Source organism: Citrobacter sp. Cpo090 (assembly GCF_030332665.1).
GTDB classification, from domain to species: Bacteria; Pseudomonadota; Gammaproteobacteria; order Enterobacterales; family Enterobacteriaceae; genus Citrobacter; species Citrobacter portucalensis.
Window position 1 is genome coordinate 288,358 of record NZ_JAOWHK010000025.1, and the last position, 56,928, is coordinate 345,285.

General features: G+C 50.4%; 57 protein-coding genes and 3 pseudogenes (2 of these 60 cut by a window edge). 39 read left to right on the forward strand and 21 right to left on the reverse strand.

The window, feature by feature from the left end:
• From topA to acnA, 5 genes are all read left to right on the forward strand, one after another.
• Positions 1-1,616 carry the 3' portion of a type I DNA topoisomerase gene (gene topA / locus OGY83_RS03940; protein ID WP_194210844.1) on the forward strand. The gene continues 982 nt to the left of window position 1, outside the view, so only the last 1,616 of its 2,598 coding nucleotides appear in the window; its start codon lies off the left edge, out of view; the stop codon is at positions 1,614-1,616.
• Positions 1,617-1,824: 208 nt separating this feature from the next.
• On the forward strand, positions 1,825-2,799 hold the full coding sequence (gene cysB / locus OGY83_RS03945; protein ID WP_003020610.1) for an HTH-type transcriptional regulator CysB: 975 nt from the start codon (positions 1,825-1,827) through the stop codon (positions 2,797-2,799).
• A 314-nt stretch (positions 2,800-3,113) separates the two neighbouring features.
• Positions 3,114-3,254: a YmiA family putative membrane protein gene (locus OGY83_RS03950; protein WP_213732144.1), complete on the forward strand. Its 141-nt coding sequence runs from the start codon at positions 3,114-3,116 to the stop codon at positions 3,252-3,254.
• Between the two features lie 2 nt (positions 3,255-3,256).
• Positions 3,257-3,445, forward strand: a complete 189-nt coding sequence (locus tag OGY83_RS03955; protein ID WP_286635315.1) for a YciX family protein — start codon at positions 3,257-3,259, stop codon at positions 3,443-3,445.
• A gap of 309 nt (positions 3,446-3,754) precedes the next feature.
• Entirely contained in the window at positions 3,755-6,430 is a 2,676-nt protein-coding gene (gene acnA, locus OGY83_RS03960) for an aconitate hydratase AcnA (RefSeq protein ID WP_286635316.1), read from the forward strand.
• Between the two features lie 49 nt (positions 6,431-6,479).
• Here acnA and ribA read toward each other — a convergent pair whose 3' ends face one another.
• Positions 6,480-7,070 carry a GTP cyclohydrolase II gene (gene ribA, locus OGY83_RS03965; protein WP_079937380.1) on the reverse strand — a complete coding sequence of 197 codons (591 nt, stop codon included), beginning with the start codon at positions 7,068-7,070 and terminating at the stop codon, positions 6,480-6,482.
• A 201-nt stretch (positions 7,071-7,271) separates the two neighbouring features.
• On the opposite strand from ribA, the gene pgpB reads away from it, so the two are divergent.
• The 5 genes from pgpB to yciH all read left to right on the forward strand — a co-directional run bounded on the left by pgpB (position 7,272) and on the right by yciH (position 10,925).
• Positions 7,272-8,036, forward strand: a complete 765-nt coding sequence (gene pgpB / locus OGY83_RS03970; RefSeq protein ID WP_079937379.1) for a phosphatidylglycerophosphatase B — start codon at positions 7,272-7,274, stop codon at positions 8,034-8,036.
• A 149-nt stretch (positions 8,037-8,185) separates the two neighbouring features.
• Positions 8,186-8,494 carry a LapA family protein gene (locus tag OGY83_RS03975; protein WP_003020595.1) on the forward strand — a complete coding sequence of 103 codons (309 nt, stop codon included), beginning with the start codon at positions 8,186-8,188 and terminating at the stop codon, positions 8,492-8,494.
• 6 nt (positions 8,495-8,500) lie between these two features.
• Entirely contained in the window at positions 8,501-9,670 is a 1,170-nt protein-coding gene (lapB, locus tag OGY83_RS03980; RefSeq protein WP_008784929.1) for a lipopolysaccharide assembly protein LapB, read from the forward strand.
• Positions 9,671-9,860: 190 nt separating this feature from the next.
• Positions 9,861-10,598, forward strand: coding sequence for an orotidine-5'-phosphate decarboxylase (gene pyrF / locus OGY83_RS03985; protein WP_286635900.1), 738 nt, complete (start codon positions 9,861-9,863; stop codon positions 10,596-10,598).
• Positions 10,599-10,925 (forward strand): stress response translation initiation inhibitor YciH, encoded by a 327-nt coding sequence (gene yciH, locus OGY83_RS03990; protein WP_286635317.1) that lies wholly within the window; start codon positions 10,599-10,601, stop codon positions 10,923-10,925.
• A gap of 91 nt (positions 10,926-11,016) precedes the next feature.
• On the opposite strand, the gene osmB is transcribed toward yciH, so the two are convergent.
• The 7 genes and pseudogenes from osmB to OGY83_RS04025 form a co-directional block, all read right to left on the reverse strand.
• Positions 11,017-11,235 (reverse strand): osmotically-inducible lipoprotein OsmB, encoded by a 219-nt coding sequence (gene osmB / locus OGY83_RS03995; protein ID WP_043016156.1) that lies wholly within the window; start codon positions 11,233-11,235, stop codon positions 11,017-11,019.
• A gap of 268 nt (positions 11,236-11,503) precedes the next feature.
• Positions 11,504-12,256, reverse strand: coding sequence for a DNA-binding transcriptional regulator YciT (gene yciT, locus OGY83_RS04000; RefSeq protein WP_079937376.1), 753 nt, complete (start codon positions 12,254-12,256; stop codon positions 11,504-11,506).
• A gap of 95 nt (positions 12,257-12,351) precedes the next feature.
• Positions 12,352-12,534 carry a YciZ family protein gene (locus tag OGY83_RS04005; RefSeq protein ID WP_123267302.1) on the reverse strand — a complete coding sequence of 61 codons (183 nt, stop codon included), beginning with the start codon at positions 12,532-12,534 and terminating at the stop codon, positions 12,352-12,354.
• Between the two features lie 182 nt (positions 12,535-12,716).
• Entirely contained in the window at positions 12,717-14,708 is a 1,992-nt protein-coding gene (pdeR, locus tag OGY83_RS04010; protein WP_286635318.1) for a cyclic di-GMP phosphodiesterase, read from the reverse strand.
• A gap of 265 nt (positions 14,709-14,973) precedes the next feature.
• On the reverse strand, positions 14,974-16,908 hold the full coding sequence (locus OGY83_RS04015; RefSeq protein WP_286635319.1) for an exoribonuclease II: 1,935 nt from the start codon (positions 16,906-16,908) through the stop codon (positions 14,974-14,976).
• 89 nt (positions 16,909-16,997) lie between these two features.
• Positions 16,998-17,264: pseudogene (locus tag OGY83_RS04020) on the reverse strand (carboxymuconolactone decarboxylase family protein); the annotation flags it as partial.
• A pseudogene (locus tag OGY83_RS04025) lies at positions 17,262-17,696 on the reverse strand (SDR family oxidoreductase); the annotation flags it as partial. The pseudogenes OGY83_RS04025 and OGY83_RS04020, both read right to left, overlap by 3 nt.
• A 443-nt stretch (positions 17,697-18,139) precedes the next feature.
• Here OGY83_RS04025 and OGY83_RS04030 point away from each other — a divergent pair.
• The gene (locus OGY83_RS04030) at positions 18,140-18,829 is read left to right on the forward strand and encodes an EAL domain-containing protein (protein ID WP_191235292.1); all 690 of its coding nucleotides are present in this window, start codon (positions 18,140-18,142) and stop codon (positions 18,827-18,829) included.
• Positions 18,830-18,867: 38 nt separating this feature from the next.
• Here OGY83_RS04030 and sapF read toward each other — a convergent pair whose 3' ends face one another.
• Genes sapF through sapA form a run of 5 tightly spaced genes read right to left on the reverse strand, consistent with a single transcriptional unit; the run spans position 18,868 to position 24,150 of the window.
• Positions 18,868-19,674, reverse strand: a complete 807-nt coding sequence (gene sapF, locus OGY83_RS04035; RefSeq protein ID WP_003020558.1) for a peptide ABC transporter ATP-binding protein SapF — start codon at positions 19,672-19,674, stop codon at positions 18,868-18,870.
• A gap of 1 nt (position 19,675) precedes the next feature.
• Entirely contained in the window at positions 19,676-20,668 is a 993-nt protein-coding gene (gene sapD / locus OGY83_RS04040; protein ID WP_079937368.1) for a peptide ABC transporter ATP-binding protein SapD, read from the reverse strand.
• Positions 20,668-21,558 carry a peptide ABC transporter permease SapC gene (gene sapC, locus OGY83_RS04045; RefSeq protein ID WP_123267296.1) on the reverse strand — a complete coding sequence of 297 codons (891 nt, stop codon included), beginning with the start codon at positions 21,556-21,558 and terminating at the stop codon, positions 20,668-20,670. The genes sapD and sapC overlap by 1 nt, the downstream gene beginning before the upstream one ends.
• On the reverse strand, positions 21,545-22,510 hold the full coding sequence (gene sapB / locus OGY83_RS04050) for a peptide ABC transporter permease SapB (protein WP_003020545.1): 966 nt from the start codon (positions 22,508-22,510) through the stop codon (positions 21,545-21,547). The genes sapC and sapB overlap by 14 nt, the downstream gene beginning before the upstream one ends.
• The gene (gene sapA, locus OGY83_RS04055) at positions 22,507-24,150 is read right to left on the reverse strand and encodes an ABC transporter substrate-binding protein SapA (RefSeq protein WP_059572902.1); all 1,644 of its coding nucleotides are present in this window, start codon (positions 24,148-24,150) and stop codon (positions 22,507-22,509) included. Before sapA ends, sapB begins: the two co-directional genes overlap by 4 nt.
• Before the next feature lie 311 nt (positions 24,151-24,461).
• Between sapA and OGY83_RS04060 the strand changes: the two genes are divergently transcribed.
• Positions 24,462-24,785: a hypothetical protein gene (locus tag OGY83_RS04060; RefSeq protein WP_079937366.1), complete on the forward strand. Its 324-nt coding sequence runs from the start codon at positions 24,462-24,464 to the stop codon at positions 24,783-24,785.
• Between the two features lie 8 nt (positions 24,786-24,793).
• On the opposite strand, the gene OGY83_RS04065 is transcribed toward OGY83_RS04060, so the two are convergent.
• On the reverse strand, positions 24,794-25,438 hold the full coding sequence (locus tag OGY83_RS04065) for a QnrB family quinolone resistance pentapeptide repeat protein (RefSeq protein ID WP_286635320.1): 645 nt from the start codon (positions 25,436-25,438) through the stop codon (positions 24,794-24,796).
• A gap of 93 nt (positions 25,439-25,531) precedes the next feature.
• Positions 25,532-26,521, reverse strand: a complete 990-nt coding sequence (gene pspF, locus OGY83_RS04070; protein ID WP_172313080.1) for a phage shock protein operon transcriptional activator — start codon at positions 26,519-26,521, stop codon at positions 25,532-25,534.
• Positions 26,522-26,676: 155 nt separating this feature from the next.
• Here pspF and pspA point away from each other — a divergent pair, with 155 nt between their 5' ends.
• The 15 genes from pspA (at position 26,677) to OGY83_RS04145 (ending at position 41,089) form a co-directional block, all read left to right on the forward strand.
• Positions 26,677-27,345: a phage shock protein PspA gene (gene pspA / locus OGY83_RS04075; RefSeq protein ID WP_003020532.1), complete on the forward strand. Its 669-nt coding sequence runs from the start codon at positions 26,677-26,679 to the stop codon at positions 27,343-27,345.
• A gap of 54 nt (positions 27,346-27,399) precedes the next feature.
• Positions 27,400-27,624: an envelope stress response membrane protein PspB gene (pspB, locus tag OGY83_RS04080; protein ID WP_079937363.1), complete on the forward strand. Its 225-nt coding sequence runs from the start codon at positions 27,400-27,402 to the stop codon at positions 27,622-27,624.
• Positions 27,624-27,983, forward strand: coding sequence for an envelope stress response membrane protein PspC (gene pspC / locus OGY83_RS04085; protein WP_286635321.1), 360 nt, complete (start codon positions 27,624-27,626; stop codon positions 27,981-27,983). Before pspB ends, pspC begins: the two co-directional genes overlap by 1 nt.
• An 8-nt stretch (positions 27,984-27,991) precedes the next feature.
• Complete coding sequence (gene pspD, locus OGY83_RS04090) at positions 27,992-28,222, forward strand: phage shock protein PspD (RefSeq protein ID WP_003833267.1); 231 nt, start codon at positions 27,992-27,994, stop codon at positions 28,220-28,222.
• Between the two features lie 191 nt (positions 28,223-28,413).
• The gene (locus tag OGY83_RS04095) at positions 28,414-30,093 is read left to right on the forward strand and encodes a sugar phosphorylase (protein ID WP_286635322.1); all 1,680 of its coding nucleotides are present in this window, start codon (positions 28,414-28,416) and stop codon (positions 30,091-30,093) included.
• Positions 30,094-30,109: 16 nt separating this feature from the next.
• Positions 30,110-31,402 (forward strand): ABC transporter substrate-binding protein, encoded by a 1,293-nt coding sequence (locus tag OGY83_RS04100; protein ID WP_003840753.1) that lies wholly within the window; start codon positions 30,110-30,112, stop codon positions 31,400-31,402.
• 20 nt (positions 31,403-31,422) lie between these two features.
• Entirely contained in the window at positions 31,423-32,304 is an 882-nt protein-coding gene (locus OGY83_RS04105) for a carbohydrate ABC transporter permease (RefSeq protein WP_003840754.1), read from the forward strand.
• A complete protein-coding gene (locus tag OGY83_RS04110; protein ID WP_003020474.1) occupies positions 32,291-33,133 on the forward strand; it encodes a carbohydrate ABC transporter permease in 843 nt (280 codons plus the stop codon). The genes OGY83_RS04105 and OGY83_RS04110 overlap by 14 nt, the downstream gene beginning before the upstream one ends.
• Before the next feature lie 27 nt (positions 33,134-33,160).
• A complete protein-coding gene (gene ycjQ, locus OGY83_RS04115; protein ID WP_103770728.1) occupies positions 33,161-34,213 on the forward strand; it encodes a D-guloside 3-dehydrogenase in 1,053 nt (350 codons plus the stop codon).
• A gap of 16 nt (positions 34,214-34,229) precedes the next feature.
• The gene (gene ycjR, locus OGY83_RS04120) at positions 34,230-35,018 is read left to right on the forward strand and encodes a 3-dehydro-D-guloside 4-epimerase (protein ID WP_286635323.1); all 789 of its coding nucleotides are present in this window, start codon (positions 34,230-34,232) and stop codon (positions 35,016-35,018) included.
• 10 nt (positions 35,019-35,028) lie between these two features.
• Positions 35,029-36,084: a D-glucoside 3-dehydrogenase gene (gene ycjS, locus OGY83_RS04125; RefSeq protein WP_286635324.1), complete on the forward strand. Its 1,056-nt coding sequence runs from the start codon at positions 35,029-35,031 to the stop codon at positions 36,082-36,084.
• Complete coding sequence (locus tag OGY83_RS04130) at positions 36,081-38,357, forward strand: glycoside hydrolase family 65 protein (protein ID WP_286635325.1); 2,277 nt, start codon at positions 36,081-36,083, stop codon at positions 38,355-38,357. Before ycjS ends, OGY83_RS04130 begins: the two co-directional genes overlap by 4 nt.
• Positions 38,358-38,359: 2 nt before the next feature.
• Complete coding sequence (gene pgmB, locus OGY83_RS04135) at positions 38,360-39,022, forward strand: beta-phosphoglucomutase (protein WP_286635901.1); 663 nt, start codon at positions 38,360-38,362, stop codon at positions 39,020-39,022.
• Positions 39,023-39,032: 10 nt separating this feature from the next.
• On the forward strand, positions 39,033-40,115 hold the full coding sequence (locus OGY83_RS04140) for an ABC transporter ATP-binding protein (RefSeq protein WP_194210858.1): 1,083 nt from the start codon (positions 39,033-39,035) through the stop codon (positions 40,113-40,115).
• Between the two features lie 68 nt (positions 40,116-40,183).
• Complete coding sequence (locus OGY83_RS04145) at positions 40,184-41,089, forward strand: OmpG family monomeric porin (protein ID WP_191235302.1); 906 nt, start codon at positions 40,184-40,186, stop codon at positions 41,087-41,089.
• A 31-nt stretch (positions 41,090-41,120) separates the two neighbouring features.
• Here the strand turns inward: OGY83_RS04145 and OGY83_RS04150 are convergent, their stop codons facing one another.
• Positions 41,121-42,131: a LacI family DNA-binding transcriptional regulator gene (locus tag OGY83_RS04150; RefSeq protein WP_286635902.1), complete on the reverse strand. Its 1,011-nt coding sequence runs from the start codon at positions 42,129-42,131 to the stop codon at positions 41,121-41,123.
• A gap of 228 nt (positions 42,132-42,359) precedes the next feature.
• Between OGY83_RS04150 and pspE the strand changes: the two genes are divergently transcribed.
• The 4 genes from pspE to tyrR all read left to right on the forward strand — a co-directional run bounded on the left by pspE (position 42,360) and on the right by tyrR (position 46,967).
• Positions 42,360-42,677, forward strand: a complete 318-nt coding sequence (gene pspE, locus OGY83_RS04155) for a thiosulfate sulfurtransferase PspE (RefSeq protein ID WP_079937359.1) — start codon at positions 42,360-42,362, stop codon at positions 42,675-42,677.
• 142 nt (positions 42,678-42,819) lie between these two features.
• On the forward strand, positions 42,820-44,217 hold the full coding sequence (locus tag OGY83_RS04160) for a YcjX family GTP-binding protein (protein WP_123267773.1): 1,398 nt from the start codon (positions 42,820-42,822) through the stop codon (positions 44,215-44,217).
• Positions 44,214-45,275 (forward strand): YcjF family protein, encoded by a 1,062-nt coding sequence (locus OGY83_RS04165; RefSeq protein ID WP_032943592.1) that lies wholly within the window; start codon positions 44,214-44,216, stop codon positions 45,273-45,275. The genes OGY83_RS04160 and OGY83_RS04165 overlap by 4 nt, the downstream gene beginning before the upstream one ends.
• A gap of 147 nt (positions 45,276-45,422) precedes the next feature.
• Positions 45,423-46,967, forward strand: coding sequence for a transcriptional regulator TyrR (gene tyrR, locus OGY83_RS04170; protein ID WP_079937358.1), 1,545 nt, complete (start codon positions 45,423-45,425; stop codon positions 46,965-46,967).
• Between the two features lie 53 nt (positions 46,968-47,020).
• Here tyrR and tpx read toward each other — a convergent pair whose 3' ends face one another.
• Positions 47,021-47,527, reverse strand: coding sequence for a thiol peroxidase (tpx, locus tag OGY83_RS04175; protein ID WP_003020437.1), 507 nt, complete (start codon positions 47,525-47,527; stop codon positions 47,021-47,023).
• Between the two features lie 115 nt (positions 47,528-47,642).
• On the opposite strand from tpx, the gene ycjG reads away from it, so the two are divergent.
• On the forward strand, positions 47,643-48,608 hold the full coding sequence (gene ycjG, locus OGY83_RS04180; protein ID WP_286635326.1) for an L-Ala-D/L-Glu epimerase: 966 nt from the start codon (positions 47,643-47,645) through the stop codon (positions 48,606-48,608).
• Here ycjG and mpaA read toward each other — a convergent pair.
• Entirely contained in the window at positions 48,583-49,311 is a 729-nt protein-coding gene (gene mpaA, locus OGY83_RS04185) for a murein tripeptide amidase MpaA (RefSeq protein WP_123267280.1), read from the reverse strand. The genes ycjG and mpaA overlap by 26 nt on opposite strands.
• A 184-nt stretch (positions 49,312-49,495) precedes the next feature.
• Here mpaA and mppA point away from each other — a divergent pair, with 184 nt between their 5' ends.
• Positions 49,496-51,109: a murein tripeptide ABC transporter substrate-binding protein MppA gene (gene mppA, locus OGY83_RS04190; RefSeq protein ID WP_286635327.1), complete on the forward strand. Its 1,614-nt coding sequence runs from the start codon at positions 49,496-49,498 to the stop codon at positions 51,107-51,109.
• A gap of 37 nt (positions 51,110-51,146) precedes the next feature.
• Here mppA and OGY83_RS04195 read toward each other — a convergent pair whose 3' ends face one another.
• Positions 51,147-51,710 carry a MarR family winged helix-turn-helix transcriptional regulator gene (locus tag OGY83_RS04195; RefSeq protein ID WP_194210863.1) on the reverse strand — a complete coding sequence of 188 codons (564 nt, stop codon included), beginning with the start codon at positions 51,708-51,710 and terminating at the stop codon, positions 51,147-51,149.
• Positions 51,711-51,824: 114 nt separating this feature from the next.
• On the opposite strand from OGY83_RS04195, the gene OGY83_RS04200 reads away from it, so the two are divergent.
• Positions 51,825-52,055 carry a glutaredoxin family protein gene (locus OGY83_RS04200; protein ID WP_079937354.1) on the forward strand — a complete coding sequence of 77 codons (231 nt, stop codon included), beginning with the start codon at positions 51,825-51,827 and terminating at the stop codon, positions 52,053-52,055.
• A gap of 66 nt (positions 52,056-52,121) precedes the next feature.
• Complete coding sequence (locus OGY83_RS04205; protein WP_194210946.1) at positions 52,122-52,406, forward strand: Rho-binding antiterminator; 285 nt, start codon at positions 52,122-52,124, stop codon at positions 52,404-52,406.
• Here OGY83_RS04205 and OGY83_RS04210 read toward each other — a convergent pair.
• Positions 52,403-53,173 carry a DeoR/GlpR family DNA-binding transcription regulator gene (locus tag OGY83_RS04210; protein ID WP_079937352.1) on the reverse strand — a complete coding sequence of 257 codons (771 nt, stop codon included), beginning with the start codon at positions 53,171-53,173 and terminating at the stop codon, positions 52,403-52,405. The genes OGY83_RS04205 and OGY83_RS04210 overlap by 4 nt on opposite strands.
• Positions 53,174-53,292: 119 nt before the next feature.
• On the opposite strand from OGY83_RS04210, the gene OGY83_RS04215 reads away from it, so the two are divergent.
• The 3 genes and pseudogenes from OGY83_RS04215 (at position 53,293) to OGY83_RS04225 (ending at position 55,374) form a co-directional block, all read left to right on the forward strand.
• Positions 53,293-53,676 (forward strand): VOC family protein, encoded by a 384-nt coding sequence (locus OGY83_RS04215; RefSeq protein ID WP_286635328.1) that lies wholly within the window; start codon positions 53,293-53,295, stop codon positions 53,674-53,676.
• Positions 53,677-53,887: 211 nt separating this feature from the next.
• Entirely contained in the window at positions 53,888-54,295 is a 408-nt protein-coding gene (locus OGY83_RS04220; RefSeq protein WP_172313104.1) for a cupin domain-containing protein, read from the forward strand.
• Positions 54,296-54,338: 43 nt separating this feature from the next.
• Positions 54,339-55,374: pseudogene (locus OGY83_RS04225) on the forward strand (NAD(P)-dependent alcohol dehydrogenase).
• 38 nt (positions 55,375-55,412) lie between these two features.
• Here OGY83_RS04225 and OGY83_RS04230 read toward each other — a convergent pair.
• On the reverse strand, positions 55,413-56,444 hold the full coding sequence (locus tag OGY83_RS04230; protein WP_286635329.1) for a mechanosensitive ion channel family protein: 1,032 nt from the start codon (positions 56,442-56,444) through the stop codon (positions 55,413-55,415).
• A gap of 244 nt (positions 56,445-56,688) precedes the next feature.
• Here OGY83_RS04230 and OGY83_RS04235 point away from each other — a divergent pair, with 244 nt between their 5' ends.
• A protein-coding gene (locus tag OGY83_RS04235; protein ID WP_003020403.1) for a DUF2534 family protein crosses the window boundary here: on the forward strand, positions 56,689-56,928 show its 5' portion. Its footprint extends 21 nt past the window's final position; the window shows 240 of its 261 coding nt (coding positions 1-240); the start codon lies at positions 56,689-56,691; its stop codon lies beyond the right edge, outside the window.

Here is a 56,928-nt window from a genome sequence, read left to right on the forward strand (position 1 = left end):
GCCAGGATGCAGTGACCATGGTTCGCGATTACATCAGCGATAATTTTGGTAAGAAATATCTGCCGGAAAGCGCGAATCAGTACGCCAGCAAAGAGAACTCGCAGGAAGCGCACGAAGCTATCCGTCCTTCCGATGTCGCCGTACTGGCGGAATCGCTGAAAGATATGGAAGCTGATGCGCAAAAACTGTACCAGCTAATCTGGCGCCAGTTTGTTGCCTGTCAGATGACACCAGCAAAATATGACTCTACCACTCTGACCGTAGGGGCGGGTGATTTCCGTCTGAAGGCGCGTGGTCGTATTCTGCGCTTCGATGGCTGGACGAAAGTGATGCCAGCACTGCGTAAGGGCGATGAAGATCGCATCTTACCGGCGGTGGACAAAGGCGATGCCTTGACGCTTGTTGAACTGACGCCTGCGCAGCACTTTACCAAGCCGCCTGCACGCTTCAGTGAAGCTTCGCTGGTTAAAGAGCTTGAAAAGCGTGGCATTGGTCGTCCATCCACCTATGCGTCGATCATTTCTACGATTCAGGATCGTGGTTATGTTCGCGTTGAAAACCGTCGCTTCTACGCTGAAAAAATGGGTGAAATCGTCACCGATCGTCTGGAAGAAAATTTCCGTGAATTGATGAACTACGATTTTACCGCACAGATGGAAGACAGCCTCGACCAGGTGGCGAATCACGAAGCCGAATGGAAGGGCGTGCTCGACAACTTCTTCACTGATTTTACTCAGCAACTGGATAAAGCCGAGAAAGATCCTGAAGAAGGCGGTATGCGTCCGAACCAGATGGTACTGACTAGCATTGATTGCCCGACCTGCGGACGCAAGATGGGTATTCGTACCGCCAGTACCGGCGTTTTCCTTGGTTGCTCTGGCTACGCACTTTCCCCGAAAGAGCGTTGCAAAACCACCATTAACCTGGTGCCGGAAAACGAAGTATTGAACGTGCTGGAAGGCGACGACGCGGAAACGAACGCATTGCGCGCCAAACGCCGCTGCCAGAAGTGCGGTACGGCAATGGACAGTTATCTCATCGATCCTAAGCGTAAATTGCATGTGTGTGGTAATAACCCAACTTGCGATGGCTACGAGATCGAAGAGGGTGAATTCCGTATCAAGGGTTATGACGGTCCGATCGTAGAGTGCGAAAAATGTGGTTCTGAAATGCACCTGAAAATGGGACGTTTCGGCAAGTACATGGCGTGTACTAACGACGAGTGTAAAAACACCCGTAAGATCCTGCGTAACGGTGAAGTCGCTCCGCCGAAAGAAGATCCGGTTCCGCTGCCGGAACTGCCGTGTGAAAAATCTGATGCGTATTTCGTGTTACGTGATGGTGCTGCAGGTATTTTCCTGGCGGCCAATACGTTCCCGAAATCACGTGAGACTCGTGCGCCGTTGGTGGAAGAGTTGTACCGCTTCCGCGATCGCCTGCCGGAAAAACTGCGTTATCTGGCAGACGCACCGCAAACTGACCCGGATGGTAACAAGTCCATGGTTCGTTTCAGCCGTAAAACCAAGCAGCAATACGTTGCCGCTGAGAAAGACGGTAAGGCGACTGGCTGGTCCGCGTTCTTCGTTGACGGTAAATGGGTAGAAGGGAAGAAATAACAGCACCCAGGCTGAATTCCTCCTCAAAGGGTCGCGTAAGCGGCCCTTTTTGTTTCTGGCGTATTATTTTTTGTCATACCTATACAGCGTACATATAAATGATATAGTGGTTATAGTTAACAGGCTTTTTATTATTAAATCGTATTAGCAGCGCCCGCAAGCCTGCTCAGAAACGATGATTTGATGGCGCAAATCGGGATGTCTTAACATGAAATTACAGCAGCTTCGCTACATCGTTGAGGTGGTGAACCACAACCTTAATGTCTCCTCAACGGCGGAAGGACTCTATACCTCCCAGCCTGGTATCAGTAAGCAAGTTCGTATGCTGGAAGATGAACTTGGCATCCAGATTTTTGCCCGTAGCGGTAAGCATCTGACCCAGGTTACGCCAGCGGGGCAGGAAGTCATCCGTATTGCGCGCGAAGTTCTGTCTAAGGTGGACGCCATTAAGTCTGTTGCTGGCGAACATACCTGGCCGGACAAAGGTTCGCTATATATTGCCACCACGCATACTCAGGCACGTTACGCATTACCGAACGTGATTAAAGGTTTTATTGAGCGATATCCTCGTGTTTCATTGCATATGCACCAGGGATCGCCGACGCAAATCGCCGAAGCAGTATCGAAAGGGAACGCGGATTTTGCTATCGCGACAGAAGCCTTGCACCTGTATGACGACCTGGTGATGTTACCTTGCTACCACTGGAACCGTTCGATCGTCGTCACGCCGGATCATCCGTTGGCGGGAAAATCCTCGGTTTCTATTGAGGAACTGGCGCAGTATCCGCTGGTCACCTACACCTTTGGATTTACCGGACGTTCGGAGCTGGACACCGCGTTTAACCGTGCGGGTCTGGAGCCGCGTATTGTCTTTACCGCGACCGATGCTGATGTCATTAAAACCTATGTTCGTCTGGGCCTCGGCGTGGGTGTGATTGCCAGTATGGCGGTTGATCCTGTTTCCGATCCTGACCTGGTACGTGTGGATGCGCATGATATTTTCAGCCATAGCACCACCAAAATTGGTTTTCGTCGTAGCACCTTCTTACGCAGTTACATGTATGATTTCATTCAACGTTTCGCGCCGCATCTGACGCGTGATGTGGTGGACACGGCGGTGGCGCTGCGTTCCAACGATGATATTGAAGCCATGTTTAAAGATATAAAATTGCCTGAGAAATAATAACGGCTGTAACCTCGTCGGTATCCATAAGCATAAAGCGATACCGACGCAGAGTTTGAATTTATTCATTATTTCTCCCCACATATATTAACCATATATTATTTATGGAAAAAGTTCTCTAAAGTAGTTTCAAATTAGTCAGCTTGCCAAAAATCACTCTCAAATATTCATAATTGATCAAACAATTGATTTATTTATCAGATCGAGTCCGAAAATTAACTGGCTTTTTTTCGCCTTTTTTATTAGGATTCCTCCTATCTGATGATTAATTGTACCAATTGTTTGGTGCCTAAATGATAAGTGATTTCGATAGTATGAGGTTAGCGATGCCTTCAGGAAACCAGCCTGCACGCCGGGATCCCGCGATGAAACGTAAAGCCTGGTTCGCCGTGTTTCTTGGTTCTGCGATATTCTGGATTATTGTCGCACTCGTGGCATGGAACGTGTGGGGGTAAGTATGTCCGCACCGAAGCAGCACTCTACTGTGACGCCAGCGTCACATGAACATGAACATGAACATGAACATGAACACGAGAGCAAAACCGTCGCCGAGAAGGGGCCGAAGATACCCGAATCCTGGAACCTTTCTCCTGAACAACGGGCGTTTATTGAACTGTTAACGGATGATGATGAACAGAAACAATAATTCGTACGTATTTTATAATAATAACGATTACCTTGTGGCCTTGAATATCGAATCATTTATCCATGTAATCGCCATCAACCAACTAATCAACGTATTATCGATTGCGCTATTGCCTGCTGAATATTCATCCCATTAATCTGCGCCGCTTACATCTTTCTCCTCACCATTGACCTCACTTCGCGATTTTGTATCGCGCGCCACTTTTATCAATTTGAGTTGTTATCAAAACGTTACATTTTGTTTGTGTTATCTTTAATACTAACCCTGAAGAAAATCAGGGGATCCAACCCTGTCATTTAAGGAGGAGCTATGTCGTCGACCCTACGAGAAGCCAGTAAGGACACATTGCAGGTTAAAGATAAAACCTACCGTTACTACAGTCTGCCGCTGGCCGCGAAATCACTGGGTGATATCACCCGCCTACCTAAGTCGCTAAAAGTTTTGCTGGAAAACCTGCTTCGTTGGCAGGACGGAAATTCTGTTACTGAAGAAGATATTCATGCGCTCGCGCATTGGCTGAAGACTGCCCATGCCGATCGTGAAATTGCCTATCGACCCGCTCGCGTTTTGATGCAGGATTTTACCGGCGTGCCGGCGGTGGTCGATCTGGCCGCCATGCGCGAAGCGGTGAAACGTTTGGGCGGAGATACAGCAAAAGTGAATCCGCTTTCACCAGTGGACCTTGTCATTGACCACTCGGTAACGGTGGACCGTTTTGGTGATGATGATGCTTTCGAAGAAAACGTTCGCCTGGAAATGGAACGTAACCATGAGCGTTATGTGTTCCTTAAATGGGGACAGCAGGCATTTAGTCGCTTCAGCGTTGTGCCGCCGGGGACGGGGATTTGCCATCAGGTTAACCTTGAATACCTCGGCAAAGCCGTCTGGAGCGAGTTACAGGACGGTGAGTGGGTGGCTTACCCTGACACGTTGGTCGGTACCGATTCCCATACGACGATGATTAATGGTCTCGGTGTACTGGGTTGGGGCGTTGGAGGTATTGAAGCCGAAGCGGCAATGCTGGGTCAACCAGTCTCAATGCTTATCCCGGATGTTGTGGGCTTTAAACTGGTGGGCAAGCTGCGGGAAGGTATCACCGCGACTGATCTGGTTCTGACCGTCACCCAGATGCTGCGTAAGCACGGCGTGGTCGGTAAATTTGTTGAATTCTTCGGTGATGGGCTGGACACCTTACCGCTGGCCGACCGGGCAACCATTGCGAACATGTCACCAGAATACGGCGCAACCTGTGGTTTCTTCCCGATCGATGACATCACCCTTGAATACATGCGTCTGAGTGGGCGAAGTGAGGAGCAGGTTGAGCTGGTCAGCGCCTATGCCAAAGCGCAGGGCATGTGGCGTAACCCAGGTGATGAACCTGTGTTTACCAGTTCGCTGGAGCTGGATATGGGAAGCGTGGAGGCAAGCCTTGCCGGACCGAAGCGGCCGCAGGATCGGGTGGCACTGGCTGATGTCCCGAAAGCGTTCTCGGCGAGTAATGAACTCGAAGTGAATAGCTCGCTGAAAGATCGCCAGCCAGTGGACTATACAATGAACGGTCACCAGTACCAGCTTCCGGATGGTGCGGTGGTCATTGCGGCGATCACTTCCTGTACCAACACCTCTAACCCAAGCGTATTGATGGCGGCGGGACTGCTGGCGAAAAAAGCAGTAACGCTTGGTCTGAAGCGTCAGCCGTGGGTGAAAGCCTCGCTGGCGCCAGGATCGAAGGTGGTGTCTGATTATCTGGCGCAGGCTGGGTTCACACCGTATCTTGATGAGCTGGGATTTAACCTTGTAGGCTATGGCTGTACCACCTGTATTGGTAACTCGGGTCCGTTACCCGATCCTATCGAGACAGCTATCAAAAAAGGCGATCTCACCGTTGGTGCGGTGCTTTCCGGCAACCGAAACTTTGAGGGGCGTATCCATCCGCTCGTGAAGACCAACTGGTTGGCGTCTCCGCCGTTGGTGGTGGCCTACGCGCTGGCGGGGAATATGAATATCAACCTGACGAAAGATCCGTTAGGTCATGACAGAAAAGGCGATCCCGTTTATCTGAAAGATATCTGGCCGACTGCCCAGGAAATTGCCCGTGCCGTGGAGCAGGTTTCTACCGCCATGTTCCATAAAGAGTACGCTGAAGTCTTTGAAGGCACGCCGGAATGGAAAGCTATCCAGGTTGATCGGGCTGATACCTATGGCTGGCAGTCTGACTCAACTTATATCCGCTTGTCGCCGTTCTTCGATGGTATGCAGGCTACGCCGGATCCGGTCCAGGACATTCATGGTGCGCGTATCCTCGCAATGCTTGGGGATTCGGTCACCACCGACCATATTTCTCCTGCTGGCAGTATTAAGCCGGATAGCCCGGCAGGTCGTTATCTGCAAAGCCACGGCGTTGAGCGTAAAGATTTTAACTCTTACGGTTCACGACGCGGGAATCATGAAGTGATGATGCGTGGTACCTTTGCCAATATTCGTATTCGTAATGAGATGGTACCCGGCGTAGAAGGTGGGATGACGCGTCATTTGCCGGGAACTGAGGTAGTGGCTATCTATGATGCGGCTATGCAATATCAGCAGGAGAACATCCCTCTGGCGGTTATTGCCGGGAAAGAGTATGGCTCTGGCTCCAGTCGCGACTGGGCGGCAAAAGGCCCGCGCTTGCTGGGGGTTCGCGTGGTTATCGCTGAGTCCTTTGAGCGAATTCACCGTTCTAACCTGATTGGTATGGGGATTTTGCCGCTGGAATTCCCACAGGGCGTCACGCGCAAAACGCTGGGACTAACCGGTGAGGAAGCGATCGATATTACTGACCTGCAAAACATCAAGCCGGGCGCAACAGTGCCGGTGAGTATGGTTTGTTCGGATGGACGTAAAGAGGTGGTTTTATGCCGCTGCCGTATCGATACCGCGACGGAGCTAACTTACTACCAAAACGATGGCATTCTGCATTACGTGATTCGTAATATGTTGAACTAAAATGTAAAAAGCCTGCGAAAGCAGGCTTTTTTATCGATGGTGATAGCCATTACTTGCCCAGCAGATGTCCCATCTTGGCGGCTTTGGTGTCCAGGTAATGTTCATTGTTCGGGTTACGACCCACAATCAGCGGCACGCGTTCAATAATATTGATTCCCGCTTCGGTCAGGATTTCCACTTTCTTCGGGTTATTGGTCAGCAAACGAACTTCGTCCACGCCCAGCAGCTTGAACATATCTGCACACAGCGTGAAATCACGCTCATCTGCCGCAAAGCCCAACTGATGGTTAGCCTCAACGGTATCATAACCCTGGTCCTGCAACGCGTAGGCGCGGATTTTATTGAGCAGGCCGATATTGCGTCCTTCCTGACGGTGATAAAGCAGGATACCGCGCCCTTCTTCAGCAATATGGGTGAGAGCCGCTTCGAGTTGGAAGCCGCAATCGCAACGCAGGCTAAACAATGCATCGCCGGTCAAACATTCGGAGTGGACACGCGCCAGGACAGGCGTTTGGCCTGTGATATCGCCAAAAACCAGTGCGACGTGATCGTGTCCGGTTGCCAGTTCTTCAAATCCCACCATCAGGAAATCACCCCAGGGGGTTGGCAGTTTGGCTTCTGCCACACGTTTAAGCTGCATGTAATTCTCCAGATTATGCTGGCACTGTCGTGCCGTCGCCTGTTGGCTTCTGTTCTGTATTGCACTATTTTGCCATAAGGCAACGATGTTCACCTAATCGCGACAACGGATTCTCTTTTGGAATGGCACAAAATTGTCAATTTCCCCGGCATGCGCTTTTTTCAGTTATGATTGTGAGACTTATCGACGAAAGGAGAGGCAATGCTTTCAATTGCGAAGCGCACTGCGGTCGGGGCCGGACTGCTACTTATTATGCCGGTTGCCGTATGGGTATCAGGCTGGAACTGGCAGCCGGGACACAACGTCTGGTGGTTAAAATCTCTGTACTGGGTAACGGAAACGGTAACGCAACCGTGGGGTATTATCACTCACGTTGTGCTCTGTGTATGGTTTCTGTGGTGTCTGCGTTTTCGTCTGAAAGCTGCAGTAATGCTGTTTGCGATCCTGGCGGCGGCAATTTTAGTCGGTCAGGGCGTGAAGTCATGGGTAAAAGACAGGGTGCAGGAACCTCGGCCCTTTGTCGTGTGGTTGGAAAAAACGCACCATATCCCGGTTGATGAGTTCTACACTTTAAAACGTAAAGATCGTGGGCACTTAGTTAAAGAGCAATTGGCCGAACAACAGGATATTCCGACGTTTCTACGTAAGCACTGGCAAAAAGAAACGGGGTTTGCTTTTCCGTCAGGGCATACGATGTTTGCTGCCAGCTGGGCTTTACTGGCAGTAGGGCTGTTATGGCCACGCCGACGTACGCTGACGATTGTGTTTTTACTTATCTGGGCTACGGGTGTTATGGGCAGTCGCTTACTATTAGGCATGCACTGGCCCCGTGATTTGGTCGTTGCAACGCTGATTTCATGGTTGCTGGTAACGCTGGCGACATGGCTTGCGCAGCGGGTATGCGGACCATTAACGCCGCCTGTGCAGGAGGAAAAAGAAATCGCTCAGCGCGAACAAGAAAGTTAGCCATGATTGATTTTTCGAATTTTGCCCTTAAATCAGAAAGGGGAAAGCGCTTTTCCGTTTCGCACTCGTTGTGAAAATGGTAATTTAAAGGGCTCAACGCGGTAAGTTGTACACGATTTATTCGCTTAAACCACATAACGGGAAGTAATGTGAAATATTTACTCATTTTCTTACTGGTGTTGGCGATTTTTGTTATTTCGGTGACATTAGGTGCGCAAAACGATCAACAGGTTACGTTTAATTACCTGCTGGCTCAGGGTGAGTATCGTATCTCTACGCTGCTTGCTGTATTGTTTGCCGCAGGTTTTGCGATTGGTTGGTTAATTTGCGGCCTTTTCTGGCTGAAGGTCCGTGTGTCGCTTGCGCGCGCCGAACGTAAAATCAAACGACTGGAAAACCAGCTTACGCCTGCGACCGACGTTGCGGTTTCTGCCGATTCGTCGGTTGTGAAGGAATAATTATTTATGTTGGAGTTGTTGTTTCTGCTTTTACCTGTAGCCGCTGCCTATGGGTGGTATATGGGTCGCAGAAGTGCGCAACAAACCAAGCAGGATGAAGCTAACCGTCTTTCCCGTGACTATGTCGCCGGGGTTAACTTCCTCCTGAGCAACCAACAAGACAAAGCGGTGGATCTGTTCCTCGATATGCTAAAAGAGGATACGGGCACCGTTGAGGCTCATCTCACCCTCGGAAACCTGTTTCGCTCGCGCGGTGAAGTCGACCGCGCAATCCGTATCCATCAAACGTTAATGGAAAGTGCTTCGCTGACCTACGAGCAGCGTTTGTTGGCCGTACAACAGCTGGGGCGTGACTACATGGCCGCAGGTCTGTACGACCGCGCGGAAGACATGTTTAATCAGCTTACCGATGAAACAGATTTTCGCGTCGGTGCATTACAGCAACTGTTGCAAATTTATCAGGCGACCAGCGAATGGCAGAAAGCTATTGATGTCGCAGAACGTTTGGTGAAGCTCGGCAAAGATAAACAGCGTATAGAGATAGCCCACTTCTACTGCGAACTGGCCTTACAGCAGATGGGCAGCGACGATATGGATCGCGCCATGACGCTGTTGAAAAAAGGGGCTGCGGCAGACAAAAACAGCGCTCGGGTTTCCATCATGATGGGCCGCGTGTACATGGTGAAAGGTGATTACGCGAAGGCCGTTGAAAGTCTGCAACGCGTGATTTCTCAGGATAAAGAACTGGTCAGCGAAACGCTGGAAATGCTGCAAAGCTGCTACCAGCATCTGGGGAAAAACGATGAGTGGGCTGAGTTTTTACGTCGGGCCGTTGAGGAGAATACTGGTGCCGCCGCCGAGCTGATGCTGGCTGATATTCTTGAAGCGCGTGAGGGAACTGATACCGCTCAGGTTTATATCACTCGTCAGCTACAGCGCCATCCTACGATGCGCGTGTTCCACAAGTTGATGGATTACCATCTTAACGAAGCAGAAGAAGGGCGTGCGAAAGAGAGCCTGATGGTTCTGCGCGATATGGTCGGGGAGCAGGTGCGCAGCAAGCCTCGCTATCGTTGCCAGAAGTGCGGGTTTACCGCATATACACTGTACTGGCATTGCCCATCTTGTCGCTCATGGTCAACCATTAAACCTATTCGCGGACTTGATGGGCTGTAATTCTAAAAAAAACCTCACTTTAGTTACAACATACTAATGATCAGTAATAGATCCATCCTCAACCTCCGTTGCCAAATTCGCCTGGCAGAAATGTAATCGCGCCTGTTAATTTTCTATTACCGCAGGTAGAATGCACGCCGTTTACCCATTTCGCGCTACTGTCGGCGCCCATCCTCAAGAAGGTCTGGTCATGACGTTTACTGCTTCATCTTCTTCTCGTGCTGTTACTGATTCTCCTGTCGTTGTCGCTCTCGATTATTCCAATCGTGATAAAGCATTAGCTTTTGTCGACAGAATTGATCCTCGTGATTGCCGTTTGAAAGTGGGCAAAGAGATGTTCACGCTTTTTGGACCGCAGTTGGTTCGCGATTTACAACAGCGTGGCTTTGACGTTTTTCTTGATTTGAAATTTCATGATATTCCTAACACTACCGCGCATGCCGTTGCGGCGGCGGCTGAGCTTGGCGTGTGGATGGTTAACGTTCATGCTTCTGGTGGGGCGCGTATGATGACCGCCGCACGTGAAGCCCTGGTGCCTTTTGGCAAGGATGCGCCGCTGCTGATCGCGGTAACGGTTCTGACCAGTATGGAAGCCAGCGACCTCGCCGAGATCGGCGTGACGTTGTCACCTGCGGAACATGCTGAAAGGCTGGCGCGCTTAACCCAACATTGTGGTTTAGATGGCGTCGTATGCTCTGCGCAGGAAGCGGTGCGATTCAAGCAGGCGTTTGGCCAGGCATTTAAACTGGTAACGCCGGGTATTCGTCCTGAAGGTAGCGAGGCGGGCGACCAGCGTCGCATTATGACGCCGGAACAGGCCCAGTCAGCTGGTGTGGATTATATGGTTATTGGTCGTCCGGTCACGCAGTCGGCAGATCCGGCTCAGACGCTGAAGATGATCAATGCCTCTCTGAAACGAGGTGCGTAAATGAACGATGCAAACTCTCGCCTGGTCTACTCAACCGACACCGGGCGTATTGATGAACCGAAAGCTGCTCCTGTGCGTCCACAAGGCGATGGTATTGTCCGTATCCAGCGCCAGACCAGTGGTCGCAAAGGCAAGGGCGTGTGTTTGATTACCGGTATTGATCAAGACGATGCCGAACTGACCAAATTAGCTGCGGAACTGAAGAAAAAATGTGGTTGCGGCGGGGCAGTGAAGGATGGCGTGATTGAGATACAGGGTGACAAACGCGACCTGATTAAATCACTGCTGGAAGCCAAAGGAATGAAAGTTAAACTGGCTGGTGGTTAATAAAAAAAGCCACGGATAAATCCCGTGGCTTTTTAATAATACAGACCTGAAAAAGTAAACGTATTATTATATCGAGCCGTTTAACCGTAAATTATTTACCCACCTGGTGGCCAATTATACCACCTACTGCAGCACCACCCAGCGTACCCAGCGCGCTGCCATCAGTCAGGACTGCACCACCTACTGCACCTGCACCAGCACCGATAGCGGTGTTACGGTCACGTTTGGACCAGTTAGAGCAGGCGCTCAGAGACATTGCCAGAGTAATCGCCAGAATGGCAGCGGTCATTTTTTTGCTCGTTACTAACATAATACTTTCTCCTGAATTATTGATTCACGGAATCCAGTGTTCTTTAAGAATAGCGCTAAATTAAGACTATAGAAGATATTTCCGTGAAACCGTTTAGCGAAGGCATTACAAACACTATCCTGAAGTTGGATGTTCGTTCCTGTTATATCGCTAACATTAATTTTACGACTTTATCCTGTTAACGACAGGTAAAAAGTCTTAATTGGACTGTCAGATAACTCTCAGAGAGGAGATGATTTGCCCGCTGACAAATCATCTGCTGAAGATTTTACGCGTGGGCATCGATGATATTGACGGTTAATCCTGAATGCTCGAGCTGCATTTGTACGCTGGCGCTGAGTCTGGAGTCCGTGACTACGCGGCTGAATCGCTCTAATGGACCCAGTGTATAAGGATGAATGGCTTCGAATTTTGAGCTGTCAGTAAGCACAATAACTTCTGCACCTTTTTCCAGCACCGCGTTAACCACATCAGAACGCATCATGTCGCGTCCGGTGAAGCCGGTGTCAGGCTGCCAGCCATCAATGCCGATAAAGGCCTTGCTGAAGTGTACCTGCTGGATAAACTGTCGAGTTAAGGGCCCCACCATGCTTTCGCTTTTTTTCTGATAGATGCCGCCAAGAAGAATCACTTCGCAGGGGGTTTCTTTCAGCAGATGGGCTATATAGCTGCTGACGGTAATGATGGTGACATCTTTTTGCTCCGCCAGCGTTCTGGCTAAGAGCGCATTGCTGCTGCCGTTTTCAATGAATACGGACTCGCCTGGGCTTACCAGCGATGCGGCGAATTCGGCCAGCTCACGCTTCAGGGTGAAATTGGTCATCATGCGCGTTTCAACATCATCGCTGTTCAATGAAACAGCAAAGCCGTGCGCTCGGCGTAAATAACTCTGTTTTTCCAGTGTGTTCAGATCTTGTCGAATCGTCACTTCTGAGACACCGGTGATTTTTGCCAGTTCGGCAACGCTCATCTGACCTTTATCAGTCACCATCTGCAAAATAGATTGTTGTCGGGAATTCATAATATTAATTTTATTGCGATATCGTATCGGAAATTAAACGGAAACTGCCTCACGTGCAGTTTGCTTATAGCAGCGACATTAAAGGGTTAATGTCATCAGATCTCCCAGGGAGCCTTGTGCTTTTTGGGCAAAGATTCGGCATCTTCTTTGGTCGTGTTTAGCAGCTCAGCCTTCAGAATTTCGAGATTGTGGATAGCTGAGTGGTAATCACCTGCAACGAGGATATCCAGCACGGTATCAATGCGTTCGGCCAGACGCTTAGCGTCGATATCAGACATGGTTATCTTCCTAATGGCAATAGAGTTTGAATTTCATGATGCAGAATTTCATGGCAAAAGAGAAGGGAAAAATAGTATTAACCTGAACGATTGGAGAATATTATATATTCTGTGATTACATGCAGATAGTGTCTCCATGTAATGTCCATTTATGGCTATTCACTACGTTTAATTTCTCTACATTAACGCATTTTTTTACTCAGGTGCCGTCGATACCAACGTTCAAATGCAACTGCTGGCATTGGTTTGGCAAACAAAAAACCCTGACGTTCGTTGACGCCATTTTTGGTTAAAAACGCATCCTCTTTCGCGCTTTCAACACCTTCGGCGATTACCTGCAGATTGAGTGCCTGTGCGACCGCAACAATGGCACGTACCAGCGACTGCGAAACAGGTTGTTTGTGTACATCCCTGACAAAGGTTTGATCCAGTTTAATTGCATCAAGCGGGAAGCGGGCCAGTTGAGACAGTGACGAATATCCGGTACCAAAATCATCCAAATGGATTTGCGCTCCCATCTGGCTAAACTGCTGAATGACGGACAGTGCCAACTGCTCATTTTCAATTAAACTGCTTTCCGTTAACTCGACATCGATGGGGCAATATTCAAAGTCGAGTTCATGAAGCACCTGTTTGAGATCGGTAAATAGCGTCTGATCGGCGAGCTGGCGGGCAGAAACGTTTACCGCTACGCGCAGATTGATTCCCTTGGCGCGCCATTTTGCAACCTGACGCACAACGTCCAGAATAACCCAGCGACCCAGCGGAACGATAAGCCCTGATTCTTCGGCGTAGGAGATAAATTCCAGTGGTGGAATGAGGCCTCGTTCCGGAGACTGCCAGCGCACCAGCGCCTCAAGGCTGCGCACTTCGCCTCGCCAGGTTATCTTTGGCTGATAATGGATAACCAGTTGATCGTTTTCCAGCGCCTTGCGCAGGTTAGTATCCAGCCACAGGTATTCAAATACCCGCTGATTCATTTCCGGAGAGAAAACACAAAACTGTCCGCGGCCGCCTTCTTTCGCGGTGTACATGGCCGTATCCGCGTTACGAATGACGCTCTCGCAGTCCTGACCATGCTGTGGGGCAAGGGAAATACCAATAGAGCAGCCTGTATAGACTTCAATCAGGCCAATGCGAAAGGGTTGACGCAGGCGTGTCAGAATGCGCGATGCGGTAGCCTCCAGTGTGCTCTGGGACGTTTCGGTGGCAAGGACGATAAATTCATCACCGCCAAACCGAGCCAATAGCTGGTTGTCGTCAAGACAACTGAGGATTGCCAGCGACACGCTTTGTAATAGTTGATCGCCAAACATATGCCCGTAGGCATCGTTCACCTTTTTGAAGTTATCCAGATCGAGATATACAATCCCAACCTGAGTATCTCCTGCGTTCTCAATCGCGTCGCTGATCAGCTCATGAATGGCGTTGCGGTTCGGTAATCCGGTGATGGAGTCGGTATTAGCCAACATCCGCAGGCGTTCCTGCGCACGGCGTTCTTCAGTGATATCGGTGCCGGAACAGATCAGAAATATTTCGTTCTTGCCGCTACCGTTATGGACAAACTTATTGCGAAAAAGAAACAGGCGCTGACCTTTGCAGGTCTTCACCCAACGTTCGACCTCATATGAGTTGCCTTCGCGAAAAAAGACCTCGATGTTGCGTCTGGAGGCTGCGGCTTCACGTCGACTCATAAACAGTGTGAATACGCTTTGGCCAATGACTTCACGTTCTCTGAGTCCGGTATACTCTTCACACAGACGGTTAAAACGCTGAATGTTGCCCATGCGGTCGAGAATGACAATTACGGAATTGGCTTCTGAAACCACCTGTTCGGCAAAAGAGAGACCTTGAGCCAGGTCGCGTGCGACGGAAGGGGTATCATCCCAGGCTGATGCGCTGCCGGCCCATTCGCGCTTATTGATTTTCCGCCCGACCAAATGTACCGGAATATCGTCATCTTCAATGGGTAACGTCATCAACAGGCTTGACGTAATTACCGTCATCTCGCGGATGCGGTCGGCCTGTTCGGGTGATAATTCGATGGTCTGCTCAGCTTCTGATGTCTCATCAATAGAGAAATGCAGGATGTTGCAATCCTCTGACAAACGCCAGTAGGGGTTATGAGTGCCCACATAGCTATACAACGTAACCAGCTCCCGGACGTCTTTCATGATGTGTACTATCCCGTTTAAAGCGCATAAAGCCTCAAAAGTAAGGGTAGCCATGATTCATTCAGGGTGATTATGGCTGAACGTATTGTTTTATTTATATATTTATATGTAATCCAGATTCCGTAAAAAGCAAAGCCAACGGAACTGAAAAATAGTAAATAAATTTTTTGACTGGATGAAAGAAGTGTAGTGCGCGGTTGAAATTTGGGAGGTAAAAAGAAAACGACCTTTCAAAAAAAGAGAAAGGTCGCTTGATTTATGCGTGTTACGCGGCTGGACGCGCGATAACGCTACGGGTTTCCATACGAACTTCGGCAATAGTTACGTCAATCACATCCGTGACTTTGTAAACCACTTCACCTTTGATTTGTACGGTACCACTTTCCTGGCTGCAGACCAGTTCGTCACGCACGGCGTGCAGGAAGGGGGCAGGAATAAAGGCAACAGCGCCATTATCAACTAAACGCACGCGCATGCCGCCGCGGCTGACGTCGATGATCTCTGCCGCAAAGCGGGTGTCGGTACCGGCTTTATCACTGAGGAAACGGGCGTATAGCCAGTCACCCACATCACGCTCAGCCATCCGGTTCAGGCGACGACGCTCAGCCATTTGCACGGTGGTATCATCCTGAGGTCGGGCGACGGTTTCGCCTTTGATGACGGCCTTAAGCAGACGGTGGTTGATCATATCGCCATACTTACGGATTGGGGACGTCCAGGTGGCATATGCCTCCAGACCCAGCCCAAAGTGTGGACCTGGCTCAATACTTATTTCAGCGTAAGACTGGAAGCGGCGAATTCGGCTGTCGAGGAAACCGGAAGGCTGTGCATCCAGCTCGCGGCGCAGTTTGCAGAAACCTTCCAGTGTTAGTACTTCTTCGGCATCGACGTGCATACCGTGGGTTTTCAACAGTGCGGCCAGAGCGTCGGCGTTGGCCGGGTCGAATCCCATATGGACGTTATAAATACCGAAGCCCAGCTTGTCGCGAAGCACACGGGCGGCGCAAATATTTGCCGCGATCATGGATTCTTCCACGATACGGTTTGCGATGCGGCGAGGCTCAGCGACGATGTCCAGTACTTCACCTTTTTCACCGAGAACGAAACGGTAATCCGGGCGATCTTTAAAGACCAGCGCGTGGTTATGGCGCCACTCTCCTCGGCTCAGGCAAATACGATGCAGCAGACGAATTTGTTCGGCAATCTCGTCGTTTTCTGGTTGCCACTCGCCTGTACCTTCCAGCCAGTCGGAAACATTGTCATAGGCCAGCTTCGCTTTAGACTCGATGGTTGCGGCGAAGAAGGTGATGTTGTCTTCAATCGTGCCATCGGCGGTAATGCTCATACGACACGCTAAAACCGGGCGCACTTCGTTCGCGCGCAGAGAGCAGAGATCGTCAGACAATTCACGTGGTAACATCGGGATATTGAACCCCGGTAAATAATTGGTGAACGCGCGAATTTTTGCCGTTTTATCCAGCTTGCTGCCTTCTGCAATCCAGGCTGTTGGGTCGGCAATGGCGACGGTTAATTGTAGCGTGCCGTCAGCTTGTTCTTCAGCATACAGCGCATCGTCCATATCTTCGGTGCTGGCGCTGTCGATGGTGACGAAATTGAGGGCGGTTAAATCTTCACGAACCAGGCCTTCGTCCAGCATTTCGGTTGCTACACCGTCTGGTGCTTCTTTTTCCAGATTATGGCGTGCCAGTGTGACCCACCACGGGACAAAGTGGTCATCAGCAAAAGTGATAAATTGGGTTAATTCGGCGTAGAAGGTGCGGTCGCCTTTCAGCGGATGGCGGCGCATTTCTGCAACAGCCCAGTCGCCTTCTTTAAATTCATGTTCAACGCCGCGGGCTGCACGACAAGGAATAGCATCTTTCAGTAACGGATGATCCGGCACGATGGACAGACGATCATTTTTGCCCTGAACTTTACCCACGAAGCGCGTCAGGAAGGGTTCGATCAGTTCTTCCGGCTCAGCAGACTCACGATCTTTTTCTGTATGGATAACCGCAACAATACGGTCGCCATGCATAACTTTTTTCATCTGCGGCGGTGGAATGAAATAGCTTTTTTGTGCATCGACTTCCAGGAAGCCAAAGCCTTTTTCCGTGGCTTTTACCACCCCTTCAGCACGTGGCGTCTGGGAATGTAGTTGCTGTTTAAGCTGCGCTAGCAGCGGGTTGTCCTGAAGCATAATTGTCTATTTTCGTGGCTAAAAGAGCGGCTGACAGTTTTACGCGATTCTGCCAGTGGCAGCAAGCGCTCTTTCAGTAAGTGGATCGGTTAATCAGTGTCGCCCAGCGCGATTTTCAAGCGATTCAACCATCCGCACAATCCACTCCAGGCTAGCAGGTTAATGGCCTGCTCTGAAGAGATTCCCTGATCGAACAAAGGCGTTAACAGTGCGGCGCTAAAGCGGTCGGGCGCCCGGGTCAGCCATTGTACCGCCTGTAGGGTGGCGCGCTCAACCGGATGTCGTTGTTCCCAGCGTTGTAATTCACGTTCATCCTGACGAAGAACGGTAATGGCCTCGGTTAATTCATGAGATGACAACGTTAGTAGTGCAGAGCCAGGGTTTAGCATGGAACGACATGCTTTTGCCATCGCAACAAAACTGTAAGCGCTAATGTCATGCGCAATTTTAAATCCTTCGCGGGTAACTGCGTTTACATAATCGCCATCCAGTTGGTCAGCAGGTGCGAAGCCGATGGAGTGCACGAAACCGTCGAATTTCGGCCAGGTTTTGCTTAGCTCAGCAAACATGGCGTCAATGCTGGCATCTTCAGCCACATCACACTGCAAAACAATGTTGGAGCCTAATTGCGCTGCAAATTCTTCCACACGACCTTTCAGCTTGTCGTTCTGGTAGGTGAACGCCAGTTCGGCGCCTTCGCGATGCATCGCCTGAGCGATTCCCCATGCGATAGACAATTTACTGGCAAGGCCTGTCACCAGAATGCGCTTACCTGATAAAAAACCCATGGCTTTAATCCTTTTGGTTAATGCTTATCTTTTATCAATCAAGTGGTTATGACTGACACGTTAAGCTCACTCGAAATTGGTCTGAAATTATATCCCACGCTTTTGCTTTGTAGAATGGTTATCGACCTCACGTGACCTGTCACTATTTATTGCATGTGAGGAGTATATCGTTCCCCTCTGGTTATAGTTCGGTCAAGCACCTAACGTAGGTGATTAAGAGAAAATACAAGGCTTTAAAGGCACCATAATGGTATTATTAACTGCTAGCTTATGTTTATAAACATGGCAAGGTAGGAACTTTCTTAAAACAAAAAATATGACAGTATTCAGATCGTTATGATATATTGTTTTTATCGATCGATATTGATGCATTGATCGATATTATTGATTGATTGTAGTTAAAAGTGCATTATCAGGATGTTATGATCAATTGGAGTGGTCTTATGCACTATCATTTCATCGCGGAACCGATGAGAGACACAACAGATAAATTACTGGGTGTGGAGATTAACGCCCGGTTTACATCAAATACGGTTCACCCGTTGCATCCAGATTTCATCATTTCAGCGTGGGATAGCGAACAAAAGCGTAATTTCATGCTCGAGCAAATTCGATTAATTGCCGAAAAGCGTGACTGGTTTGAGCGCAACAGCCTTATTTGTACGCTGAACCTCATTGACGAAATGTCGCTGCTGGCGATTGGTGATCCTGCCATCAAGTCGGCCTTACATGCACTACCATTTATTGCACTGGAACTTTCAGAACGTTTTCTGTCGAATACCGTGTGCCTGAATAATCTGCTGATTAATTCACTTCGCGACGGCCCAAACGCATTGTGGTTGGGCGATCTTGGCTCCGGCAGCGTAGGGGCCAGTCCGCTGGTTTGCGGTCGTTTTGACGTTGTGAAACTGGATCGCGATTTCTTCCTGGAACAGGTAGAAAAACCGACGTTCCCGGTGCTGATCAAAAATATCAGGGAATATTGTGACCGTGTTGTGGTGAAGGGTATAAAAACAGCGCGACTTATCGACGAGGCCAGTACCGCAGGTGTCTGGGCAATGCAGGGTGCCCTTTACCCGTCAGTCGCGTTTACCGAAGTTGATACGCTGCTCTTACCCACGTTGTGTCACTGATGGCAGATTGCCCTCCGGTTGAGGAGGGCAGCCGTTTGCTAACGATCTTTCCGCCAGGCATCGGCGGTAAGCGCTTCGCCGAAATGACCTGCGATCAGGCGACGGGTAAGCTCATGAAGAGGGGACGCCAGGACATCCGCTGTACTGCCGCGTTCTACCACTTCGCCCTGGTGCATAACTAATACCTGATCGCTGATGTGCTTCATCATGCCAATATGTTGGGTCACATAGATATACGAAATCCCCTGTTTTTCCTGCAATTCCAGCATCAGATTGATGAGCTGGGAACGCATCGACATATCCAGAGAGGCCAGAGCTTCGTCGGCGATAATGACTTTGGGTCGTAAAATGAGCGCACGGGCAAGGCCCAGGCGCTGTTTTTGCCCCGGGGCCAACATATGCGGGTAATAGCTTACGTGATCGGGCAGCAGTCCTACCATGCGCATGGTCTCCACAATCTGTTTACGACGCTGCTCAGGCTCGAGGTCGGTATTCAGACGTAGCGGAAAATCGAGGATCTGCGAGATACGTTGCCGCGGATTAAGCGATGTTGATGGATCCTGGAAAATCATACGGATCCGCTGGCTACGAAATGAATAATCACCATATTTTAACGGATGATCGTCAATCAGTAGTTCACCGCTGGTGGGTTCAATCATACCCGCCAACATTTTTGCCAGCGTAGATTTCCCTGAACCATTTTCACCAATGACGGCGAGCGTCTGACGTTCACGCAGGGTGAAACTCAGGGGCTTAACGGCCTCAACGGTCTGGCGGCGAAATAAACCTGTCCGGTAGCGAAAGGTTTTGCTCAGATTACGAACTTCGAGCAGGGTTTCTACCATCTCACTCTCTCTCCATGTTCAGCGGGAAATGACAGGCGTAGAGATGATTCTTTGCTCCGGTCAGTCTTGGAGTTTCAATACATTCGCGTTGTGCATAAGGGCAGCGTGGCCCCAGACGACAGCCGATGGGTAATTGTTCCAGCAATGGAATAGCTCCTGGCATGGTATTCAGGCGGCTTTTGTGCGGCATTGCGCTACCAAAATCCGGAATAGCGCGAATCAACGCTTGAGTATAAGGATGATGCGGAATGGTCACCAAATCTTTACTGGGCGCGGTTTCGACCGTTTGTCCGCAGTACATCACGTTGATTTTGTCAGCCCATTGGCTGAGCATTTGCAGGTCATGGCTTATCAACAAAATGGTGGTATTGCTGTTTTGATTCAGACGGGTTAGCAGACGGAAAATTTGCGCCTGAGTGGTTGGCTCCATCGCGTTCGTCGGTTCATCGGCAATCAGCAAACGCGGCTGATTCGCCAGTGCAATAGCGATCATGACCTTCTGGCATTCGCCATCGGTCAGTTCATATGGGAAGCTGCGCATGGCATCTTTATGGTCTTTTATCCCAACGCGGTGCAAGAGTTCAATCGCGCGGCGTTTGCGCCAGCCGATACGTTGCCACCAGCGGCCCTTGTAAGTCCAGGCTGGAATGTTTTGCATTAGCTGCTGCCCGATCCGCTCGGATGGATCGAGACATGACTGCGGCTCCTGAAAGATCATGGAGACGTTATGACCGACCAGTTTGCGTCGTTCACGTGCGGAAAGGCGCAGCAGATCGATATCATCAAAACGCATACGGTCTGCGGTTACGCGCCAGTTATCTTTAGCGACACCGCAAATAGCCTTCGCGATCAGACTTTTGCCGGAGCCCGATTCGCCGACCAGCCCGCGGATTTCACCCTCGTTAAGGGTCATGCTGACGCGATCAACCGCCTTAACCCAGTCGTCGCCGGTTCTGAATTCAATGGTCAGGTTGCGGATATCCAGTAATGGCATTATTCCACCCCCGCAATAATTGCGCGGCGCACGCCGTCACCCAGTAGGTTAACCAGCAGCACGCTTATCATAATCGCTGCGCCTGGCAGCATGACTGTCCACGGTGCGACATAAATCAACTCCAGCGCGTCGCCGAGCATGGCTCCCCATTCCGGGGACGGCAGTTGTGCGCCAAGGTCGAGAAAACCCAGCGCGGCGATATCCAGAATCGCCATCGACAGTGCGCGGGTGATTTCAGTAATAAGACCGGCGGTAATATTGGGCAGAACAGCGAACCACAGAATATTCAGTGTGGTTGCGCCGTCCAGGCGAGCGGCAATGACGTACTCTTTCTCCAGCTCGTCATGCACCATGCTGTAGACGGAGCGTACCATGCGCGGCAGCAGTGCCAGCCAGACGGCAAACATGGCGTGTGTCAGATGCGGCCCGGCAAACGCCACCACAATAATCGCCAGCAGCAGAGAAGGGATCGACAGCAGAGTGTCCAGAATGTGATTCAGTATCGCTGAGCGCAAGCCGTGCGTCGCACCGGCAACTACGCCCAATACAAGGCCACACAGCGTGGCGGCAAGAGTGACGACAAACGCACCGCCAACGGTTGGGGCCGCGCCGCTGAGCAGACGACTTAAAACGTCACGTCCCAGATCGTCAGTTCCGAGGAAGAAAGAGACTTCGCCATAGCGTGACCATGACGGTGGTAAAAGCTGATAGCCGAGAAATTGCTGATCGATGCCGTAAGGGGCAAACCAACCACCAAAAATACACAGAACAGCCAGTCCCGCGCAGCCGTACAGGCCGATCATCGCAGTCGCATCGCCATAGAAATTGCGCCATGCGGTGCGCAACGTACCCGGCGGACGTTTTTCGCTGTAGACGCTATCGTAAGGCATACCATTCCTTATGTTTCAGAGGGTTAGCCATAGCACCCAAAATATCAGAGATGACGTTAACGATGATAACCAGTGAACCAATCACCATAACGCCCGCTGAAATCGCCGCGTAATCCTGCTGGCGAATCGCGTTAATCAGCCAACGGCCAAGACCAGGCCAGCTAAAGACCATCTCGGTGATCATCGCCAGCGTCAGCATGGTGGAAAACTGTAAGCCCAGACGCGGGATCACCGGCGGAAGGGCGTTGTGCAGAACGTGACGACGCAGAATCGTTAATCGTGACAGGCCGCGCGTGGCCGCCGCTTTGACGTAGTTCTGATCAAAGACCTCAATGGTGCTGATACGCATCAGGCGGATGACTTCGGTGGTGGGCGCAACGGAGAGCGTCAGCACCGGGAGCACCATATGACGAATAGCGCTGACCAGCATTTCATCGCGCCATGGCGAGTCTGAGATCCAGGCATCAATAATGGCAAAACCGGTAACGGGTTTCACCTCGTAGAGAAGATCAAAACGCCCTGAAACGGGTAACCAGCCGAGGGTCAGTGAGAAGAGCAATGTCAGCAGCAGCGCCAGCCAAAAAACGGGGATCGAAAACCCCATCAGAGCCAATGCACTGATGCAGCGGTCCTGCCATTTGTTCCGCGTGATACCGGCCAGCATACCAACGGGGATCCCAACCATTAGTGCAAAACCAAAGGCAAGAATGCACAGTTCCATTGTGGCCGGGAACACCTCTTTCAGTTGCTCTGAGATCAACTGACCGTTGATACTGGATACGCCGAAATCCCAGTGAATGAGACCATTGAACCAGAATACCCAGGCGTTCCACAACGATGCTCCCTGTAATGGTGCATGAGGCGTGAAGTAGCTCAGGCTGAATCCAATAAAGGTCAGGAAGAACAGAGTGACCAATAGCAGCAAAAATCGACGCAGGGTGAAGATAATCATGGTTTTTTCACCTCATCTTTCTTTTCCCTGGACACCCCGGCAAAAGAGGCATTGCCGAACGGACTGAGCACCAACCCTTTGATGTCGTAGCGGTAAGCCTGTAGACGCAGTGAAGAGGCCAGCGGCAGGATCGGTAACTCTTGCGCAAGAATATTTTGCGCTTCGTCATAGGCATCAATTCGCGATGAAAGCTGCTGCGAAGAGAGGGCCTTGCGCAGAATGCTGTCAAACTGCGGATTACACCAGTGGGCAAAGTTGGTCTGCGAGTTGATGGCGGCACAGCTGAGTAATGGCCGGAAAAAACTGTCAGGATCGTTACTGTCCGTCGCCCAGCCGGATAACGTCAGATCATGGTTCATATCCATTAATCTCGCCTCCTGAAAACGACCTTCTACCGGGATGATCTTCACTTTCACACCCACCTGAGCCATATCTGCCTGAATCAGCTCTGCGGTTTTCAGCGGACTGGGGTTCCAGGCCTGAGAGCTGGTAGGAACCCAAAGTTGTAACGTCAGATTCTCCAGCCCCAGCGCTTTTAGCTGCTCACGCGATTTTGCCGGGTTGTACTCTGTAATTTTAGCTTCGTTATCATAAGCCCACGAGGCGCGAGGCAAAATAGATGCCGCGGTTTCTGCCGTCCCGTAGTAGATAGACTGCATTAACCGCTGGTTGTTGATCGCCAGCGCCAGCGCATGCCGCACGGCAGGGTTATTCAACGGCGGTTTATTGGTGTTGAACGCCAGATAGGCAATGTTCATCCCCGGGCGCAGCGTCAGACGCAGGCGAGGGTCATCACGCAATATGCTGAGCTGGCTGGCGGCAGGCCAGGCCAGAACGTCGCACTCGCCAGTGAGTAATTTAGATAAGCGTCCGGTTCCACCAGAGCCGAGATCAACGACGACCTGAGGCATCAGAGGAGTGCCACGCCAGAATTTTTCATGTCGCTGCAACCGAATATATTGGCCGGCACGATTCTCCGAAAGCTGGTACGGTCCTGTGCCGACAGGTTGTCTGTCGAGCAGTTCCTGGCGATCCTGTTTTGCCAGATTAGCCGCATATTCCGCCGACATTACGGAGGCATAGTGTGTGGCAAGATGCCACATAAAGGAGGCGTCAGGTTGAGTTAAGCGGAATTCAACGGTGTTGTTGTCCAGTTTGCGCACACTTTGAACGTTATCGGCGAACTGCAGGCTGTCGAAATAGGGGAAATTGCTGCCGTTCACATTGTGCCATGGATGGTGGCGATCAAAGATGCGCTCGAAGGTAAACACCACATCGTCTGCATTCAGTTTGCGGGTGGGGGTGAACCAGGCAGTCTTCTGAAACTGTACGTCACGACGCAGATGGAAGCGGTAGGTTGCGCCGTTATCCAGCACCTCCCAGCTTTCGGCCAGCTCAGGCACCAGTCGATAAGTGTAGGGGTCCACATCTAGCAGTCGGTCATACAATTGTGCCGCTAACGTGTCGACGATGAGACCGCTGCTCGTTTTTTGCGGGTTGAACGTATTGACCTGCCCGCTGACGCAATAGACGAACCCACTGTCACGGATATCAGCGTGCGAAGCTTGCTCAGGCGCAGCAGCAGCCTGACCACTCAGAAATCCAGCCATCACGATCAGAGATGATAAAACCAGGCGCATAATTTTAATGGATTATATAAAGAGGCTATCTTACTAATACTTAATGACATTTGCCATTACCGTTTGTTTTTGGGAGTAACAGGCTCGATAAGCGCGAGTTCAACACCGCGACATGGTCAAAATTCATACCTGCTATCCACTTTGAATCTACTCTGTTAACTATCTTAGCATTTTCATGGCCCATCTGACTTGCTATAAACGCGGCGCAGGATGTGGACAGTTGGCGTAATTTGTTACGGTTTCCTCGCTGTGACAAAATGCGTAAGCGATTACAATGCGTTAGTGTACGAATCAACGGGAATATTTAATAAATGAGCAACTTAGCGGATTATGTCAATGCTATAAAAATAGGCAAAAATGTTATTTGTATTGAGGATGTCAGTAAACGGGATGACATGGCTGAAGTTGAGATTATAAATAAGACATGGCTTCATGATTCGGGAGTGGTTATTCGTTGTTCTCGCGAAAATGAATTGGTTAGATATTCATCAGATTCCTGTCCAGAATGCAGCATTAGATGGCATGTCGTTGATGCGGCAGGTCAGGATATTCGTCCACTGGAGAAAACGTTTCACAATGCTTGCCAGGAGTCGTACTGGTTAAAAGTAAATCGTCAAACGCATCTCCCGGTGTAAACGCTGAGCTAACCAATTACAGCGATGCCAAGCCGCTCCATGAGCAACGATGCCTGGTAGTTGTCTAACTTAACGCCTTGTAAATCAACACCCCGAATATCTAAGTCACCTAACTCCGAATTGGTCAGATCGCAATGTGTGAAGTTTCCTGCTCGCCAGTCGAAAGTCGAAAACTCGCCGCCGGAGAGATCTGAACCACTGAACGTCGCACCCAGTACCTGAGTCCCCATCCAGCGGTTTTCCCATAGCTCACACTTTTCCAACACGACTTTCGAAAAATTGGCGTAGCTTAGATTGGTATTAGTGATATATGCGCTGCAAAACCAGGTACGCGTGGTGATCATATTCATAAAGCTTGCACCGCGAAAATCTGCGCCTTGTGCGCGGCAGTGGCGAATTTCAATGCCCAATGCGCTGACGTTGCGGAAATCTGCCATTGATAAATCACAGCTTTTGAAAATGGCATCTTTCAGCATTGCGCGACTAAAATTGCACCCTTTCTGACTTTCGCGATCATAGAACTGGCAGCCGATAAATTCAGTGCCGCTCAGGTCGGCACCTGAAAAATCGCAGTTAAAAAATGTACTATTTTCAACTTTCTCACCGGTGAAGCGGTTTCTGTCAATTTTTTCGCCAACTAATGCCAGAGTCATATCTATGCCTGTGTTTTTATACAGTAATGACGCCATGGTAAACCTTATGACGTTATGCGTCAAACCCGCCAGTATGACACCTGCAAATGCGTATTAGATCTGGTGTTTCTTCAGCAAGGCACGTAGCTGATGATAAGTCAGACCCAGTAATTCAGCGGCTTTTTTCTGGTTAAATTTAGCCTGCTGTAAGCTGGTTTGTAGAAAGTCTTTCTCTTGCTGCTGCTGGAATTCACGCAGATCCAGCGGTAATGCGACAGACATCGGTTTAGTTTCCACTGTCTGTTGCGGTGTAGTGTGGCGGCGGAACGGGTCAATGATTATCTCATCCAGCGGGTAATCACTGGTCCCATGTCGATAAACGGATCGCTCCACAACGTTTTTCAGTTCACGAATATTACCCGGCCAACGGTAGTGGAGGAGCGTCTCTCTGGCTTCGGCACTAAAACCCGGAAACAGTGGTAGCCCGATCTCGCGGCACATCTGAATGGCAAAATGTTCGGCCATTAACATGATATCGCTTTGGCGTTCGCGTAACGGTGGGAGTTGCACTACGTCAAATGCCAAACGATCCAGCAGGTCCGCGCGAAAAGTGCCTTCGCTGACCATGCGAGGTAAGTCGGCATTGGTTGCACAAACAAGTCGTACGTTAACCTGCAACGGCTGGCTGCCGCCAACACGCTCCAGCTCGCCATATTCAATAACCCGCAGCAATTTTTCCTGCACCAACATCGGGGCGGTTGCCAGTTCATCGAGAAACAGCGTACCGCCGTCGGCGCGTTCGAAACGTCCTGGATGGCGTTTTTGCGCGCCGGTAAAGGCACCTGCTTCGTGACCAAACAGTTCGGAATCAAGTAAGTTCTCGTTGAGCGCTGCGCAGTTAAGCGAAATAAACGGGCCTTGCCAGCGTGTGGAGAGGTAGTGCAGGCGGTTGGCAATAAGCTCTTTCCCGGTCCCGCGCTCACCGATAACCAATACGGGTTTATCCAGTGGCGCCAGTTGAGAAACCTGCTCCAGCACTTCAATAAAGCTGTTTGCTTCACCCAGAAGATTATCTTTGTATCCTGCCATGATGAAATTCACCATTTGTTAGTGTTATTCACCAATTTACGCTAATTAGTCTGGCAGGTAAAATTATATAATTACAATAAAATCAAATAACTAAAAAGTTGGCATGCGAAGTGCATTGCAACAGCAGCAGGGCATTGCCCGATATCAGAACAGTAAGTGAGGATTACATTATGGGTATTTTTTCTCGTTTTGCCGACATCGTGAACGCCAACATTAATGCGTTGCTGGAAAAGGCTGAAGATCCGCAGAAGCTGGTGCGGTTGATGATCCAGGAAATGGAAGACACGCTGGTTGAGGTACGTTCCAACTCAGCGCGTGCGCTAGCAGAAAAGAAACAATTATCTCGCCGTATTGAACAGGCCAGCGCGCAACAGGCAGAGTGGCAAGAAAAAGCTGAACTGGCGCTGCGCAAAGAGAAAGAAGATCTGGCGCGTTCTGCGTTAATTGAAAAGCAAAAACTGACCGATTTAATTGCCTCTCTGGAACATGAGGTGACACTGGTTGACGATACGCTGGCGCGTATGAAAAAAGAGATCGGTGAGCTGGAAAATAAACTCAGTGAAACCCGTGCTCGTCAGCAGGCGCTGATGCTGCGTCATCAGGCAGCGAGTTCTTCGCGTGATGTTCGTCGTCAACTGGACAGCGGTAAACTTGATGAAGCGATGGCGCGTTTTGAATCTTTCGAGCGTCGAATCGATCAGATGGAAGCCGAGGCTGAAAGCCATAACTTCGGTAAACAGAAGTCCCTGGATCAGCAATTTGCTGACCTGAAAGCAGATGATGAAATCAGCGAGCAGCTGGCGCAACTTAAAGCCAAAATGCAGCAAGACAAGCAATAATAACATCTGGCGGCGCCTGAACGCGCCGCCGCTCATCACCTGTAAGGAGTACTCATGAGCGCGCTATTTCTGGCTATCCCGTTAACCATCTTTGTGCTGTTTGTTTTACCGATTTGGCTCTGGCTGCATTACAGCAACCGTTCCAGTCGAGGCGAACTGTCGCAAAGTGAACAGCAACGTCTGGTCGAACTCAACAATGACGCACAGCGGATGCGTGAGCGTATTCAGGCGCTGGAAGACATCCTTGATGCTGAACATCCAAACTGGAGGGACCGCTAATGGGAGGCATTAACCTGAACAAAAAACTGTGGCGTATTCCGCAGCAGGGCATGGTGAAGGGGGTTTGCGCAGGTATTGCGCATTATCTCGATGTGCCAGTGAAGCTGGTACGGATCCTGGTGGTGTTGTCAGTCTTTTTTGGCCTGGCCTTTTTCACCTTCGTCGCTTACATCGTGCTGACCTTTGTGTTGGATCCGATGCCGGATAATGTGGTTTCCGGCGAGCAGCAGCCATCAAGCGGTGAGCTGTTGGATACCGTCGATCGTGAGCTGGCGGCTAGTGAAAAGCGTTTGCGTGAAATGGAACGTTATGTGACGTCCGATACTTTTTCATTACGTAGTCGCTTCCGCCAATTGTGAGGTTAGAAATGAACAATCGCTGGCAACGTGCCGGGCAAAGGGTTAAGCCGGGCTTTAAAATAGCAGGTAAGCTGGTGCTTTTGACCGCGCTTCGCTACGGCCCGGCGGGGGTAGCAGGGTGGGCGGTGAAATCCGTAGCCCGACGCCCGCTAAAAATGCTGCTGGCGTTGGTTCTGGAACCGGTGTTGAGTCGGGCTGCGGCAAAATTGTCGAAACGCTATTCAGGTAATCAACCCTGATATTTGAATCAACAAAAGCAAGCAACAATTAATCAACATTCCCTCAGTTAATTTGCGGCAGCTCACAAATACGATTTTTTGGCTGCCAAAATTCTTTTTTTATCCCCCTCCAGACCACCTCAGCTGATTGACAGCTTATTTCCCGCAGAGTAGTCTCTTGATTCATGGGACCGCTACCACGAGAATCAAAGGTGAACCAAAAAATCCAAAAATGCCTGACAGAAGTTTATGGTCATACATTTACTTCATGCCACTATGAAGCGCTGCTTGCACGTTTAGAGAAATCACAGGGATTAATTAAAAAAATCCGTAAAGCGCATTGGGACGAGGGCGATGTGGTGCTTATTACCTACGCCGATCAATTCCACGGGGCGGGTAAAAAATCGTTACCGACGTTTAATCAGTTTTATAATGAATGGCTTAAGTCGACATTTTCTCATGTGCATCTTCTGCCATTTTATCCGTGGTCATCGGATGATGGTTTTTCCGTGATTAATTACCATCAGGTTGCCGAAGAAACCGGTGACTGGAATGATATTAAGGAATTAGGTGAATCCAGTCGACTGATGTTTGATTTTGTTTGTAACCATATGTCAGCTAAGAGCGAGTGGTTTAATAATTATTTGCAACAGCTTGACGGTTATGAAAATTTCTTTATTGCAATGGATCCTGATACGGACCTGAGCAACGTCACACGTCCACGCGCATTACCGTTACTGACACCTTTTACGCTAAAAGATAACACCGTGCGTCACTTATGGACGACGTTCAGCGATGACCAGATCGATCTCAACTATGCCAACCCGGTGGTGTTACTGGCGATGGTCGATGTGCTGCTGAGCTATCTTGAGCAGGGCGCAGATTATGTTCGCCTGGACGCGGTTGGCTTTATGTGGAAAGAGCCTGGAACGAGCTGTATTCATCTGGAAAAAACGCATCAGCTTATCAAACTATTCCGCGCTATTGCTGACTGCGCAGCGCCTGGTACGGCGATTATTACCGAAACCAACGTCCCGCATAAGGATAACGTGTCCTACTACGGTAATGGCCATGATGAAGCGCATATGGTGTACCAGTTCTCGCTGCCGCCGCTGGTGCTGCATGCGGTACAACGCCAGGATACGTCGACATTGTGCCAGTGGGCGCAATCACTGGCGCTGCCATCAGACGAGACCACCTGGTTTAATTTTCTCGCATCGCATGACGGCATTGGTCTCAACCCGTTACGCGGTTTGTTGCCTGAAGATGAGATCATGCGGCTGGTGACAGAACTACAACAGGAAGGCGCGCTGGTTAACTGGAAAAATAACCCTGACGGCAGTCGCAGTCCGTATGAAATTAACGTGACATATATGGATGCGCTGACGCCTGGTAATTGTAGCGATACCGAACGGTTTTCTCGCTTTATTCTCGCACATGCCATTTTGCTGAGTTTTCCAGGCGTGCCGGCGGTTTACATTCAAAGCATCCTTGGATCACGCAATGATTATAAAGGTGTTGAGACGTTCGGTTATAATCGTGCGATAAACCGCACAAAATATCAGGTAAGACAAATAGAAACGGAGCTGAAAGATGAAACCAGTTTGCGTCACGCTATTTATCATGAGTTATCCCGACTAATTGTAATACGTCGTAATAATAAAGCATTTCATCCTGATAGTGACTTTAAAATTAGCAGTATTACACCGTCTGTAATGCAAATTAAACGTACGGCGGAAACTGGTGAGGAAATTACCGGATTATTTAATGTCTGCGACCATACTCAAACCATTCGTATTGACATTGAAAATGGAGTTGATTTGATTAGCGGTAAAACTATTTCAGGTAAGGAATTAACGTTGTACGCCTGGCAGGTCATGTGGGTTAAGTAATAAAAAGGAACATTTCATGCTTAAAGCTAAAATTGTGCTGATTTCAGCACTGGTTTCCTGCGCCCTGGTTTCCGGGTGTAAGGATGATAAAAAGTCCTCTGTCGCGATTGAATTTATGCACTCTTCTGTTGAGCAGGAGCGGCAAGCGGTTATTGCAAAACTGATTGAGCGTTTTGAAAAAGAAAACCCGGGTATCAGCGTCAAACAGGTCCCTGTGGAAGAAGATGCGTACAACACTAAGGTTATCACCCTCGCGCGCAGCGGTTCACTGCCTGAAGTCATTGAAACCAGCCATGACTACGCGAAAGTTATGGATAAAGAATCCCTCATTGATCGTAAAGCGGTAGCGCAGGTCATCAACGGCGTAGGTGAAGGGACTTTTTATGATGGCGTCCTGCGTATTGTACGCACTGAAGACGGTAGTGCATGGACCGGGGTTCCGGTCAGCGCCTGGATTGGCGGGATCTGGTACCGCAAAGATGTGCTGGCAAAAGCCGGGCTGGAAGAGCCAAAAGACTGGCAGCAATTACTAAACGTGGCACAGAAACTCAACAATCCTGGCAGTAAGAAATACGGCATTGCGCTGCCTACGGCAGAAAGCGTTTTGACCGAACAGTCATTCTCCCAGTTCGCGCTCTCTAACCAGGCCAACGTTTTTGATGCGCAGGGAAAGATTACGCTCGACACACCTGAGATGGCGCAGGCGTTGCAGTATTACCGCCAACTTGCCATGAACACCATGCCTGGCTCTAACGACATCATGGAAGTCAAAGATGCTTTCATGAACGGCACGGCGCCAATGGCGATTTATTCCACCTATATCCTCCCGGCGGTGATCAAAGAGGGTGATCCTAAAAATGTTGGCTTTATGGTGCCGACGGAAAAAAATTCCGCTGTTTACGGCATGCTGACGTCGCTAACCATTACCGCAGGTCAAAAAACCGAAGAAACAGAAGCGGCAGAGAAATTTGTCACCTTTATGGAGCAGGCAGACAACATTGCGGACTGGGTCATGATGTCGCCAGGGGCGGCGCTGCCGGTCAACAAAGCGGTGGTGAATACCTCGACATGGAAAGATAACGCCGTTATCAAAGCGCTGGGTGAATTGCCCGATCAACTGATTGCTGAACTGCCAAATATTCAGGTCTTTGGCGCCGTCGGTGATAAGAACTTTACCCGCATGGGCGACGTAACCGGCTCCGGCATCGTGAGTACCATGGTGCACAACGTCACGGTAGGAAAAGCTGACCTTTCATCGACCATCAAGGCAAGCCAGACAAAACTGGATGACCTCGTTGAACAGCGCTAATGGGGAAATGGAAAGCCGTGATGAATAAGTTCTTTTCAGGTCGATCTGATATGCCATTCGCCATGCTGCTGCTGGCGCCCAGCTTGCTGTTATTGGGCGGTTTAGTGGCGTGGCCGATGATATCTAACATCGAAATCAGCTTTATGCGTTTGCCGCTTAATCCGCAAATTGAGTCAACGTTTGTCGGGCTGAGCAACTATATCCGTATCTTATCCGATCCCGGATTCTGGCATTCGCTGTGGATGACGGTCTGGTATACCGCGCTGGTTGTGGCAGGGAGCACGGTACTGGGGCTGGGAGTGGCGATGTTTTTTAACCGTGAGTTTCGTCTGCGGAAAACGGCGCGCTCACTGGTCATCCTCTCTTACGTAACGCCATCAATTTCGCTGGTGTTTGCCTGGAAATACATGTTCAACAACGGCTACGGCATTGTGAACTACCTCGGCGTGGATCTGTTGCATCTCTACGATCAGGCGCCGCTGTGGTTCGACAATCCCGGTAGCAGCTTCGCGCTGGTCGTGTTGTTCGCTATCTGGCGCTACTTCCCGTATGCCTTTATCTCGTTTCTGGCGATTTTACAGACTATTGATAAATCGTTGTATGAGGCGGCAGAAATGGACGGCGCAAACGCCTGGCAACGGTTTCGGATCGTCACGCTGCCAGCGATTATGCCCGTGCTGGCGACTGTCGTCACGCTGCGTACGATTTGGATGTTCTACATGTTTGCCGATGTTTATCTACTGACTACGAAAGTCGATATTCTCGGGGTCTATCTCTATAAAACAGCGTTTGCATTTAACGACTTAGGCAAAGCGGCCGCGATTTCTGTCGTCCTCTTCGTCATCATTTTCGCTGTTATCCTGCTGACCAGAAAACGGGTGAACCTCAATGGCAACAAATAAGCGCACGCTTGGCCGCATTGGCTTTTACTGTGGATTAATTGTCTTCCTGGGCATCACGCTATTTCCATTTTTTGTGATGCTGATGACCTCATTTAAAAGCGCAAAAGAGGCGATCTCTCTGCATCCGACGCTGTTACCGCAGCAATGGACGCTGGAACATTACATCGACATCTTCAACCCGATGATTTTCCCGTTTGTTGACTACTTCCGTAATAGCCTGGTGGTATCGGTGACTTCTTCGGTGGTGGCGGTATTTCTGGGGGTGCTCGGGGCATATGCGCTTTCCCGCCTGCGTTTTAAGGGACGAATGACCATCAATGCCAGTTTTTACACGGTGTACATGTTTTCGGGGATCCTGCTGGTGGTGCCGTTATTCAAGATCATTACGGCACTCGGCATCTATGACACCGAAATGGCGTTGATTATCACCATGGTTACCCAGACGCTGCCGACCGCCGTGTTCATGCTGAAAAGCTACTTCGACACCATTCCGGATGAAATAGAAGAAGCCGCGATGATGGATGGCTTGAACCGTCTGCAGATCATCTTTCGCATAACCGTGCCGTTGGCGATGTCTGGTCTGGTTTCGGTCTTTGTGTACTGCTTTATGGTGGCGTGGAATGACTATCTGTTTGCCTCGATTTTCCTTTCCAGCGCCAGCAATTTTACCTTACCGGTCGGTCTGAACGCGCTGTTTAGTACGCCTGACTATATCTGGGGACGCATGATGGCTGCATCGTTAGTCACTGCATTGCCGGTTGTCATTATGTATGCGCTTTCCGAACGTTTTATTAAAAGTGGTTTGACCGCAGGCGGCGTGAAAGGCTAAGCGGCCAGTTTAATTAAGGAGTTGTAAATGAAGAAGTTAGTTGCCACAGAACCGCGTGTTGCGGCGCTGGTGGAATATGAAGACAGAGCGGTATCCGCCAATGAAGTGAAAGTTCGCGTTAAATTTGGCGCGCCAAAACATGGCACCGAAGTGGTCGATTTTCGCGCTGCCAGCCCGTTTATTGACGAAGATTTTAACGGTGAATGGCAAATGTTTATGCCGCGTCCGGAAGGGGCACCGCGCGGGATCGAATTCGGTAAATTCCAGCTTGGCAATATGGTGGTGGGCGATGTTATTGAGTGTGGCAGCGATGTGACCGAATACGCCGTTGGCGATTCAGTTTGTGGCTACGGTCCTCTGGCAGAAACGGTGATTTTTAATGCGGTGAACAACTATAAACTGCGCAAAATGCCGGAAGGGAGTTCGTGGAAAAATGCCGTGTGCTATGACCCGGCACAGTTCGCCATGAGCGGTGTGCGCGACGCCAATGTACGCGTCGGTGACTTTGTGGTCGTCGTGGGCTTAGGCGCAATTGGCCAGATTGCCGTGCAACTGGCTAAGAAAGCGGGAGCCTCAGTGGTCATTGGCGTGGATCCGATTGCCCATCGCTGCGATATCGCGCGTCGCCACGGCGCGGATTTCTGTCTGAATCCTATGGGCACCGATGTAGGAATGGAAATTAAGAAGCTGACCGGTAAGCAGGGTGCTGATGTGATCATCGAAACCAGCGGTTATGCGGATGCGTTGCAATCGGCGCTACGTGGTCTGGCCTATGGTGGAACTATTTCCTATGTCGCTTTCGCCAAACCTTTTGCAGAAGGGTTCAACCTTGGGCGTGAAGCGCACTTTAACAACGCCAAAATTGTCTTCTCCCGCGCCTGTAGTGAACCAAATCCAGATTATCCGCGCTGGAGCCGCAAGCGTATTGAGGAGACCTGTTGGGAACTGTTGATGAACGGTTACCTGAACTGTGAAGAACTTATTGATCCGGTAGTAACTTTTGCCAGCAGCCCGGAAAGCTATATGCAGTATGTCGACCGCCATCCGGAAAAGAGCATCAAAATGGGCGTGACGTTTTAATTAAGGAATGCAGAAAATGAAAATTGGAACACAGAACCAGGCTTTTTTTCCGGAAAATATTCTCGAGAAATTCCGTTACATCAAAGAGATGGGATTCGACGGTTTTGAGATTGACGGTAAATTGCTGGTCAACAATCTCGCGGAAGTAAAAGCGGCGATCGCAGAAACGGGTCTGCCCGTTACTACCGCTTGCGGCGGCTATGAAGGTTGGATCGGTGATTTTATCGAAGAGCGTCGTTTGAACGGTTTACAGCAGATTACCCGCATTCTCGAAGCGCTGGCCGAAGTCGGTGGGCAAGGCATCATTGTACCGGCTGCATGGGGCATGTTTACCTTCCGCTTACCGCCGATGACCTCTCCGCGTAGCCTGGAAGGCGATCGTAAAGCTATCAGCGATTCATTGATTTATCTTGATAAAGTTGCTGAACGTACGGGTACGGTGGTGTATCTGGAGCCGCTCAACCGCTATCAGGATCATATGATCAACACCCTGGCGGATGCCCGTCGCTATATCGTGGAAAACAACCTGAAGCATGTGCAAATCATTGGTGATTTTTACCACATGAATATCGAAGAAGACGATATGGCACAGGCGCTGCATGACAATCGCGACTTGCTGGGCCACATCCATATTGCGGATAACCATCGTTATCAGCCGGGAAGCGGTACGCTGGATTTCGCTGCGCTGTTTGACCAGTTACGTGAAGATAATTATCAGGGCTACGTTGTGTACGAAGGGCGCGTACGGGCAGAGAATCTGCCGGAAGCGTATCGCCAGTCACTGACCTGGCTGCGTACTTGCTAAGAGGATTTCCGTGAAAAGTGCACTGACAAGCGCGCCGTTACGTGTCGCCATTATTGGCGCCGGGCAGGTGGCGGATAAAGTTCATGCTTCGTACTACTGCACCCGCAACGATCTGGAACTGGTGGCTGTCTGCGACAGCCGCCTGTCACAGGCGCGGCTGTTTGCAGAAAAATACGGTAATCCACAAGTTTGGGACGATCCTCAAACGATGTTACGTGAGGCTAAGCCAGATATCGTCAGTATTTGCTCACCCAATCGTTTTCATTATGAACACACCATGTTGGCATTGAATGCTGGATGCCATGTGATGTGCGAGAAACCTCCGGCGATGACGCCAGAGGAGGCGCTGGAAATGAGTAAAACGGCGCGTCGGATGGGGAAAGTACTGGCTTATGATTTTCATCATCGTTTTGCGTTGGATACGCAACTGCTTCGCGAGCAGGTGATGAACGGTGTTCTGGGTGAAATCTATGTCACCAATGTCCGCGCTTTGCGCCGCTGCGGTGTGCCCGGTTGGGGGGTATTTACTAATAAAGAACTGCAAGGCGGCGGGCCGCTGATTGATCTCGGTATTCATATGCTGGATGCCGCCATGTATGTGCTGGGGTTTCCGGCGGTAAAGCGCGTTAACGCGCACAGCTATCAACGCATTGGCACGCGTAAAAACAGCGGCCAGTTTGGAAAATGGGATCCCACTGCATATACCGTGGAGGATTCTCTGTTCGGTACGATTGAATTTCAAAACGGCGGCATCTTGCGCCTGGAAACCTCTTTCGCGCTGAATATCCCGGAACAATCGATTATGAACGTTAATTTCTGCGGCGATTTGGCGGGGGCGACGTTATTCCCGGCCCAGGTTTATACCGACCGTGATGGAGCGCTTGACGTATTGCTTGCGCGCGAAATGGCTGATGACAATCGACATTATCGCAGCATGGAAGCCTTCGTGAACCATGTCCAGGGCGAGCCTGTCACTATTGCTGACGCAGAGCAGGGCGTCGTTATTCAACAACTGGTTGCCGCACTGTACCAATCGGCTGAAACAGGGACCTACGTAGACTTATGACGAAGCCAGTAATGTTAACTGAACCGGCTTTTTGCCTGCACAGTCTGAATAAATATGCGTCACTCATGACGACCGGCAACGGTTATATGGGGATTCGCGCCAGCCACGAGGAAGCCTACACCTTACAGACTCGTGGCATGTATCTGGCTGGGCTGTATCACCGTGCGGGTAAAGGCGAAATTAATGAACTGGTTAATCTACCCGATGTACTCGGAGTGGAGATCACGCTGAATGGCGAAATTTTCTCGCTAACCAGCGGCGTGATTGAAAGCTGGCGTCGCGAACTGGATTTTGCCAGCGGGGAATTGCGCCGTGCGCTTATCTGGCGTGCACCTGGCGGGGCGCGTTTCGCTATTGAGAGTCGGCGGTTTGTCTCGGCACAGAAGCTGCCGCTGTTTGCTATGGAAGTGGTCGTAACGCCACTGGATGCCGGTGCCAGCATTGGTATCTCAACCGGTATTGATGCCACGATCACCAATCATGGTCGTCAGCATCTGGATGAAACACAGATTAGAGTATTTGGTCAGCATCTTCTGCAGGGCATTTACACAACCCAGGACAATCGCAACGATATCGCGATCACCTCATATTGTGACGTCGACGGCGCAGCGCAGCGCTGCTTTACCGCGAAAGAGCGTCGGTTGTTACAACACAACAGCGTGCAGGCTCAAGCCGGGCAGCGCGTCACGCTGACGAAAATGAGCTGGGTTGACTGGGCGAGCGAACGTAATCTGTCGCTTGAGACCTGGGGACGCCAGTCGCTGCGTAACATTGAAGCATGTGCGCAACAGGGATATGACGCTCTGTTGGCTGAGTCGAGCGCCAACTGGCATGCCTGGTGGCAAACTCGTCGCGTTCAGGTTACCAGCACTGATACCAGCGATCAGCGCGCGCTGGACTATGCGCTCTATCATCTGCGTGTGATGACCCCAGACCATGATGAGCGCAGCAGTATTGCGGCCAAAGGTCTGACTGGCGAAGGGTATAAAGGCCACATCTTCTGGGATACTGAGGTCTTTTTGTTACCGTTTCACCTGTTTACCGAACCGAAAACCGCGAGAAGTCTATTGCGTTACCGCTGGCATAATTTGCCGGGAGCGCGTGAGAAAGCCCGCCGTAACGGTTGGCAGGGTGCGCTGTTCCCGTGGGAAAGCGCTCGCAGCGGTGATGAGGAAACACCTGAATTCGCGGCGATCAACATCCGTACCGGGCTGCGGCAAAAAGTGGCCTCCGCGCAGGCTGAACATCACCTCGTGGCAGATGTTGCCTGGGCGGTAATCAATTACTGGCATGCCACAGGGGATCTAAACTTCATGACCCGTGAGGGTATGACGCTGCTGCTGGAAACGGCGAAGTTCTGGATAAGCAGGGCTGTCATGGTCAACGATCGTTTAGAGATCCACGATGTGATTGGTCCGGATGAATACACTGAGCATGTGAACAACAATGCGTTCACCAACTACATGGCCTGGTACAACGTAGAGCAGGCGCTGGATTTTGCCCGTCGGTTGGGCTGTGGTGATGAAACGTTTATTCATCGCGCAGAGCATTTTTTACAGCATCTCTGGCGACCGGAAGTTCAGCCCGATGGCGTGCTTCCTCAGGATGATACCTTCCTGAACAAACCGGTTATCGATCTGTCGCAGTACAAAGCCAAAGCGGGCAAGCAGACCATTTTGCTCGATTACTCCCGTGCAGAAGTTAATGAGATGCAAATTCTCAAACAGGCCGATGTCGTGATGCTGACCTACATGCTGCCGGAGCAATTTAGCCCGCAAACCTGTCTGGCTAACCTGCGTTATTACGAGCCACGCACGATTCACGACTCCTCTTTGAGTAAGGCGATTCACGGGGTTGTGGCTGCGCGTTGCGGTGATACGGCTCAGGGATATCGGTTCTGGCGCGAAGGTTCGCTTATTGATCTCGGGGATGACCCGCACAGCTGCGATGATGGTATTCATGCGGCGGCAACGGGCGCAATCTGGCTGGGCGCTATCCAGGGATTTGCCGGAGTGAATGTTCGCCATGGGGAGTTACATCTTGACCCTGCATTACCGGAACATTGGCAAACACTGTCTTTCCCACTGCGCTGGCAGGGTTCCGCTATGCAGATAACTATCAACGCTGCCGAAATCCGTATTCGCAGTGCTGAGCAAATTATCCTTTGGATTAATGGTGAAAAAGTGTCCGTGCAGGGGGAGGCCGTAATCTGCTATGACGCCATTATTTCGCCCATTTATGGGACCGCTACCACAAAAAGGGGCGATGAATGATCCTGAAACCACAGGCCATCATTTTTGATTTAGATGGCGTGATTACCGACACTGCACATCTGCATTTTCTCGCCTGGCGGCAGATAGCCGGTGAAATAGGGATTGCGATTGACGAAGCATTTAATGACAGCCTGAAAGGGATTAGTCGCGGGGAATCGCTACAGCGTATTTTGCAATATGGCGGGAAAGCGGGGGAGTTTACACCTGAAGTTTGCGCACAATTGGCCGAGAGAAAAAACAGACTGTATGTCCATTCTTTGCGCCAGTTGACGGTGAACTCGGTACTGCCGGGAGTACGTGAGCTGCTGATGATGCTGCGGGAAGAGCGGATTCCGGTGGGGCTGGCTTCTGTGTCGCTCAATGCCCCTGCGATTTTACAGGCGCTGGATCTTAGCGCTTATTTTGATTTCTGTGCGGATGCCGCGTTAATTTCTCGCTCGAAACCGGATCCGGAGATTTTTCTGGCAGCCTGTGCGGGCCTTGGCGTTAACCCGCAACAGTGCATTGGCATAGAAGATGCGCAGGCGGGTATTGATGCGATCAACGCCTGCGGCATGCTCTCTGTTGGCATTGGTACGGGGCTGAACGGGGCAAGCCTGCAACTTCCATCAACCGAATTTCTGACGTGGCCGTGCTTATCGGCTCTCTGGCAACACGACAAGTAAAGGATTCAACATGGCACAGCTTTCGTTGCAACACATTCAAAAAATTTACGACAGTCAGGTACACGTCGTTAAAGACTTCAATCTGGAAATCGAAGACAAAGAGTTTATTGTTTTTGTTGGACCTTCCGGCTGCGGGAAGTCAACTACGTTGCGCATGATCGCCGGTCTGGAGGAGATCAGCGGTGGCGATCTGCTGATTGACGGTAAACGGATGAACGATGTGCCGGCGAAATCGCGCAACATTGCGATGGTTTTTCAGAACTACGCGTTGTACCCGCACATGACAGTCTATGACAACATGGCGTTTGGCCTGAAAATGCAGAAAATTGCCCCTGCCGTGATTGAGGAGCGTGTCAACTGGGCGGCGCAAATCCTTGGCCTGCGCGATTATCTGCAACGTAAACCAGGTGCGTTATCCGGTGGTCAGCGTCAACGTGTGGCACTGGGGCGTGCGATTGTTCGTGAGGCAGGGGTCTTCCTGATGGATGAACCCTTATCGAACCTCGATGCCAAACTTCGCGTACAGATGCGGGCAGAAATCAGCAAGCTGCATCAGAAACTCAATACCACCATGATATATGTTACCCACGATCAAACCGAAGCCATGACGATGGCGACGCGTATCGTGATTATGAAGGATGGCATTGTTCAGCAGGTTGGTGCGCCGAAAACAGTTTATAACCACCCAGCAAATATGTTTGTCGCAGGATTTATTGGCTCACCGGCCATGAACTTTATTCGTGGCGCGATTGACGGTGATAAGTTTGTTACTGAAACGCTGAAATTAACGATTCCAGAAAATAAATTAGCACAATTAAAAGCACAGGGTTATGAACATCAGGCGGTCACGCTGGGAATTCGACCTGAAGATATACACCCGCAGCTTAATAATGAAAATAGTGTATCGGCAAAAATTAGCGTTGCAGAATTAACTGGCGCTGAATTTATGCTTTATACCATTGTTGGGGGGCATGAGTTAGTGGTCCGTGCTGGGGCAGTGAATGATTATCACGCAGGAGAAAATATCACTATTCATTTTGATATGGCGAAATGCCATTTCTTTGATGCTGAAACTGAAGTGGCTATTCAATAAAATTCTGGGGGGATAATAATCCCCCACGCCTTGGGGCATTTTTGCGAGTATTTTAACAAGGAATAATAATGAAAACCCTACTGTCCGCTACTGCGCTGATTATGAGCGCAGGAATGGCCTGCGCGCAGGCTGCTGAAAAGAATGACTGGCACTTTAATATCGGTGCTATGTACGAGATAGAAAACGTTGAGGGTCAGGGCGAAGATATGGATGGACTGGCTGAGCCGTCCGTCTATTTTAATGCGTCCAATGGACCGTGGAAAATATCGCTGGCCTATTACCAGGAAGGGCCGGTTGATTACAGCGAGGGTAAGCGCGGTACGTGGTTTGACCGCCCTGAACTGGAAGTCCGCTATCAATTCCTCGAAAGCGAGAATGTTAATTTCGGCATGACAGGTGGCTTCCGTAATTACGGTTATCACTATGTCAATGAACCCGGAAAAGACACAGCTAATATGCAGCGCTGGAAAGTGCAGCCAGATTGGGATGTTAAACTTACCGATGACCTGCGCTTTAGCGGCTGGTTTGCGATGTATCAATTCGTTAATGATTTGAGCACCACCGGCTATTCTGATAGCCGCGTCGAAAGTGAGAGCGGGTTGAATTATACGTTTAACGAAACAGTAGGGTTAACGGTCAACTATTACCTTGAACGCGGCTTTAATCTGGCAGATTCGCGTAATAATGGTGAGTTCTCAACCCAGGAAATTCGTGCTTATTTGCCTCTGTCCTTCGGTAATACAACCCTGACGCCGTATACCCGCCTGGGGCTTGATCGCTGGTCAAACTGGGACTGGCAGGATGATCCTGAACGCGAAGGCCATGATTTCAATCGTCTCGGTTTACTGTATGCGTATGATTTCCAGAACGGTTTATCAATGTCTCTGGAGTATGCTTATGAGTGGGAAGATCATGACGAAGGTGAAAGCGACAGGTTCCATTATGCAGGTATCGGTGTGAATTACGCATTCTAAAATGCACTGGGGCATTGTTATGCCCCAGTTTTTATACCAGTGAGTCGGCTAACGATATTTGCGTGCTCACCGTGATATTCTGTAATCCTTTCTCACCGGCAATCAGGTTAAATAATAAATTACAGCTTTGTTCGCCGAGTTGCTGGGTTGGGACATCAATGCCTCCCGGCACGGGCGTCAGCATAAATGACAATAGTTCATTACTGTAGCCTACAACGGCAAGTTGTTTTGGGATGGCAATATTTTTCTCGGCCGCCACGCGATATAAGCTCATTAACTTTAAGCTGTCTGTCGCAAATACGGCATCGGGTAGCGACTGCTGGCTCAGTAATTTTCGAGAAGCGAGTAGGGCGGTTTCATGAGTATACCCGCCGTCAATAACCCACTCATCGCGCATTTTAATGTTATGTGCCTGAAGGCTGGCTTTATAACCGTTAACGCGATCGATAGAAACATGAACGTCAAGCGGTGCATGCAAACAGGCTATATTACGGTGGCCACTCTCAATCAGCGCATTTGTCAGCGTAATACTGTCGTGATAATTATCGGTGTCTACAGAATAGACATTGGCGTAGTTACCTTCAACCTTCCCAATAACCACAACCGGTACGTTGTATTTATCCAGACTTGCAAAAAATGATTCATCAGCGGGAGAGCTCAGCATAATGATCCCTTTGATCAACTTCTGCTTAATTTTGCTCTCACATTTTTGTAAATCATCTTCGGTGCTTCGCGACGTCTGCAATATGACATCAAAACCGACTTCTTCTGCCTTAGAAGTAATTGCATGCAACACTTCAGAGAAAAATGGATTACCGGCAGTTGTTTTTGCAGAACGGGTAGATATCACCATTATTGCATCAAACCCGGAAGAGGTCAGCGCGCGGGCAAGTTTATTAGGTTGATACTGTAACTCATCAATTGCGCGCAGCACCTTTTCAAGCGCTTCCGGCGAGATGTTGGTTTGCTTATTAAGCACGCGCGATACCGTGGATTTTGATACGCCAGCGGCTCGTGCAATATCATAAATGGTAGGAGACATAGATCCCAAGCTCCGTCCGAGAGTCAATGGCGGACATATTATGGAGTTAATTGACGAATGACAACAATCTCGAAATGCGGTTAGAAAAATCAAAAGGCTAACTGCAGCATGGGTAACCTGAGGAACAATCGTCCGCGCCTGCAGACGGTGATAATGCGGTCGCAATATTTTCTTAAGAACAGGCGTATAGTGTGGTGGTTAAATCCAACAATCAGTCGGGAAGATATCATGTTGAAAAAAGGCGTATTAGCGTTGGCACTGGTCATCGGCATGCCGGTTTATGCAGCCGAACACTGGATTGATGTTCGCATTCCGGAACAGTACCAACAGCAGCACATTCAGGGGGCCGTCAACATTCCGTTGAAAGAGATGAAAACGCGTATCGCGGCTGAAGTTCCTGATAAGAACGACACCGTGAAGCTGTACTGCAACTCCGGGCGTCAATCGGGGCAGGCGAAGGATATGTTGACTGAAATGGGTTACACGCAGGTGACCAACGAAGGTGGCATCAATCAGATAGCGCTTCCTAAAGTAGAGAATAAATAAACCGCCCGCATTCATTCTGCTACAGGCGGTAAGAATAATGCCGCCTGATACCGCTCAGGTAGTTGATAAGTAAGAATTGGCCCCTATCTTTACTTCCTGTTTGTTATAATTTCTTCGGTTCCTTCAGCAAAACGGGATGGCGATGAAGCGACTTAAAAATGAACTCAATTCGCTGGTTAATCGCGGCGTAGACCGGCATTTACGCCTGGCTGTCACCGGACTTAGCCGCAGCGGTAAGACGGCGTTTATCACCGCGATGGTAAACCAGTTACTCAATATTCATGCCGGTGCGCGCTTGCCGTTGCTCAGTTGCGTGCGCGAAGAGCGACTGCTTGGCGTGAAACGGGTTCCTCAACGCGATTTTGGCATTCCGCGCTTTACCTATGATGAGGGACTGGCACAGCTGTACGGTTCTCCGCCGACCTGGCCGACTCCTACGCGCGGCGTGAGTGAAATACGCCTGGCGCTGCGCTACAAATCCAATGACTCGTTACTGCGCCACTTTAAAGACACCTCCACGCTGTATCTGGAAATCGTCGATTATCCGGGGGAGTGGCTGCTCGACTTACCGATGCTTGCCCAGGACTATCTGAGCTGGTCGCGGCAAATGACCGGATTATTGCAGGGGCAGCGGGGCGAATGGTCGGCAAAATGGCGGCAGTTATGCCAGGGGCTGGATCCGTTGGCGCCTGCTGATGAAAACCGCCTGGCGGAAATTGCTGCCGCCTGGACGGAGTATCTGCATCTGTGTAAACAGCAGGGGTTACATTTTATTCAACCGGGCCGTTTTGTCCTGCCTGGGGATATGGCGGGCGCGCCTGCGCTGCAATTCTTCCCGTGGCCGGACGTTGATGCTTATGGTGAATCAAAGCTGGCGCAGGCAGACAAACACACCAACGCGGGCATGTTGCGGGATAGGTTCAATTACTACTGCGAAAAGGTCGTCAAAGGGTTTTATAAGAACCACTTCCTGCGCTTTGACCGCCAGATTGTGTTGGTCGATTGCCTGCAGCCGCTCAACAGCGGGCCACAGGCGTTCAACGACATGCGCCTGGCGCTTACCCAGTTGATGCAAAGCTTCCATTACGGGCAGCGTACGCTGTTTCGTCGGCTATTTTCTCCGGTGATCGACAAACTGCTGTTTGCCGCCACCAAAGCCGACCACGTCACGGTCGATCAGCACGCCAATATGGTGTCGCTTTTGCAGCAGTTGATCCAGGATGCCTGGCAAAACGCTGCGTTCGAAGGTATCAGCATGGATTGTCTGGGGCTGGCATCGGTGCAGGCAACCACCAGCGGCTTGATCGATGTGAAAGGTGAAAAGATCCCGGCGCTGCGTGGTAATCGTCTGAGCGATGGCGAACCGCTGACAGTCTATCCGGGGGAAGTGCCCGCGCGTTTACCTGGGCAGGCATTTTGGGACAGCCAGGGCTTTCAGTTTGAGGCGTTTCGCCCGCAGGTTATGGATGTCGATAAACCCTTACCGCATATCCGCCTTGATGCCGCGCTGGAGTTTTTAATAGGAGATAAATTGCGATGAGCGAGCCGTTAAAACCGCGTATCGATTTCTCAGGTCCGCTGGATGTGGAACAAAACACGGCGTTTAAAGCGCAACAGATGTTCAATGAGACCGAGGCGCAGACTTTTTCTCCGGCGAAAGTGGATGAACCACTGGAAGACGAAGGTCAGGCGGAGGCCGTCATTGATGCGGCCTTACGCCCCAAACGCAGTCTGTGGCGTAAGATGGTGATGGGTGGTCTGGCGCTGTTTGGCGTGAGCGTTGTCGCTCAGGGCGTGCAGTGGACCATGAATGCCTGGCAGACTCAGGACTGGGTCGCGCTGGGAGGATGTGCCGCAGGCGCATTGATTATCGGCGCAGGTGTTGGATCGGTGGCGACCGAGTGGCGCAGATTGTGGCGATTGCGTCAGCGCGCGCACGAACGTGATGAAGCGCGAGATCTACTCCATAGTCATGGCACCGGAAAAGGTCGTGCATTTTGTGAAAAGCTGGCACAGCAGGCGGGTATCGATCAGTCGCATCCGGCATTGCAGCGCTGGTATGCCTCAATTCATGAAACACAGAACGATCGCGAAGTGGTCAGCCTGTACGCCCATCTGGTGCAGCCAGTGCTGGATGCGCAAGCCCGGCGTGAGATTAGCCGTTCAGCGGCAGAGTCCACGCTGATGATTGCCGTCAGCCCGCTGGCGCTGGTGGATATGGCGTTTATCGCCTGGCGCAATCTACGCCTGATTAATCGCATTGCATCGCTGTATGGTATCGAGCTGGGTTATTACAGCCGCCTGCGCCTGTTCCGTCTGGTGCTGTTGAATATCGCTTTTGCCGGGGCCAGTGAGCTGGTGCGGGAAGTAGGGATGGACTGGATGTCGCAGGATTTAGCCGCCCGCTTATCAACGCGTGCCGCACAGGGCATTGGCGCGGGGTTATTAACGGCGCGCCTGGGCATTAAAGCTATGGAACTTTGCCGACCGCTGCCGTGGATCGATGATGATAAGCCACGACTGGGCGATTTCCGCCGCCAACTGATTGGTCAGGTGAAAGAAACCTTACAAAAGAACAAATCTCCACGCGAAAGTTAGCTATAAAACAGGCGCCGATCGTATAACTTTACGCCCCGGCGCCCAATTTTCCAGCGCGCTGTCAATATTTGTTGACAGAGTTCTTCCTGCAAACCAAATACTGTCTTATCATTTAACACATAATCCCTTGTCCAGGTGAAGGTTCCTATGCGTTTGGAAGTCTTTTGTGAAGACCGTCTTGGTCTGACCCGCGAACTGCTCGATTTACTGGTGCTGAGAAGCATTGATTTACGCGGTATCGAGATTGACCCCATCGGGCGAATTTACCTTAATTTTGCGGAGCTGGAGTTCACCAACTTCAGCAGTCTGATGGCTGAAATCCGCCGTATTGCAGGGGTTACGGATGTGCGTACCGTACCCTGGATGCCTTCCGAACGTGAACATCTGGCGCTGAGTGCGCTGCTTGAAGCGTTGCCAGAACCGGTCCTTTCTCTGGATATGAAAAGCAAAGTCGAGATGGCGAACCCTGCGAGCTGTCAGCTTTTTGCGCATACTTTGGATCGGATGCGCAACCATACCGCGGCCCAGTTAATCAATGGGTTTAACTTCCAGCGCTGGCTGGAAAGCAATCCGCAGGATTCCCATAGCGAACATGTCGTGATTAACGGACAGAATTTCCTGATGGAAATTACGCCTGTCCATTTACAGGGCGAAAATCAGGAGCAGATGCTGACCGGTGCGGTGGTGATGTTGCGCTCCACCATCCGAATGGGACGTCAGCTGCAAAACATGACTACGCAGGATCTCAGCGCGTTTAGCCAGATTATTGCCGTCAGCGCCAAAATGAAACACGTGGTGGAACAGGCGCGTAAGCTGGCGACGCTGAGCGCGCCGCTGCTGATTACTGGTAATACCGGCACCGGCAAAGATCTCTTTGCTCATGCCTGCCACCTGGCAAGTCCGCGCGCGTCGAAACCGTATCTGGCGCTAAACTGTGCGTCAATTCCTGAAGATGCGGTTGAAAGCGAGCTGTTTGGTCACGCAGGCGAAGGTAAAAAAGGGTTCTTTGAGCAGGCGAACGGCGGCTCGGTATTGTTGGATGAGATTGGCGAAATGTCGCCGAGCATGCAGACCAAATTACTGCGTTTTCTCAATGACGGCACGTTCCGTCGTGTGGGGGAAGATCACGAAGTTCATGTTGATGTGCGCGTGATTTGCGCCACGCAAAAAAACCTTGTGGAGCTGGTGCAGAAAGGACTTTTCCGTGAAGACCTCTATTATCGTCTGAATGTACTAACGCTAAACCTACCGCCGCTGCGCGATTGCCCACAAGATATTATGCCGCTTACCGAACTGTTTGTTGCGCGTTTTGCCGACGAGCAGGGCGTGCCGCGTCCGAAACTGTCCGCCGATCTCAGCACGGTACTAACTCGTTACGGTTGGCCGGGCAACGTGCGTCAGCTTAAAAATGCTATCTACCGGGCGCTGACCCAGCTAGAAGGCTATGAGCTGCGGCCGCAGGATATTTTGCTGCCGGATTACGATGCGGCAACGGTTGCGGTCGGAGAAGAGGTGATGGAAGGGTCGCTGGATGAAATTACCAGCCGCTTTGAACGTTCCGTGCTGACGCAGCTGTATATGAATTATCCCAGCACGCGCAAGCTGGCCAAGCGTCTGGGTGTTTCGCACACTGCGATTGCCAATAAATTACGCGAGTACGGCCTGAGCCAACAGAAAAAAAGCGAAGAGTAATGCCGTAAATGAAAATGCCTCCATGCGGAGGCATTTTTGTATGCAGACGCAGCTTACGCTTTCAGTACGTCCAGCGCAGCAGTGTAGTCTGGTTCGTTGGTGATTTCATTGACCAGTTGGCTGAAGACGACGTTGTCATTTTCATCGATAACAACCACGGCACGTGCGGCCAGACCTTTCAGCGGGCCTTCAGCGATTTCAACACCGTAGTTTTTCAGGAATTCTGCGTTACGCAGGGTGGACAGCGTGATAACGTTGCTCAGACCTTCCGCGCCGCAAAAACGAGAGTGGGCGAATGGCAGGTCGGCCGAAATACACAGTACGACGGTATTGTCGATTTCTGTCGCCAGTTGGTTAAACTTACGTACCGATGCCGCGCAAACGCCAGTATCGATGCTTGGGAAAATATTCAGCACTTTGCGCTTGCCTGCAAACTGGCCCAGCGTAACGTCAGACAGGTCTTTAGCCACAAGGGTAAAAGCCTGAGCTTTGCTTCCAGCCTGAGGAATGGAGCCGGCAACTGCAACCGGGTTGCCCTGGAAATGAACGGTTTGTGACATGGTTATCTTCCTGTTTACATATAGTTAACGTCGAGGCTAGTTTATGCCATCAACAGTTAACACGGCAAACGCTATTTGCGGATATCCGCTTCAGGGACTGCATTAAGGAAAACAAATGAGAACAGTTAAGGTATATGAGGAAGCCTGGCCGCTGCACACTCCCTTTGTCATAGCCCGTGGGAGCAGGACCGAAGCGCATGTGGTTGTCGTCGAATTGACAGAAAACGGCGTCACCGGTATTGGCGAGTGCACACCGTACCCGCGCTACGGTGAAAGCGATGCCTCTGTGCTGGCGCAAATTATGAGCATCGCGCCACAACTGGAAAACGGACTAACACGGGAAGAGCTGCAAAAGCTGCTGCCAGCGGGAGCTGCGCGTAATGCCGTGGACTGCGCGTTGTGGGATTTAAGTGCGCGTCAACAGCAGAAGTCGCTGGCGGAATTGGCGGGAAGTGAGCTGGCAGAAGTGGTGACGACGGCGCAAACCGTGGTGATTGGCTCACCGGAACAAATGGCCGCGAGCGCGGCTGCGCTGTGGGAAAATGGCGCGAAACTGCTGAAAGTTAAACTGGATGCTCGCTTGATTAGTGAGCGGATGATTGCCATTCGTGCGGCTGTTCCTGACGCCACGATTATTGTCGACGCCAATGAATCCTGGCGGGCAGAAGGCCTTGCGGCACGCTGTCAGCTGCTGGCTGATTTAGGGGTGGCGATGCTGGAGCAGCCGCTGCCGGCGCAAGACGATGCCGCGCTGGAGAATTTTGTGCATCCGCTGCCGATCTGCGCGGATGAAAGCTGTCATACCCGCAGCAGCCTGAAAGCGCTGCACGGACGCTATGAAATGGTCAATATCAAACTGGACAAAACAGGCGGTCTGACGGAAGCACTGGCGCTGGCAACGGAAGCCCGCGAGCAGGGATTTGCGCTGATGCTGGGCTGCATGCTGTGTACCTCCCGGGCGATCGGTGCGGCGTTACCGCTTACGCCGCAGGTTAACTTTGCCGATCTTGATGGCCCGACCTGGCTTGCCAGCGATGCGGAGCCAGCCCTGCATTTTACGACCGGGCAGCTCCATCTTTAGGGTGCCAGCGCAGGAGATTGGACATGGCCAGCAGGTATTTTTCGCTCGCTTCATCCGATGAAATGGGCGGAAATTCGGCGGTTATGCAGTGTAAATTTAGGTCTGCGCACCAGCTACCAAAAGAGCCGGGCGTTTCATAACCTACGCTGGTGACCAGAGGCAATTCAAACGACTGTGCCAGCCACGCGCCCAGTTCGCTGCTTCTGGGATCTTCAATACAGGCCAGTGGATCGTGGAAAGAGACTACCCAGGCGGGATGAATTCGGTGAATAAGCTGACACAACGCCTGGGTTTCTGGTTCCGAGCCCGGACTTTCGCCAGTCAACAACACCACATCACGCTCTTCTGCGCTACTGTTCCAGCGATACACCGTTTCGCCCGCTTTCCAGTTTGCGGCGGGAAAATTACGGTTCAGATCGACGCCGTTCGCATTTGCGCGCAGCCCAAGCTGGCAACCGTCAGGGTTTACGGCCAGCACCACATGGTGGCGACGCAGGGAAGGGTTAAGCGTACGCAATGCGCAGGAAAGGGTAACGACCGAGGAGTTTTCGTCGCCGTGCGTTCCCGCCAGTATCAGACCGCTTTCACGATCGGCTGCCAGTGCGGGAAACCAGATTAACGGCGCGCCTAACAATGAACGTCCGTAATGTTCGGTTCCAGGTGGGAATGCGCCGCGCTCGGCACGGGGACGGGTTACGGTCATAGTCATCTCTGAATGCTTGGATTGTTACTCGCAGTGTTGTGCAAAATGTATGGATAATCAAATCGTTTTCACACACTTATCTTTTCAGGTGTAATATCACTTTCTTGTCGGAAGTTAATTGCATTTCCTGCTGGCGATACAAATAATTACACATTCACTTAGTAGCCGGAATTGAGGGTATCTTATGCAGCATTCTGTTTCAGTAACCTGTTGTGCGTTGTTGGTTAGCAGCATTTCTTTATCCTGGGCTGCTGATGTTCCCAGCGGAACGGTACTGGCAGAGAAACAAGAACTGGTGCGTCATATAAAAGACGAACCGGCGTCGCTTGATCCGGCAAAAGCCGTCGGGCTGCCTGAAATTCAGGTAATTCGTGATTTATTTGAAGGGCTGGTCAACCAGAATGAGAAGGGTGAGATCGTGCCTGGCGTCGCTACCCAGTGGAAGAGTAACGATAACCGCATCTGGACGTTTACGCTGCGCAACAATGCGCGATGGGCGGATGGTACGCCGGTAACGGCGCAGGATTTTGTCTATAGCTGGCAGCGTCTGGTTGATCCAAAAACGCTGTCGCCGTTTGCCTGGTTTGCTGCGCTGGCGGGTATTAATAATGCTCAGGCTATTATCGATGGCAAAGCCACACCTGATAAACTTGGCGTTAGTGCTGTCGATGCACGGACATTGAAAGTTCAACTGGATAAACCGCTGCCCTGGTTTGCCAATCTGACGGCGAGTTTTGCATTCTATCCGGTACAAAAAGCCAACGTTGAGAGCGGCAAAGAGTGGACCAAACCAGGCAACCTGATTGGTAACGGCGCCTATGTGCTCAAAGATCGCGTCGTCAACGAAAAACTGGAAGTGGTGCCGAACACGCATTATTGGGACAACGCCAAAACAGTGCTGCAAAAAGTCACCTTCCTGCCGATCAACCAGGAATCAGCTGCGACCAAGCGCTATCTTGCTGGTGATATCGATATTACCGAGTCCTTCCCGAAAAATATGTACCAGAAACTGTTGAAGGATATCCCGGGTCAGGTTTACACCCCGCCGCAGCTTGGTACTTATTATTATGCCTTCAATACCCAGAAGGGACCGACTGCCGACTCACGCGTGCGCCTGGCACTCAGCATGACTATCGATCGTCGTCTGATGGCGGAGAAAGTTTTGGGTACCGGTGAGAAACCTGCATGGCATTTTACGCCGGATGTAACGGCAGGATTTGTGCCGGAACCTTCACCGTTTGAGCAAATGAGTCAGGAAGAGCTAAACGCGCAGGCGAAAACGCTGCTACGTGCGGCGGGCTATGGCCCGCAGAAACCGCTTAAACTGACGCTGCTGTACAACACCTCAGAAAATCATCAGAAGATTGCTATCGCAGTGGCTTCTATGTGGAAGAAGAACCTCGGTGTTGACGTAAAACTGCAGAACCAGGAATGGAAAACTTATATCGACAGCCGTAATACCGGTAATTTTGATGTGATCCGCGCCTCATGGGTGGGTGACTACAATGAGCCTTCTACGTTCTTGTCGCTATTAACATCGACCCATACGGGCAATATCTCCCGCTTTAATGATCCGGCGTACGACAAAGTGTTGACCCAGGCAACTCTGGAGAATACGGAGAAAGCGCGCAATGCCGATTATAACGCCGCGGAGAAAATTCTGATGGAACAGGCACCTATTGCGCCGATTTATCAGTATACCAACGGGCGTTTAATTAAACCGTGGCTGAAAGGTTATCCGATTACTAACCCTGAAGATGTGGCCTATAGCCGCACAATGTATATCGTTAAGCACTAACAGAAATAATGGCTGGTGTGATTTTACACCAGCCATTTTATATTTCCGGCGGCTGATGCTCCCGACAAATCAGCAGCGAATCATCTTCATTCAATGACTCTTTCGTCAGATTACAAAATCCCTGACTGTCAATTTTTTGGTGGAACCGACAGCTATGGCAAAGACCAAAGCCAGGCACATTGTTGGTCCTCTGGATCCCGCGTAATAGTTCTAACAGCAGTTCCCTGAGCACGCTCGCCCGTTCACCCATTGCCGATTCACCTTCCACTAAAAACGTGGGGGGCAGTAGGGCTTCCAGTAAGGTATTGGCCGCCTCACTTAAGTGTAGATGGACGCTACGTTTATCACGGTCATCCGGCTTGCGAACAATCAACCCTTTGTTTTCCAAAAGCTTCAGCGATTGCGACACGGTACCTTTGGTGAGACCAAGATAGTCTGTCACGCCAAGTGGCGTATTGGAGTAACGATTACAACGGGCCAGATACATTAACGCGCTAAGTTGTACTGGCTGCAGATCCGCCAGTAAAGGATGCTGGCGAAACCACATCCGTGTCAGGCTGGAAAGCCGGTCGAGTACGTCGAAAAGTGACATGTCGGGCATAACAAATCCTCCTCGGCATATAGTATCGATTAAAAACTATATTGACAAAGAATAAAAGCAGCGTAGCATATATTATAGTATCGATTCGATACTATAATTTAAAGGAGATGTATCATGACTAAAGCTCGTTTCTATCATGCAGGTTGCCCGGTTTGTGTTTCCGCAGAGCAGACACTTCTGCAGCACTTGTCTGCGGATGTTGAAATCGATGTGGTTCATCTGGGAGAGCAACCTGATCGGGTTGCTGAGGCTGAAGTGGCTGGCGTGAAATCTGTCCCGGCGCTGGTGATTGACGGCAATGTGCTGCATATTAATTTTGGCGCTCCCATGGAAGCGTTGAAATAGCAGGATAGTTCGGGAAGTTGCGTTGGCGATTTCCCGAATATACAAGACGTTGGGGAAGGTAGCGTGATGAAAACGACCGAAGAGTATCACCCGATAGATTGCGATCTTCATGATTATCTGGAAATCGCCTGCATGTACCACTATTGGTTGCGCATTGAACTAACGGATGGCGCATGTTTTGATGCTAAAGCGCTGACGACGTGTACCACGGTGGAAAAAGAAGAGTTTCTGGTAGTGGGGCAACCTGAAAACCAGCAAAAAATCCGTCTGGATTGTCTGTCAGCGATCACCGCGCTGACGCCAGGAGCGATGTTTAGCACAGTAAGTTTTCAGCGATCCTACCGCGGTTAGACGGTATAAATCCGAATGTCGTGCGCCTGGAACGCTGTGGCATACTCTTTGCTGATATTATCCTCTACAACAATCACATCGATATTGCTGCTTTCGGTGACGACATATCGGGCGACGGCTGGGATTTTTTCAGCCGTTAGCGCGACGATAGTTTCATTACATTGTTTGATCACCGCTTTTTTGAACTCACAATCCGCGTAATCGAACCCCGTTAAGCCGGATTCAGGCGACATCGCGCAGCCGCCAATAAATCCCTGATCGAATAAAATGTCCTGCACTTGTGCGATGGCGGAAGCTCCCACACACCCACCTGAAGATCTCTGCACCACGCCACCCAGCATAATGACCTCAAACAGCGGTTTTTTTAGCAAAACCGCGGCAATCTCAGGTGAATTTGTCACCACGGTTAACGCCAGTTCGGCGGGCAGAGCTTCCGCCATTGCCAGATTGGTGCTACCCGTGTCGATAAAAATACAGCTTCCAGATTTGACCAGTCTGGCACATCTCTGCGCGATGTTGCTCTTTTTGGCTACATTAATACTCTTGCGCACGGCGATGTCTTCGGATTCAGGGAGTGCAATGACCGCGCCACCATAAACTTTTTTACACACGCCATCTTTGCTCAATTCATGCAAATCACGACGAATTGTGTGTTCAGAAACGCCTAATCGGTTAGCGAGTTCAGAACAAATGACCCTGCCGTTTTCTTGCAGGATCTGATAGATAAGTGCCTGGCGCTGTTCCGGGAATGCGGCGTAATCGAGCATAGATACTCCAGATAAATAAACATCGAGCAATAAAGTGCATGATCGTGCATTATGATTAACGATGTCAACATCCCTTACAGGGGCCGTACTATTCTGGATACAACGGGAAGAGGTTCGCTATGAAGATTGCGCATATGGCGTTATGGACGCAAGATCTTGAGCAGCAAGCTCACTTTTGGGTCTCGTTTTTTGACGCAAGAATCAACGAAAAATACTGCAGTAAAACCAATCCTGGATTTGAATCCTATTTTGTCAGAATGGGTGAAGATATCGCGATTGAGTTAATGACTAAGCCCGGGCTGATAAAACATACTCCGGACAATAACACTTCAGGGTGGGTGCATCTCGCTATTTCCGTTGGCGGTAGCGAAAATGTTGATGCCATGGCGATGCGTGCAAAAGAACGGGGTGTATTAGTTTCTGGCCCACGCACTACGGGTGATGGCTATTACGAAGCGGTGATACGCGATCCGGATGGTAACCTGATTGAAATTGTGGCGTAGGGCTTAAAGCAAGCGCCATGAGATAAATCGTACGCTCATTATTAATGAACATGATTCATAAGTTTGTCCTTCTTTCCACCTCTAATCACCAGCCTGTCGAGTCTCTATAATTTTTATAGTTTTCAGCATCCGGTGGCGCATGCCGCCACCGTTTTGGAGAGTCGAAATGCAAAATCAACTGAATACCGTGCCCAGCGCTGACGCGGAGATTATGAATCAACAATTTGATGGTAACAGCGTCTTTCCGCGTGGAGAGAAGAATGAAGCGTATGCGAAGTATTTCACTGGCGACAGCTATCTGACCATGCTTTCCATGGAAGGCGTGGTAATTGGCAATGTCGCATTTGAACCGGGTTGTCGTAACTTCTGGCATGTTCATCATGAGGGCGGACAAATATTGCTGGTGACCGGTGGCAGAGGCTGGTATCAGGAGTGGAACCAACCGGCACGCGAGCTGAAAACCGGTGATGTCGTGCACATTCCGGCGGGAATGAAACATTGGCACGGCGCTGCGCGTGATAGTTGGTTTGCCCACATAGCCGTGGAAATCCCGGCCCCTGGCGCGTCGAACGAATGGCTGGAACCGGTTAGCGACGCTGAGTACAACCTCCTGCCCTGAACTATGCTGGTTCTGGTAACACCTAATCCCTGAGGAGATCTCAATGGTCATGAATGTGAAGGGTTATGCTGCTCTGGCGGTAAAAGAAGATTTAGTCCCCCATAATTTTGTTCGTCGTGATCCGCGTGAAGATGATGTGGTTATCGATATTTTATACAGCGGTGTATGTCACTCGGATATCCACAACGCCTACAACGATTGGGGTGGTGCTACATATCCGATGGTACCAGGGCATGAAATCATTGGCCGCGTGGTGCATGTTGGTAAGTCGGTAACAAAATTCAAAGTGGGAGATCTCGCAGGGGTAGGCTGCATGGTTGATTCATGCCAACATTGTAGCGCCTGTGAACAGGGGCTAGAGCAGTATTGCGAAGAAGGCAACACGCTCACGTCATGACGGTCTGCCCACTTTTGGCGGCTATTCTGACAAAATTGTCGTTACCGAAAAGTTTGTGGTGAAGGTCCCTGAAGGGATCGATTTACGCGGTGCGGCGCCGCTGCTTTGCGCCGGGATCACGACATGGTCGCCTCTGCGGCACTGGCAGGTAGGCGAGGGCAGTAAAGTCGCGGTTGTCGGTCTGGGTGGGCTCGGGCATATGGCAATCAAACTGGCCAATGCGCTGGGCGCGGAAGTTACGCTGTTTACGCGTTCACCGGGCAAAGAAGCTGATGCCAGACGTTTGGGCGCCAGCCACGTTGTGCTTTCCACTGACAGTGAGCAGATGAAAGCGACAGCGAATCAGTTTGATTTGATTATTGATACTGTGCCCTACGTTCATGACCTGAACCCGTATATCCCAACCCTGGCGCTAAGCGGTACGCTGGTGCTGGTTGGTTATCTCGGTGCGTTGGAGCCGTTGCTGAATACGGTTCCCCTGATCCTTGGGCGTAGGTCTGTGGCGGGGTCCGTTATCGGTGGCATTGCCGAAACGCAGGAGATGATGGATTTCTGCGGTCAGCATGGTATCACCGCCGATGTCGAAGTGATCAATATTCAGGATATAAACCATGCCTGGCAGCGGATGTTGAAAAGCGATGTGAAATACCGCTTTGTAATTGATATTGCCTCATTGAAATAAGTACAAAAAAGACGCGGATTTCCGCGTCTTTTCTTTTGTTAGTGTGTCGATGGCGATGCTTCAGGATTATCCATATATAGCGTCTGGCTGGGGAATGCAAAGTCGGCGCCGTTTGCCTGGACTATAGTGATAATCTTTAAATAAACGTCTTGCTGTACCGCGAGCCATTCCTTCCAGACGGTGGTTTTCGTGAAGCAATACACCATGATATTCAACGATGAATCGGCAAATTCATTAAAATAGACCAACAGAGTTTGTTTCTGGTCTATTTCTGGATGGTTTTGCAGCATTTCTCTGACCGACTCGACAACGGCACCGACTTTATCAGCATCCTCATATCGTAACCCGATCACCGTTTTAATACGCCGGTTGGTCATGCGTCCTGGGTTTTCTACGCTGATGGAGGAGAAAATCGAGTTTGGCACATACAACGGACGATGGTCGAAGGTGTTTATCTTAGTCATTCGCCAGCCAATTTCTGCTACCGTGCCTTCAATATTGCGGTCCGGGGAGCGGATCCAATCGCCTATGCTAAACGGTCTGTCGAAATAGAGCATAATGCCTGAGAAAAAGTTGCTCAGAATATCTTTACCCGCCATACCCACAGCGATACCGCCAATACCGCCAAAGGTTAACAGGCCGGATAAGCTCATACCGAAGTGTTCGCCATACAATAAAATGATGGCAATCACGATGGTAATCTTGATGATACGCGACAGGATCCTCGCACTGGTGATATCTCTGCCTTTATTAATCTGCGTCTTTTCAAACTGATTAATCACCAGAAAAAGTTTGATGGTCAGGATCAGCGCAATCAACGAGGTGCAGATAAAGTCGACTACGCTGGGGGAGATAAATTTCAGGCTGTAACTTTCGATAACGTTATTAGCAATGCTGCCAAACGTCCCAATGATAATGGCATAGACAAAAAATTGTGCGGCATGAAATATGAATCCTTTGCAGCGACGCTCTCCACGATGATACCAGACGCTCATCAGGACCAGCGCGGCACAGCAGCTGAGAATTACCGTCAAATTAAACGCATTATTCATAAACAGTTCAGCGATCATGATTCTTCCTGGCAACTCCGTGTTAGCTAAATATCATCTGACATCCTAATCCCCGGATATTTTACTCAGTTCAGGAGGTCAGATCATTAATTAAAAGGAGAGATAAATAATGCAATCAGCGCTATTTTCAGCGAAATAGCGCTGACGTCAACCCTGTATGCGGTTTATGTAGCAGACAGTCAGTTGATGTCATGGTATTGTTAGCGCAAAGTAACAAGGCTTTCATCTGCAAAAGGACAGTACTATGATCATGGCTAAGCTGAAAACAGCGAAGGGACGGAAGTTTCTGTTGTGCCTGCTTGGAGTGTTTATTATCGCAGCGTCGGTGGTGACGCGGGCGACGATTGGTGGCGTTATTGAACAGTATGACATTCCTCTATCCGACTGGACCGCTTCAATGTACGCCATTCAATCTGCAATGATTTGTGTCTACAGCATGGTGTTTACGATTCTGTTGGCTATCCCGCTTGGTATCTATTTCCTC

Bases quoted from the DNA above. Each gene is read 5' to 3' on its own strand.
- cysB (WP_003020610.1), top strand. From the start codon at position 1,825: ATGAAATTACAGCAGCTTCGCTACATCGTTGAGGTGGTGAACCACAAC.
- OGY83_RS03950 (WP_213732144.1), top strand. From the start codon at position 3,114: ATGAGGTTAGCGATGCCTTCAGGAAACCAGCCTGCACGCCGGGATCCC.
- OGY83_RS03955 (WP_286635315.1), top strand. From the start codon at position 3,257: ATGTCCGCACCGAAGCAGCACTCTACTGTGACGCCAGCGTCACATGAA.
- acnA (WP_286635316.1), top strand. From the start codon at position 3,755: ATGTCGTCGACCCTACGAGAAGCCAGTAAGGACACATTGCAGGTTAAA.
- ribA (WP_079937380.1), bottom strand. From the start codon at position 7,070: ATGCAGCTTAAACGTGTGGCAGAAGCCAAACTGCCAACCCCCTGGGGT.
- pgpB (WP_079937379.1), top strand. From the start codon at position 7,272: ATGCTTTCAATTGCGAAGCGCACTGCGGTCGGGGCCGGACTGCTACTT.
- lapB (WP_008784929.1), top strand. From the start codon at position 8,501: ATGTTGGAGTTGTTGTTTCTGCTTTTACCTGTAGCCGCTGCCTATGGG.
- pyrF (WP_286635900.1), top strand. From the start codon at position 9,861: ATGACGTTTACTGCTTCATCTTCTTCTCGTGCTGTTACTGATTCTCCT.
- yciH (WP_286635317.1), top strand. From the start codon at position 10,599: ATGAACGATGCAAACTCTCGCCTGGTCTACTCAACCGACACCGGGCGT.
- osmB (WP_043016156.1), bottom strand. From the start codon at position 11,235: ATGTTAGTAACGAGCAAAAAAATGACCGCTGCCATTCTGGCGATTACT.
- yciT (WP_079937376.1), bottom strand. From the start codon at position 12,256: ATGAATTCCCGACAACAATCTATTTTGCAGATGGTGACTGATAAAGGT.
- OGY83_RS04005 (WP_123267302.1), bottom strand. From the start codon at position 12,534: ATGTCTGATATCGACGCTAAGCGTCTGGCCGAACGCATTGATACCGTG.
- pdeR (WP_286635318.1), bottom strand. From the start codon at position 14,708: ATGAAAGACGTCCGGGAGCTGGTTACGTTGTATAGCTATGTGGGCACT.
- OGY83_RS04015 (WP_286635319.1), bottom strand. From the start codon at position 16,908: ATGCTTCAGGACAACCCGCTGCTAGCGCAGCTTAAACAGCAACTACAT.
- OGY83_RS04030 (WP_191235292.1), top strand. From the start codon at position 18,140: ATGCACTATCATTTCATCGCGGAACCGATGAGAGACACAACAGATAAA.
- sapF (WP_003020558.1), bottom strand. From the start codon at position 19,674: ATGGTAGAAACCCTGCTCGAAGTTCGTAATCTGAGCAAAACCTTTCGC.
- sapD (WP_079937368.1), bottom strand. From the start codon at position 20,668: ATGCCATTACTGGATATCCGCAACCTGACCATTGAATTCAGAACCGGC.
- sapC (WP_123267296.1), bottom strand. From the start codon at position 21,558: ATGCCTTACGATAGCGTCTACAGCGAAAAACGTCCGCCGGGTACGTTG.
- sapB (WP_003020545.1), bottom strand. From the start codon at position 22,510: ATGATTATCTTCACCCTGCGTCGATTTTTGCTGCTATTGGTCACTCTG.
- sapA (WP_059572902.1), bottom strand. From the start codon at position 24,150: ATGCGCCTGGTTTTATCATCTCTGATCGTGATGGCTGGATTTCTGAGT.
- OGY83_RS04060 (WP_079937366.1), top strand. From the start codon at position 24,462: ATGAGCAACTTAGCGGATTATGTCAATGCTATAAAAATAGGCAAAAAT.
- OGY83_RS04065 (WP_286635320.1), bottom strand. From the start codon at position 25,438: ATGACTCTGGCATTAGTTGGCGAAAAAATTGACAGAAACCGCTTCACC.
- pspF (WP_172313080.1), bottom strand. From the start codon at position 26,521: ATGGTGAATTTCATCATGGCAGGATACAAAGATAATCTTCTGGGTGAA.
- pspA (WP_003020532.1), top strand. From the start codon at position 26,677: ATGGGTATTTTTTCTCGTTTTGCCGACATCGTGAACGCCAACATTAAT.
- pspB (WP_079937363.1), top strand. From the start codon at position 27,400: ATGAGCGCGCTATTTCTGGCTATCCCGTTAACCATCTTTGTGCTGTTT.
- pspC (WP_286635321.1), top strand. From the start codon at position 27,624: ATGGGAGGCATTAACCTGAACAAAAAACTGTGGCGTATTCCGCAGCAG.
- pspD (WP_003833267.1), top strand. From the start codon at position 27,992: ATGAACAATCGCTGGCAACGTGCCGGGCAAAGGGTTAAGCCGGGCTTT.
- OGY83_RS04100 (WP_003840753.1), top strand. From the start codon at position 30,110: ATGCTTAAAGCTAAAATTGTGCTGATTTCAGCACTGGTTTCCTGCGCC.
- OGY83_RS04105 (WP_003840754.1), top strand. From the start codon at position 31,423: ATGAATAAGTTCTTTTCAGGTCGATCTGATATGCCATTCGCCATGCTG.
- OGY83_RS04110 (WP_003020474.1), top strand. From the start codon at position 32,291: ATGGCAACAAATAAGCGCACGCTTGGCCGCATTGGCTTTTACTGTGGA.
- ycjQ (WP_103770728.1), top strand. From the start codon at position 33,161: ATGAAGAAGTTAGTTGCCACAGAACCGCGTGTTGCGGCGCTGGTGGAA.
- ycjR (WP_286635323.1), top strand. From the start codon at position 34,230: ATGAAAATTGGAACACAGAACCAGGCTTTTTTTCCGGAAAATATTCTC.
- OGY83_RS04130 (WP_286635325.1), top strand. From the start codon at position 36,081: ATGACGAAGCCAGTAATGTTAACTGAACCGGCTTTTTGCCTGCACAGT.
- OGY83_RS04140 (WP_194210858.1), top strand. From the start codon at position 39,033: ATGGCACAGCTTTCGTTGCAACACATTCAAAAAATTTACGACAGTCAG.
- OGY83_RS04145 (WP_191235302.1), top strand. From the start codon at position 40,184: ATGAAAACCCTACTGTCCGCTACTGCGCTGATTATGAGCGCAGGAATG.
- OGY83_RS04150 (WP_286635902.1), bottom strand. From the start codon at position 42,131: ATGTCTCCTACCATTTATGATATTGCACGAGCCGCTGGCGTATCAAAA.
- pspE (WP_079937359.1), top strand. From the start codon at position 42,360: ATGTTGAAAAAAGGCGTATTAGCGTTGGCACTGGTCATCGGCATGCCG.
- OGY83_RS04160 (WP_123267773.1), top strand. From the start codon at position 42,820: ATGAAGCGACTTAAAAATGAACTCAATTCGCTGGTTAATCGCGGCGTA.
- OGY83_RS04165 (WP_032943592.1), top strand. From the start codon at position 44,214: ATGAGCGAGCCGTTAAAACCGCGTATCGATTTCTCAGGTCCGCTGGAT.
- tyrR (WP_079937358.1), top strand. From the start codon at position 45,423: ATGCGTTTGGAAGTCTTTTGTGAAGACCGTCTTGGTCTGACCCGCGAA.
- tpx (WP_003020437.1), bottom strand. From the start codon at position 47,527: ATGTCACAAACCGTTCATTTCCAGGGCAACCCGGTTGCAGTTGCCGGC.
- ycjG (WP_286635326.1), top strand. From the start codon at position 47,643: ATGAGAACAGTTAAGGTATATGAGGAAGCCTGGCCGCTGCACACTCCC.
- mpaA (WP_123267280.1), bottom strand. From the start codon at position 49,311: ATGACCGTAACCCGTCCCCGTGCCGAGCGCGGCGCATTCCCACCTGGA.
- mppA (WP_286635327.1), top strand. From the start codon at position 49,496: ATGCAGCATTCTGTTTCAGTAACCTGTTGTGCGTTGTTGGTTAGCAGC.
- OGY83_RS04195 (WP_194210863.1), bottom strand. From the start codon at position 51,710: ATGCCCGACATGTCACTTTTCGACGTACTCGACCGGCTTTCCAGCCTG.
- OGY83_RS04200 (WP_079937354.1), top strand. From the start codon at position 51,825: ATGACTAAAGCTCGTTTCTATCATGCAGGTTGCCCGGTTTGTGTTTCC.
- OGY83_RS04205 (WP_194210946.1), top strand. From the start codon at position 52,122: ATGAAAACGACCGAAGAGTATCACCCGATAGATTGCGATCTTCATGAT.
- OGY83_RS04210 (WP_079937352.1), bottom strand. From the start codon at position 53,173: ATGCTCGATTACGCCGCATTCCCGGAACAGCGCCAGGCACTTATCTAT.
- OGY83_RS04215 (WP_286635328.1), top strand. From the start codon at position 53,293: ATGAAGATTGCGCATATGGCGTTATGGACGCAAGATCTTGAGCAGCAA.
- OGY83_RS04220 (WP_172313104.1), top strand. From the start codon at position 53,888: ATGAATCAACAATTTGATGGTAACAGCGTCTTTCCGCGTGGAGAGAAG.
- OGY83_RS04230 (WP_286635329.1), bottom strand. From the start codon at position 56,444: ATGATCGCTGAACTGTTTATGAATAATGCGTTTAATTTGACGGTAATT.